This window comes from Candidatus Abyssobacteria bacterium SURF_5, from assembly GCA_003598085.1.
Lineage (GTDB): Bacteria > Abyssobacteria > SURF-5 > SURF-5 > SURF-5 > SURF-5.
On sequence record QZKU01000039.1, the window covers coordinates 1 to 55,322 of the forward strand.

The 55,322-nt window shown below is 55.1% G+C and carries 50 protein-coding genes; 11 read left to right on the plus strand and 39 right to left on the minus strand.

Annotation, left to right across the window (positions count from 1 at the left end; genetic code table 11):
* Window positions 1–146: 146 nt before the first annotated feature.
* The 6 genes from C4520_04505 to C4520_04530 form a co-directional block, all read right to left on the minus strand.
* Window positions 147–1,424 (minus strand): (Fe-S)-binding protein, encoded by a 1,278-nt coding sequence (locus C4520_04505; GenBank protein RJP24156.1) that lies wholly within the window; start codon window positions 1,422–1,424, stop codon window positions 147–149.
* 125 nt (window positions 1,425–1,549) lie between these two features.
* The gene (locus tag C4520_04510; protein RJP24157.1) at window positions 1,550–2,761 is read right to left on the minus strand and encodes an FtsX-like permease family protein; all 1,212 of its coding nucleotides are present in this window, start codon (window positions 2,759–2,761) and stop codon (window positions 1,550–1,552) included.
* Window positions 2,746–3,495 carry an ABC transporter ATP-binding protein gene (locus C4520_04515; GenBank protein ID RJP24158.1) on the minus strand — a complete coding sequence of 250 codons (750 nt, stop codon included), beginning with the start codon at window positions 3,493–3,495 and terminating at the stop codon, window positions 2,746–2,748. Before C4520_04515 ends, C4520_04510 begins: the two co-directional genes overlap by 16 nt.
* Complete coding sequence (locus tag C4520_04520; protein ID RJP24203.1) at window positions 3,492–4,787, minus strand: efflux RND transporter periplasmic adaptor subunit; 1,296 nt, start codon at window positions 4,785–4,787, stop codon at window positions 3,492–3,494. Before C4520_04520 ends, C4520_04515 begins: the two co-directional genes overlap by 4 nt.
* Window positions 4,788–4,794: 7 nt before the next feature.
* Window positions 4,795–6,213: an efflux transporter outer membrane subunit gene (locus tag C4520_04525; GenBank protein RJP24159.1), complete on the minus strand. Its 1,419-nt coding sequence runs from the start codon at window positions 6,211–6,213 to the stop codon at window positions 4,795–4,797.
* A complete protein-coding gene (locus C4520_04530; protein RJP24160.1) occupies window positions 6,210–6,875 on the minus strand; it encodes a TetR/AcrR family transcriptional regulator in 666 nt (221 codons plus the stop codon). The genes C4520_04525 and C4520_04530 overlap by 4 nt, the downstream gene beginning before the upstream one ends.
* A 188-nt stretch (window positions 6,876–7,063) precedes the next feature.
* Between C4520_04530 and C4520_04535 the strand changes: the two genes are divergently transcribed.
* Window positions 7,064–8,101 carry a DUF4126 domain-containing protein gene (locus C4520_04535; protein RJP24161.1) on the plus strand — a complete coding sequence of 346 codons (1,038 nt, stop codon included), beginning with the start codon at window positions 7,064–7,066 and terminating at the stop codon, window positions 8,099–8,101.
* Between the two features lie 52 nt (window positions 8,102–8,153).
* Here the strand turns inward: C4520_04535 and C4520_04540 are convergent, their stop codons facing one another.
* A complete protein-coding gene (locus tag C4520_04540; GenBank protein ID RJP24162.1) occupies window positions 8,154–9,932 on the minus strand; it encodes a hypothetical protein in 1,779 nt (592 codons plus the stop codon).
* A gap of 57 nt (window positions 9,933–9,989) precedes the next feature.
* On the opposite strand from C4520_04540, the gene C4520_04545 reads away from it, so the two are divergent.
* The gene (locus C4520_04545; protein RJP24163.1) at window positions 9,990–11,432 is read left to right on the plus strand and encodes a class C beta-lactamase-related serine hydrolase; all 1,443 of its coding nucleotides are present in this window, start codon (window positions 9,990–9,992) and stop codon (window positions 11,430–11,432) included.
* Window positions 11,433–11,435: 3 nt separating this feature from the next.
* A complete protein-coding gene (locus tag C4520_04550) occupies window positions 11,436–11,948 on the plus strand; it encodes an amino acid transporter (GenBank protein RJP24164.1) in 513 nt (170 codons plus the stop codon).
* Window positions 11,949–11,980: 32 nt separating this feature from the next.
* Here the strand turns inward: C4520_04550 and C4520_04555 are convergent, their stop codons facing one another.
* Window positions 11,981–12,775 (minus strand): enoyl-CoA hydratase/isomerase family protein, encoded by a 795-nt coding sequence (locus C4520_04555; protein RJP24165.1) that lies wholly within the window; start codon window positions 12,773–12,775, stop codon window positions 11,981–11,983.
* Window positions 12,776–13,073: 298 nt separating this feature from the next.
* Here C4520_04555 and C4520_04560 point away from each other — a divergent pair, with 298 nt between their 5' ends.
* Genes C4520_04560 through C4520_04570 form a run of 3 tightly spaced genes read left to right on the plus strand, consistent with a single transcriptional unit; the run spans window position 13,074 to window position 15,934 of the window.
* The gene (locus C4520_04560) at window positions 13,074–13,814 is read left to right on the plus strand and encodes a (Fe-S)-binding protein (protein RJP24166.1); all 741 of its coding nucleotides are present in this window, start codon (window positions 13,074–13,076) and stop codon (window positions 13,812–13,814) included.
* The gene (locus C4520_04565) at window positions 13,709–15,238 is read left to right on the plus strand and encodes a lactate utilization protein (protein RJP24167.1); all 1,530 of its coding nucleotides are present in this window, start codon (window positions 13,709–13,711) and stop codon (window positions 15,236–15,238) included. Before C4520_04560 ends, C4520_04565 begins: the two co-directional genes overlap by 106 nt.
* Before the next feature lie 27 nt (window positions 15,239–15,265).
* Complete coding sequence (locus C4520_04570; protein ID RJP24168.1) at window positions 15,266–15,934, plus strand: hypothetical protein; 669 nt, start codon at window positions 15,266–15,268, stop codon at window positions 15,932–15,934.
* 30 nt (window positions 15,935–15,964) lie between these two features.
* Here the strand turns inward: C4520_04570 and C4520_04575 are convergent, their stop codons facing one another.
* From C4520_04575 to C4520_04630, 12 genes are all read right to left on the minus strand, one after another.
* Window positions 15,965–18,973, minus strand: a complete 3,009-nt coding sequence (locus C4520_04575; protein ID RJP24169.1) for a hypothetical protein — start codon at window positions 18,971–18,973, stop codon at window positions 15,965–15,967.
* Window positions 18,936–19,922 (minus strand): HD domain-containing protein, encoded by a 987-nt coding sequence (locus C4520_04580; GenBank protein RJP24170.1) that lies wholly within the window; start codon window positions 19,920–19,922, stop codon window positions 18,936–18,938. Before C4520_04580 ends, C4520_04575 begins: the two co-directional genes overlap by 38 nt.
* 14 nt (window positions 19,923–19,936) lie before the next feature.
* Window positions 19,937–21,226 (minus strand): homoserine dehydrogenase, encoded by a 1,290-nt coding sequence (locus C4520_04585; protein ID RJP24171.1) that lies wholly within the window; start codon window positions 21,224–21,226, stop codon window positions 19,937–19,939.
* 3 nt (window positions 21,227–21,229) lie between these two features.
* The gene (locus tag C4520_04590; protein RJP24172.1) at window positions 21,230–22,411 is read right to left on the minus strand and encodes a pyridoxal phosphate-dependent aminotransferase; all 1,182 of its coding nucleotides are present in this window, start codon (window positions 22,409–22,411) and stop codon (window positions 21,230–21,232) included.
* A 2-nt stretch (window positions 22,412–22,413) separates the two neighbouring features.
* Window positions 22,414–23,616, minus strand: a complete 1,203-nt coding sequence (locus C4520_04595) for an aminotransferase class I/II-fold pyridoxal phosphate-dependent enzyme (GenBank protein RJP24204.1) — start codon at window positions 23,614–23,616, stop codon at window positions 22,414–22,416.
* A gap of 26 nt (window positions 23,617–23,642) precedes the next feature.
* A complete protein-coding gene (locus C4520_04600) occupies window positions 23,643–23,882 on the minus strand; it encodes a hypothetical protein (GenBank protein RJP24173.1) in 240 nt (79 codons plus the stop codon).
* Window positions 23,883–23,897: 15 nt separating this feature from the next.
* The gene (lipA, locus tag C4520_04605) at window positions 23,898–24,770 is read right to left on the minus strand and encodes a lipoyl synthase (protein ID RJP24174.1); all 873 of its coding nucleotides are present in this window, start codon (window positions 24,768–24,770) and stop codon (window positions 23,898–23,900) included.
* A gap of 92 nt (window positions 24,771–24,862) precedes the next feature.
* Window positions 24,863–25,723, minus strand: a complete 861-nt coding sequence (locus tag C4520_04610; GenBank protein RJP24175.1) for a carbon-nitrogen hydrolase family protein — start codon at window positions 25,721–25,723, stop codon at window positions 24,863–24,865.
* A gap of 15 nt (window positions 25,724–25,738) precedes the next feature.
* Complete coding sequence (locus C4520_04615) at window positions 25,739–27,154, minus strand: hypothetical protein (GenBank protein RJP24176.1); 1,416 nt, start codon at window positions 27,152–27,154, stop codon at window positions 25,739–25,741.
* Window positions 27,155–27,270: 116 nt separating this feature from the next.
* Window positions 27,271–28,164 (minus strand): glycyl-radical enzyme activating protein, encoded by an 894-nt coding sequence (locus tag C4520_04620; GenBank protein ID RJP24177.1) that lies wholly within the window; start codon window positions 28,162–28,164, stop codon window positions 27,271–27,273.
* Between the two features lie 179 nt (window positions 28,165–28,343).
* Window positions 28,344–30,809, minus strand: coding sequence for a glycyl radical protein (locus C4520_04625; protein RJP24178.1), 2,466 nt, complete (start codon window positions 30,807–30,809; stop codon window positions 28,344–28,346).
* Between the two features lie 12 nt (window positions 30,810–30,821).
* Window positions 30,822–31,451, minus strand: coding sequence for a TetR/AcrR family transcriptional regulator (locus C4520_04630; GenBank protein ID RJP24179.1), 630 nt, complete (start codon window positions 31,449–31,451; stop codon window positions 30,822–30,824).
* Window positions 31,452–31,782: 331 nt separating this feature from the next.
* Here C4520_04630 and C4520_04635 point away from each other — a divergent pair, with 331 nt between their 5' ends.
* The 3 genes from C4520_04635 (at window position 31,783) to C4520_04645 (ending at window position 36,396) form a co-directional block, all read left to right on the plus strand.
* Window positions 31,783–32,847 (plus strand): NAD(P)-dependent oxidoreductase, encoded by a 1,065-nt coding sequence (locus C4520_04635; protein RJP24180.1) that lies wholly within the window; start codon window positions 31,783–31,785, stop codon window positions 32,845–32,847.
* Window positions 32,848–33,026: 179 nt separating this feature from the next.
* Entirely contained in the window at window positions 33,027–35,051 is a 2,025-nt protein-coding gene (locus C4520_04640) for a hypothetical protein (protein RJP24181.1), read from the plus strand.
* Window positions 34,951–36,396 carry a hypothetical protein gene (locus C4520_04645; protein ID RJP24182.1) on the plus strand — a complete coding sequence of 482 codons (1,446 nt, stop codon included), beginning with the start codon at window positions 34,951–34,953 and terminating at the stop codon, window positions 36,394–36,396. Before C4520_04640 ends, C4520_04645 begins: the two co-directional genes overlap by 101 nt.
* Window positions 36,397–36,407: 11 nt before the next feature.
* Here the strand turns inward: C4520_04645 and C4520_04650 are convergent, their stop codons facing one another.
* The 18 genes from C4520_04650 to add form a co-directional block, all read right to left on the minus strand.
* Complete coding sequence (locus tag C4520_04650) at window positions 36,408–37,271, minus strand: hypothetical protein (GenBank protein ID RJP24183.1); 864 nt, start codon at window positions 37,269–37,271, stop codon at window positions 36,408–36,410.
* Between the two features lie 254 nt (window positions 37,272–37,525).
* On the minus strand, window positions 37,526–38,143 hold the full coding sequence (locus C4520_04655) for a V-type ATP synthase subunit D (protein RJP24184.1): 618 nt from the start codon (window positions 38,141–38,143) through the stop codon (window positions 37,526–37,528).
* Window positions 38,140–39,525, minus strand: a complete 1,386-nt coding sequence (locus C4520_04660; GenBank protein RJP24185.1) for a V-type ATP synthase subunit B — start codon at window positions 39,523–39,525, stop codon at window positions 38,140–38,142. The genes C4520_04655 and C4520_04660 overlap by 4 nt, the downstream gene beginning before the upstream one ends.
* 1 nt (window position 39,526) lies before the next feature.
* Window positions 39,527–41,305, minus strand: coding sequence for a V-type ATP synthase subunit A (locus tag C4520_04665; protein RJP24186.1), 1,779 nt, complete (start codon window positions 41,303–41,305; stop codon window positions 39,527–39,529).
* Window positions 41,306–41,418: 113 nt separating this feature from the next.
* Entirely contained in the window at window positions 41,419–41,727 is a 309-nt protein-coding gene (locus C4520_04670) for a hypothetical protein (protein RJP24187.1), read from the minus strand.
* Entirely contained in the window at window positions 41,720–42,721 is a 1,002-nt protein-coding gene (locus tag C4520_04675; protein RJP24188.1) for a hypothetical protein, read from the minus strand. Before C4520_04675 ends, C4520_04670 begins: the two co-directional genes overlap by 8 nt.
* Window positions 42,714–43,322 (minus strand): hypothetical protein, encoded by a 609-nt coding sequence (locus C4520_04680; GenBank protein ID RJP24189.1) that lies wholly within the window; start codon window positions 43,320–43,322, stop codon window positions 42,714–42,716. Before C4520_04680 ends, C4520_04675 begins: the two co-directional genes overlap by 8 nt.
* A 15-nt stretch (window positions 43,323–43,337) precedes the next feature.
* Window positions 43,338–43,820, minus strand: coding sequence for a V-type ATP synthase subunit K (locus C4520_04685; protein RJP24205.1), 483 nt, complete (start codon window positions 43,818–43,820; stop codon window positions 43,338–43,340).
* A gap of 50 nt (window positions 43,821–43,870) precedes the next feature.
* Window positions 43,871–45,859, minus strand: coding sequence for a V-type ATP synthase subunit I (locus tag C4520_04690; protein ID RJP24190.1), 1,989 nt, complete (start codon window positions 45,857–45,859; stop codon window positions 43,871–43,873).
* Window positions 45,860–46,171 (minus strand): hypothetical protein, encoded by a 312-nt coding sequence (locus C4520_04695; GenBank protein ID RJP24191.1) that lies wholly within the window; start codon window positions 46,169–46,171, stop codon window positions 45,860–45,862. It abuts the gene before it with no gap.
* Window positions 46,172–46,362: 191 nt separating this feature from the next.
* A complete protein-coding gene (locus tag C4520_04700) occupies window positions 46,363–46,719 on the minus strand; it encodes a Na+/H+ antiporter subunit G (GenBank protein ID RJP24192.1) in 357 nt (118 codons plus the stop codon).
* A gap of 2 nt (window positions 46,720–46,721) precedes the next feature.
* A complete protein-coding gene (locus C4520_04705; protein RJP24193.1) occupies window positions 46,722–46,988 on the minus strand; it encodes a hypothetical protein in 267 nt (88 codons plus the stop codon).
* Window positions 46,985–47,458 (minus strand): Na+/H+ antiporter subunit E, encoded by a 474-nt coding sequence (locus C4520_04710; protein ID RJP24194.1) that lies wholly within the window; start codon window positions 47,456–47,458, stop codon window positions 46,985–46,987. Before C4520_04710 ends, C4520_04705 begins: the two co-directional genes overlap by 4 nt.
* A gap of 3 nt (window positions 47,459–47,461) precedes the next feature.
* The gene (locus C4520_04715; protein RJP24195.1) at window positions 47,462–48,961 is read right to left on the minus strand and encodes a Na+/H+ antiporter subunit D; all 1,500 of its coding nucleotides are present in this window, start codon (window positions 48,959–48,961) and stop codon (window positions 47,462–47,464) included.
* Window positions 48,962–48,981: 20 nt separating this feature from the next.
* Window positions 48,982–49,335: a Na+/H+ antiporter subunit C gene (locus C4520_04720; GenBank protein ID RJP24196.1), complete on the minus strand. Its 354-nt coding sequence runs from the start codon at window positions 49,333–49,335 to the stop codon at window positions 48,982–48,984.
* Window positions 49,336–49,337: 2 nt separating this feature from the next.
* Entirely contained in the window at window positions 49,338–49,778 is a 441-nt protein-coding gene (locus C4520_04725; protein ID RJP24197.1) for a Na+/H+ antiporter subunit B, read from the minus strand.
* 70 nt (window positions 49,779–49,848) lie between these two features.
* Complete coding sequence (locus C4520_04730; GenBank protein ID RJP24198.1) at window positions 49,849–52,137, minus strand: putative monovalent cation/H+ antiporter subunit A; 2,289 nt, start codon at window positions 52,135–52,137, stop codon at window positions 49,849–49,851.
* Window positions 52,138–52,359: 222 nt separating this feature from the next.
* On the minus strand, window positions 52,360–53,409 hold the full coding sequence (gene add, locus C4520_04735; GenBank protein ID RJP24199.1) for an adenosine deaminase: 1,050 nt from the start codon (window positions 53,407–53,409) through the stop codon (window positions 52,360–52,362).
* Between the two features lie 138 nt (window positions 53,410–53,547).
* On the opposite strand from add, the gene C4520_04740 reads away from it, so the two are divergent.
* Window positions 53,548–54,705, plus strand: a complete 1,158-nt coding sequence (locus C4520_04740; GenBank protein RJP24200.1) for a UDP-N-acetylglucosamine 2-epimerase (non-hydrolyzing) — start codon at window positions 53,548–53,550, stop codon at window positions 54,703–54,705.
* A gap of 82 nt (window positions 54,706–54,787) precedes the next feature.
* Here the strand turns inward: C4520_04740 and C4520_04745 are convergent, their stop codons facing one another.
* Window positions 54,788–55,108, minus strand: a complete 321-nt coding sequence (locus tag C4520_04745; protein RJP24201.1) for a hypothetical protein — start codon at window positions 55,106–55,108, stop codon at window positions 54,788–54,790.
* 14 nt (window positions 55,109–55,122) lie between these two features.
* On the opposite strand from C4520_04745, the gene C4520_04750 reads away from it, so the two are divergent.
* Window positions 55,123–55,322 (plus strand): hypothetical protein (locus C4520_04750; GenBank protein RJP24202.1); only part of this gene is annotated, 200 nt, incomplete at its 3' end.

Here is a 55,322-nt window from a genome sequence, read left to right on the forward strand (position 1 = left end):
AGAGAGCCAGAGAAAATGTAGTGCCTAGAGCTTTTTCTGTCTCTGTAAGTTCTTGATACAAAATAGCTTAATTTTTCAAACTGTCGAAAATGAGTCAAATTTTGGATGGATGATCTGATTTCCTTTCTCAGTCGAATCGACGCAAGCTATGCCATGCTAAAGAGGAGTTCGAGGAAGAACCGGACCTCCTGTTCGGTATAGGCGCTTGCCTCGATATTGGCGCGGGCATCCTCGATCACCCGGTCAACGTCGCGCCACTTCAGATACAGCGGCAGTTTGCTTTCATATTCGATGCCCAACGCCCGGCCCACCAGCGCCACGAAATTCACCACTTCAAATGGGTACCCCTGAGCTAGTCCCCTGAACGTTCGATTACAGCTCAAACACTGAGTAACCAGCAGTTCCGCGCCCGACTTCTTCGCCTCTTCCATCAGCAGCAGCCCCATCTGCTTTGCAGCGGCCGGGTCGTGCTGTGCCGCCGGACTGCCGCAGCAGCGCGTCTCTTTGCCGCGGTGCTCCAACTCGACCAGCCGGATTCCCGGGATCGCCTTCACTGCTTTTCTTGATCCTTCGAACTCGCCAAGGCCGCGCCCGAGCTGGCACGGATCGTGAATTGCGACCGTTTTCCTGATCGGCTTCTCGAATTTCAGGCGGTCGATGTTTTCGGCAAGAAATTGCGATAGGTGCATGGTCCGAAACGGCAGGCCTGAACAGTCGAAAAAACTCTCGCTCAACCGGATCATGCAGCCGGGACAAAAGAGGACCGCTGTATGCGGCGTGAATGCGGAAATCGACTGGACAAGACGATCCCCAAATTCGCCGCATTCCTCAGCCTTGCCGGCCAGCATATAGGCGCCGCCGCAGCAATGCGCGATCCCGCCCAGGGTGACATGGTTCAACTCCATCCGGTCGAGAATATCCAGGCACGCGAACAAATGGTCCGGCATCGTATGCAGCCCGCAACCGGGGAAAAAAACGACGTCGGCATGCGCGGGAGAAACGGGCGCCTCCGTAATCCACCGCTTCCGTGATGGGTCGGTCAGCAGCGCCGACATGATACCGAAGTAATTGAAATGCTCGCCCGCAAGCGCAAACGAATATGCCGGCGGCGCAGCGTGGCCGCGCCTGATCAATTCCATCCTCGAGATGATTCCGGTCTGAGCCGGGTTCAGACCCTGCGGGCAAACACCTTTACAGAAATGGCAACCCATACAGGAGAAGGCCATATCATACACCGCATCGGATGCCTCGCCGCCTTTGAGGAAAGCGATTCGCGCCGCCTGCAACTGCGCCGTATCCTTTTCGGCATAGCGGGAAAACGGCCGTATCGGACATACGCTCAAACACGTGCCGCATTCTTTGCAGCCCTCAATGATCTCCTGCTTGTCGTGAGCCATCCGTTCGATGAAGCTTGCGCCTGCCATATGTCCTCCGCGATCGCGTCGAGAAAAAACAAAGAGTCAATGAGCTTCAACTGAATGATTATAATGACGCGTTAACTTCTTTTCAAGGCACCGAGACGGGAGGAGAATTGGACGGGTTGCCGAGGTCACTCATATCGAAGCGCATCGATCGGGTTGAGGCGCGCAGCCTTTCGAGCGGGAAAATATCCGAAAACAATTCCCACCAGCCCGGAGAAGATGAAGGCAATCGTGACAATTCCTCCATTGAACACGAACGGAATCTTCAGAAAATGGGCGCCGCCGGCCGCCGCCGAAAGCCCGAGTATGATCCCGATGAGTCCACCAAAAGAGGAGAGGACCACGGCTTCCACCAGAAACTGTATCATTACCTCGCGCTCGAGCGCTCCGATGGCCAGCCGCGTGCCGATCTCACGGGTTCTTTCCGTGACGGAAACCAGCATGATGTTCATGATACCGATGCCGCCGACCAGCAGACTGATTGCGGCCACGGCGCCCACAAGCGCCGTAAGCATCCGGGTCGTGCTCGTCATCGTACTGATAATCTCTTTCATGTCGTGCAAATGAAAATCATCCTCGTCCTCCAGCGAGATGCGGCGGCGCTCGCGCAGCAGCCGCTCGATATCACTCTGCACTTTTTCCGTCGAAACGCCCTCTTGCGCCGTCACCAGAATGGCGCTGACGTCCTGATTGCCCGCAATGCGCCGCTGGAACGTTCTCAAAGGAATGAGCACGAAATCATCCTGGTCCATTCCCGTGCTTGATTGCCCCTTTGCTTTGAGAACTCCGACAACGCGGCATGATAGTTTCTCAAGACGCAACGACGAACCGATCGGATTTTGCGGTCCGAACAATTTCTCCCGAACCATTGATCCGATTATGCAGACCGGCTTGCCGCCTCGGAGCTCGCTTTCGTTGAATAGTCGCCCCGATTCAAGCGTCCAGTTGCGCACGATGAGAAAAGCGTTCGTGCTGCCGGTAACGGTGGTGGACCAGTTGTCGTTTGCCACGATTGCTTGAAGCGATCTGGATGCAACAGGGGCTGCCGCGATGACACCGCGGATTTCCTCCTCGATTGCAGCGGCGTCCTTCAAATCGAATGGCCGCTCCGCCGAGCGCGTGCCGCCGGGCCCCCGGAATCCCTGCCCCTGGTGCACCTGGAGCAGGTTTGCGCCGAGGCTGGAGATCTCAGTTGCTACCTGAGCGGTTACGCCGTCGCCCAGCGTCACCATGGTAATGACTGCGGCGACTCCGATGATGATCCCGAGAACAGTGAGAGAAGAGCGCAACACGTTGCGGCGAATTTCCCTCGATGCCAGCAGAATCATATTCCACCACATCCGGCAGGCCCTCCATTCTGCGCATCGTTTTCAATGGCGCCATCGAGAAAATGGACAATTCGCTTTGCATATGAGGCCATTTCGGCGGAATGTGTCACCATGACGATCGTGATGCCGCGCTCGCTGTTGAACCTGGTGAGCAGTTGCATGATCTCCCGGCTCCGGGCCGAGTCCAGATTTCCCGTCGGCTCGTCGGCCAGCAGGATCGACGGACTGGTAACGATGGCGCGAGCAATGGCAACCCGCTGTTGCTGCCCGCCCGACAACTCGCCGGGGGTATGCTTCTCCCATCCTTTAAGCCCGACGGCGGCGAGCGCCTCGCGGGCGAGCGCGTGCCGCTCGGCCGGCCGCAGACCCCGATAGATCAGGGGAATTTCGACGTTCTCGAGCGCACGGGTTCGGTTCAGCAGATTGTATCCCTGGAAGACAAACCCGAGGTAGTTGCGTCGTAAAAGCGCGCGCTGGTTGCGCGTCAACGTTCCTACTGCTATCCCCCTGAACAGATAACTTCCGGAGGTCGGAACATCGAGGCATCCAAGGATGTTCATGCAGGTGGATTTTCCCGAGCCGCTCGGGCCCATTACCGCAATGAATTCGCCTTCACTGATGAGAAGATCGATCCCGCACAGCGCCTCCATGGCCGCCTGGCCCTCGCCATACACTTTGCGCACACGCTTCAACTCGATCAGCGGGCGGCCCCGCTGGTCATTCCCCCCGTTGATGGTTCCCGTCATTTTCGAGCTTCCTCCAGGCCCACCAGCAGAGGAGTTCCCTCCTCAATTTCTCCGGAAACAATTTCTGTCATGCTTCCGTCCGTCGACCCCACAGTGATCGAGATGGCCGCGGGGTTCCCGTCCTTAAGCGTCCATACCAGCTTTTCCCCTTTGGGCCCTTGCGATTCCTTATCACCCGGCCTGGAACGCCCCCACCGCGGGCGCGGAAGAAGCCTTCCCGTAAGCGTCGCGGGAGGCGCCTCTTTTTCTTCTGAAGGCGGTGAGAAGCGAAGCGCCGCGTTCGGCGCCAGAAGAGCGTTTTGAACGTTTTTGACGGTTATATCGGCGGTCGCAGTCATTCCCGGTCGAAGCAGAAGGTCCGAGTTATTTACCTTCAGCGTGGTCTTGTAGGTGACTACACCGTTGACGGTCTGGGAACCGTACCGAACCTGGGAAACTGTGGCATGAAAATCCATATCGGGATAGGCATCCACCGAAAAAACGGCGCCCTGCCCCTCTTTCACCTGTCCCACATCGGCTTCATCCACGTCAACATGAAGTTCCATCTGCGCGAGGTCCTCTGCCAGCATGAACAGAATCGGCGCCTGAAGCGAAGCAGCGACTGTCTGGCCCGGCTCGACCTCACGCGTAAGTACGACGCCATTAATCGGCGATTGAATAGCCGCCTTTGTGAGATCGGTTTCAGATGCATTCAGATTGGCTTCGGCCTCGGCTACCTGAGCGACCGCACTTGCCTCCGCCGCTTGCGCCCGCTGGAATGCGGCCTCTGCAATCTCGATGTCATGTTCCGAAGGCGCTCGCTTCTCAGTTTTCTCCCACACCTCTTTCATCCGCTGCAGGGTGCTGCGGGTTTCCACGACATTCGCCTTCGCCTCAAGAACTCTCGCGCGCGCCGCCTCGAGCGCGGCTCGGAATTTTACCACCTGAGCTGTCAGTTTCTCCGTGTCCAGTCGTGCCAGCACCTGCCCGACCTCTACCGTGTCGTTATCATCCACCTCTACGCTTTCAATGATGCCCGATAACTCGCTGCCCACTTCCACCTGATTCGTCGGCTGCAATGTTCCGGTTGCGCTTATCGTCACGATCAAATCGCCTCGCTGCGCCGGCAATGTCTCATATTTCGGAACTCTTGCGATCGCGGAGGTCCGGCGCCATGTGACTGCCGCGAATATCACCGCTGCCAAAAGCGCGGTCACAATGAGGATTTGCTTTAGTTTTCTCGCGCGTCCCTGTGCGGGCCCGACTCCTAAGGTCTGCGCGACATTCTGTTCCGGTCTCTCTGTCAACTTCAGTCCCCCTTTATCCTTCAGTGGAAACAAGCGGCATCCATCCGCCGCCAAGTGCTCGGTAGAGACGGATCAAGTTCGATACCACCTCGCCCTCGCTTCTGGCCAATTGCTCCTCGAACGCCAGCAGCGAGCGCTGGGCATCCAGAACAATCTGAAAGTCGATCAACCCCGCGGCATATTGCATTTCGGCAAGCTCGGCTGCACGGGCCGCAGCCTCCGAAGCATTGAGCAGAGCCTGACGGCGAACCTGCTCATCGGCATAGGCGACCAGCGCGTTCTCGACCTCCTCCAACGCTGTCAAAATCGTAGTCTCGTATTGCAGTAGCGCCTGCTCGGCAAGGGCATCTTGCACCACGATATTTTGGCGAATACTACCCGCGGTGAAAACGGGCACGCTGAAATTCGGCCCGTAGCGATACGTATAGCTGCCGCCACGAAAAAGGGTATCAAGCGAGAGGGACTCGAGACCGATCGAGCCCGGCAATTGGAATCTCGGGTACAGATCGGCCGTCGCCACGCCAATGCGCGCCGTTTGCGCGGCTACCCGCCGTTCCGCCCGGCGGATGTCGGGCCGGCGCCTTAAAGCGTCAGCAGGCACGCCGACAGCGACTTCAAGCGGAATCACCGGGATAGGTTCCGGTTGCGACAACACATCATCAAGGGCGCCCGGCCGGTCTCCGAGCAACACCGCGATCCGGTTCTTTGCCTGCTCGATCTCGACTCGAAGCGGAGGAATCTGAGCGTGCGTGCTCTCGAGATTAGACGTGGCTTCCTCAAGATCAAGTCGGCTCGTCAGGCCGGCCTCAAAGCGAGCAAGCACAAGTTCATATGTGTCCTGCTGCTTCTCGAGATTGGATTCCGAAACGGATATCCGCGCCTGTAGCGTGCGCACGTTGATATAATTCAGCGCGACCTCCGAAACCAGTATCACCAGCACGTCGTGCAGGTCGGCCTCGCTCGCCTCGAGCTCTGCCACAGCCGCCTCGACCGAACGCCTCACACCTCCAAAAATATCCAATTCCCATGCTGCATCAAAACCGGTCGAATAAAAGTCTGCTCTCTCTCCGCTGCCTGTCTGCCCGCTGCTGCGGCTGTAGCTCCTGTCGCCGCCGCCGGTAATGGAAGGAAAGAGGCCGGCCCTGTTGATGCCCACGACCGCACGGGCTTCTCGAATGCGTGAAACCGCTTCGAGCAGGCCTAGGTTGTCCCTGCTCGCCCGCTCAATCAGGTTCGTCAAGATTGGGTCATTCAATATCGACCACCAACCGGCCAGTTCGGAAATATCGGGATTTTCGCCGCTCAGCCCACCCCTCGGTTCCGAACTCCATTGATCAGGCGCCGAAACTGTGGGAGAAACATAATTCGGTCCGACCGCCGCACATCCCGTTATCAACAACACCATCAGGATTGCAGAAATCTTTTTCGTCATCCTACCGCTTTCTCAGTCTCAATATCCTGCCGCACGCGCAAGATGCCCGCCAATGAGAAGTTCGCGATGTGCCGCGCCAGGAATTCGACTTCATCTCTGGTGGCAGTTCCCTTTCTGAGCAGCGGCGGGGCCTGAGGGCTGTGAATTTGGGCCTGCGACATGATTTGCCCCATGACGCTCGAACCGCATAATTCGATATGGTCGCCGGTGGCTCTCTCTCCAAGAAGATCGCGAACTATGACAGACAAAAGGTGTCGCGTTTTTGCTATCTCCTCATTGATTATGGAGAGTACCGCCGGTCGGGGGGCCATCCGTTCGTGCGCGAGGAGGACGCCCTGCCAGGCAGGCCGTTCCGGATCAAGAAATCTGTAAAGCAGATTGCGAACCAGCGTCTGCAGCCGCGATTCGGCGGATTGGCTGTCATCCATGTCCTTATCGACCGGGAAACTCTCTCTCATTCCCTCCAAGATGGAGATCATGACATCCTCATATAGACTCTCCTTGTCTCGGAAATAATAATTTACGGCGGCAACATTGGCTTCTGCAACGTCAGTTATATCCTTAACCGTAGTCTCTTTAAATCCTTTTTCAGAAAAGAGTTTCCCGGCAGCCTCTATCAACCTTTCTCGCGTGGATTTGCTGTGCCTCAGTTGCCGTTGCATCACCGTTTCCCGACCTTTCAAGCGAAGATTTCAAATGAACATTTCAAGCAGAATTATAGATCGAGAAACTATTCCTGTCAAGTCCTCCTCGAAAATCACACACACAGAATGAATAACGAGTTCATGGCCGCGTCTGTTATAATGACTAAACCGGATGCATTCTCGTTCGTCTAACAAGGGGAAAGCAAATGGAAGCTTTGATAAAGCTCAGCAGTGTAATGGGGCTGTCGCTGACGTCAGGAGTCAATCTTTATGCCACGGTGGCGGTCGTCGGACTTGTCTCAAAGTTCAACATGATAAAAGGTCTGCCGCCGGAGTTTCAGGCATTCGATAATGACGCGGTAATTTTTCTTGCCATTGCTCTCTATCTTTGCGAATTTGCCGTTGACAAGATTCCCGGGTTCGACAGCCTTTGGGACAGCATCCATACAATTATCCGTCCCTTCGGCGCCGCGCTGGTATCGTTGACCATTGTTGGCGAAGCCGATCCGTCTGTTGAAGTGCTTACCGCCTTGTTGGGATCGAGTCTGGCTCTGGCCACGCATACGGCGAAAGCGGGAACCCGATTGGTCGTTAACACGAGTCCTGAACCCTTTTCCAACATAGCTCTCAGTGTTGCGGAGGACGTGGGCGTCGTTGGATTTTCATTGCTGGTGATCTCGCATCCTGTGATTTCCCTGATCATAAGCCTGATACTGTTGATCTTGCTTGTCTGGTTAGGACCGGGCCTATGGCGCGGCGCATTACTGGTTCTGAAGGCGATCGTGGTGAGGCTTTACACGATCTTTTCGGGCGCGGCCGCTGCTTCTCCTGAAGCGCTGCCCGATGGAATTGCGGAATTGGTTGACGAGGAGTTTTCCAAAGGTGAACCGGTCCGTGCCACTATCCAAGGATATCTCCGCAAGGTAAAGGGCTGCGGCAGAAACCGAAAAGGCTACATGATCCTCACGGATAAGAGGATTCTGTTCGTTTTCCGAAAGCTTTTCCGATCTCAGGTAAAATCTTGGGATCTTTCAGAGGTGGAAAAGGCAAAGCTTCAGAAGAAGCTTCTATTTGACATACTTGCGATCAAGAGCGATGGCAAGTTTTTTCAGGTTATTGTCCTCAAGAACAGGAGCGGCCTCGCAAGAAAGGCGCACGAATTACTTTCCGGAGCGACCGGCGCCGAGGATTCGGAAGCGCCGGCGGGACGAGGCGAGCCGCGACCGGGTATCGTCGACAGTTGAAACATCCCTCCTGAGAAAAACCTGGGACTCGCCATGCTCACCGCCAAAAGTATTACTGTGGCACTCCCACATCATAGGGCGATATCGGGAGAGGAATTTTCGCCTGCGACTTTTCCAGTCCTCTCCTTGCAGTCTTCATCTCCGAAGCAAACGCCGTGAAGTCCGGCTGTGATTGAAAATGTTCAAGAGCGGCATGATAATGGCGGATGGCTTCTCCTCGCAGCCCCAGCCTGTCGGCGAGTATTCCCCGCGCAACAAGCGCAAGCCCTCGAACATCGAACGGCGCCTGTTTGTCGGCAGCCGTCTCGAGAGCGGCATACGCCCCTTTGGTATCATTTAAAGAAGCGAGTGTGCTCGCATAGCCCAGGGCCAGCCGGCGCGTATTCAAAGCGCCGGGGTTCGAATCGAGCAGGTGAATCCACGTCTTTCGGGCTTCCTGAAATTTCTCCTCGCGATGCAGTTTGAGGGCTGACCGCGCTGTCTGTATCTCCTTTCGCTCCTGGTCGAGCGCCCCGGTCGTTAGCAACTCGCTTGCCGGGAAAGTCGGAGGGACCGACTTCTTGAAAAACGTGAACGGGACATAGGAACCGTATGGCGCGTGCGGCTGCATGACGGTGGAATGCCACAGCGTCAGCGATGAAGGATGCACCACAACCGGATTTATCACATTCGGATTGCCCACACTCGGCTCATTGGCGAAGGCGGCGCCGGTGCGGTCGCGCAGAATCTCTACCGCCAGCTCAGGGGTAAGGTTTCCGAGATGCCGGCGCACTGCCGCTTCCATTGCCGCTCTCCGCTGAAACGAATCCGGGTGCCGGTAGCGGTCGTATGGTATCATCTTTTGGGTCCGCGCATGATTGGCCTGTCCAAACCAGTCCTCATCAGGACGGTACACCGCGAAACGGGTCGGAGTCCATTCCACCATCGCGATATCGCCGGTTGCGTCGGCCATCACATAAAAGGCTGAGAGCCCGCGGCGCCCCGACGCCGCGATTAACTGAATCGCTTCCTCCACGGTCTTTGCCTTCTGCAATACGCTTCGATGCGGCCAGGCGGGAAAAAAGAGACTGACGCGCGGCTCGCTCACAAAAAAGTTCAAGGATACCGCAAGTCCGGCCTCATTCAGGCCAACCGTCGGCAATCCTACCAGCGGCCAACCGGTAAAAATGTAATCGAGGTCTCCCTCCGTCGGGTGATAAATGGCGACAACTGGACGCCGCAGGCCGTATGCGTCGCCCCAATCCACGTTTCGGCCGATAAGGGATTGTCCATCAGCCGTAGCGCTGCGAGTGGCTGCAAAGACGGTGGAACCGCCCGCAAGGCTGAAAAGCGCCCTCATCACATTCCGGCGAGGTACGCGAAGCACTGAGGCGATACCTCCTATCTCATCTTGGAAATGGCTGTCATCGCCGAACGGGGCAACGGCGCTGTACAGAGGAATCATTATGTAATTGAAAAACCTCCCTCCAAAACCTGCTCCGGATGCGAGCTGTGTAAAATCTTCAAGCTGCATCTCGTAAACGCGGCGGAGGTCGGGCCCCAGCAGTTCCGCCTGCTGCTTGCCCATCTCGTGGTAGGTGCCGTACAGGTGGAGAACTATCAGATCTCCGATGTCTTCGCGGCGAGGCTGTTCCGCATAAGCTGATCCGATCAACAGCAGAAAAACGATGATGAACAGCGCGAGGCGCCACCTCTTCATAAGCAGTATCTCCTCATCCAGTTCCCATGGAGGGTGATTGACAATAAGAGAATTATACACTTTCAATGGGAAAATTGCAGGAAAATCGATTCGCTCGGAGAATCGTCCATTTGATATAATGAGGCTCAGCATTCAGGAGAAGACCAAACGGGTGCGTATGACATTTCAATCTCGGCGGGGGGAAGCGCTATGAACAAGCTGCTGAAGAGAGTACTTCTGGGGCTCGGCGTGGTGGCCCTGATTCTTGCGGGATATGTCTTTTATTTCATCACTTTTAAAGTCGCTCCTGTCGGCGCGGGATACAAGGCAAAGATGCTGTGTTCTTATCTTTTCATTCAGAACCGGCCCATCCAGAATATCCTTGAAAATGACCTCGAGCCGTTTAATCCGCTGATGAAGTTGGTGGACGTCGACGTCGATTACGAGCGGAAATCGGTAACCGCCACCGCATTCGGTTTCGTCAAGAGACGCGCCGTCTTTCGCGACTGCGCCGGCTGCACGATCATACCACCCTCATGGGAGGCGCAGCAGGTGCAAACTCCGGCTGAATGTATCGAGCCGGAGCCGGCAGATCCCGCGGTCGTGCCCTGGCCGACGGGCGACCTCGATGCAACGGCCGATTTCCCTGAGGTCGATCAAGGGAAGTTAGCGGCTGCGCTCGATCGAGAATTTTCCGAACCCGATCCCGCGAAGCCGCGGCGCGCGCGGGCGGCTGTTATTGTTTATAAAGGGAAAATCGTTGGGGAGCGCTATGCCCCCGGTTTTGACAAGGACATGCCCATGCACGGATGGTCGATGACGAAGAGCATCACGAGCGCTCTCATCGGGATATTGAAAGGCCGGGGAAAATTTTCCGTCGACGATCCGGCTCCTATCCCCGAGTGGCGAAAACCTGGCGTCCCGCATCGAAAGATAACCGTCAATCATTTGCTTCACATGAGCGCCGGCTTCGATTTCCACCACGACCTGAACCCTTCGGGACAGAGACAGCAGGCCTTGTTCGGGGCAATCGATTCGACCGCATACTCGACTTCGTGCGCCCTCGAGGTGGAACCCGGCAGCAGGTGGGAATATGCCAACGCCAATCCCCATTCACTCTGGAAGATTATCCGAGATACCGTCGGGCCCGATGAATATCCGACTTTCCCGCGACGAGCTTTGTTTAACAAGATCGGCATGCGCAGTGCACTGATCGAGCCTGACCCGTATGCTAATTTTGTCGGCACCTCCTTCGGGTGGGCAACCGCCAGGGATTGGGCGCGATTCGGACTTCTGTACCTTAATGACGGCCTCTGGCAAGGCGAACGCATACTTCCCGAGGGATGGGTGCAGTACACGCGAACTCCCGCCCCCGCCGCTAAATTGAAGCACTATGGCGCACTTTTCTGGTTGAATGCGGGCGCAGAAGAATTCGGAGCGATGAAACCCGAACAAAAAGGAGGCAGAAATCAGCCGCCTTTCCCGAAGCTGCCCGTAGATGCTTACTTTGCCATGGGACACGACGGGCAGGTGGTCGCCATCATTCCATCACGCGATCTGGTCGTCGTGCGACTGGGATTGAGCCGGTCATCCGAAACGTGGGATTACGAAGGCTTTATTGCAGATATACTGGCATCAATCAAGGAAGCGTGAATATTGAAAGAAACAATGACGGCTGCGGATGTCGCTGAGATCATGGATATTCTCGAAAATGCAGGCATTGACGTGTGGCTCGATGGCGGATGGGCCATTGATGCGCTGCTCGGAAAACAGACGCGCCCGCATGAGGACCTCGATGTGGTTGTTGCCCTCAGTCAAATAGACAAGATAAAAAGTGAGCTGGCGACGGAGGGTTTTTCAGTCACTGAAGATGAATTGCCGACGAGATTAGTCCTGAAGGACACGAGAGGCCGCCAGATAGATTTTCACACGGTTACATTCGATAGCGAGGGCGGAGGAGTGCAAGTACTGCAGAATGGGCGCTCTTACAGATATCCTCCTCAAGGTTTTACGGCGATGGGGGAGGTGAACGGGCGGCGCATGAAATGTTTGAGCGCGGAGGTTCAGGCGGAGTGCCATTATGGATATGAGCCGGATGAGAAGGACTGGCACGATATGAAGATCCTGCGCCAGCACTTCGGTATAAAGATTTATTCTCCTTACTTGTAATCCGACCGCTGTTCTTGTCACACAAACTCTCATCATTCACCTTTAAAGGTCGGCTTTCGCTTCTCCAGGAAGGCCGCGACGCCCTCATTGAAATCCTGCGTCATCTGAGAGAGCAGAACCTGATCCGAGTCCATATGCATAATGGCCGCATCGATTGCCGATGAGATGGCGTTCACGCTGCGCTTGACCATTTGCGCGGCGATCGGGGGCATTGCGGCATATTCTTCGGCAATTTCGCCCACGCGCTTCATCAAGTCCCTCTTTGGAACGACCTCGTCGAGGAAACCCCAATCGAGCAGGGTTTGTGCTTTTTCTCGCCTCGCAAGAATGACGAATCGTTTGGTCCTCGCGGGGCCAATCAACCTCACGCAAAGAGGAAGGCTCACCCAGCTCAAGGGGATTCCCAATCCGACTTCGGGATAGGCGACGAAGCAATCATCCGCACCGATGCGAAAATCGAGCGCTGATACAATGCAGGCGGCTCCACCGAGTGCGCCGCCGTTAATGGCGGCAATGGTGATCTGATTCATTTCGACCAACCTTTGAATCAAGCGGGGCCCCAGGTGAAACTGCCGCTGTCTCTCGAGAATGCCGGCCTGTCCCGGCAACTTCGTGCGCTGGTCCTGCAGGTCTCTGCCGGCGCTGAAATGTTTGCCCGCGCCGGTGAAGATAACAACGCGCGTTTCGATGTCCTCCTGAAACTCCCCCACAACATTTTGCAGTTCTTTCATCAGGTCGATACTGAGAGCGTTAAGCTTGTCAAGCCGGTTCAAAGTCACAACAGCCACATGACCGCTTTTCTCGACCATCAGATGCTCATAAGCCATTTTTCATCTCCTGTAGATTTTTGTTTCGTTATGGCCTGGACTCGAAATCGATTTCAAAGTATATCAAAAAATGTCCGGCGAACATATTCTTGCCGTTCATTGCACGACGCCATCTGGTATAATAAAAGGACTCCCGGCAAGAGCGTTAATGCATCACTGGTTGGAGAGGAAGTATGACCCTTGCGGTAATTCCTTCCTGATCCTGTGCGACTAGATTATTCCATCGACAGAAAGTGATCCCGGCAATAAGCAGAGCCATGCTTGGGCGCGGCATATGGAGAAGGAACTCCATGCTAACATGAGAAACGTATCGCTGTTCGTTCCGTGCCTGGTCGATCTCTTCATGCCTGAAGTGGGGGAGGACTGCATTACGCTGCTTCGCCACCTCGATATCCACCCCATTTACCATGCGGAGCAAACATGCTGCGGACAACCGGCGATCACGGCCGGCTACCGGAAACAGGCAAAAGAGGCTGCTCGCCATTTTATCAGCGTATTCGAGCACGACGAGGCGATCGTTTGTCCATCAGGTTCCTGCGTGCATACGGTGCGGCGGCATTACCCGGATCTTTTTGCAGACGAGCCGCGGTGGCGCAGCAGAGCTGAACAGCTCGCGCCGCGGGTGTACGAGCTTTCACAATACCTTGTCGATGTCCTGGGAGTCGAAGATATCGGCGGAGTGCACGCAGCGAAAGTCGCCTATCACGCTTCATGTCAGCTTCTGCACGGTCTGGGTGTGACGGAGCAACCGAAAAAGCTGATTCGATCGGTCGATGGAGCGCAACTGGTGGAGATGCGCGGCTCTGAGAAGTGCTGCGGCTTCGGCGGCGCATTTGCAGTCGCGTACCCGGACATTTCCGAAGCCATGGTGAGCGAGAAGGTCGCACATTACCTTGAGAGCGGCGCCGACGTTCTTGTTGCCTGCGACCCGGGATGTCTTCTGAACATCGGCGGCTACCTCAGCCGTCGCCATTCAGACAGGAAAGCTATTCACCTGGCGAGCTTTCTGGCGAATGCGGTAAGGAATGGCAAAGTATGAAAATCAATACCAATGAATTCGTCGAGGTGGCGCAACGGGAGCTGACCAACAAGCGAACCAGAACGCTGCTCGATATGATCTCATCGGTCGTTGACAACCTGCGGGATTCCGCGATGTCTTCTTTCCCTGATCCCTCAGCCGCTCTCGAATACGGACGGGCGATCCGCGCAGAATCGCTTGCCCGCCTGCCGGAGCTCCTCGATCAATTCGAAAAGAACGCAGTCGCGCACGGAGCCAGCGTCTTCTGGGCGCGTACTGCAGACGAGGCCAACCAATTCGTGCTCGATCTCGCCCGCAAGCGAAACATCAAGTACGTCACCAAAGGCAAATCGATGGTGACCGAAGAGATTGGCCTGAATGACGCTCTCGCAGCCGATGGAATCGACGTTTTTGAGGCCGACCTGGGAGAATTCATCGCGCAACTGCTCAAACGACCTCCTTTTCATATCGTCGGGCCCGCCATAAATGTACCAGTAGACGAAATCTCCGCTTTGTTCCTGAAAAAGGGACTGATCGAACGCGCGACGCAAGACCCCGTCGAACTGGGCGCCGCCGCCAGGCGTTACCTCCGGCAAAAATTCCAGCATCTCGAGATGGGGATTACCGGCGTCAATATGGCCGTTGCCGAGACGGGCGCAATTATCAACGTCGAGAACGAGGGCAACATTCGATTTTCGAAGTCGTCTCCGAAAACGCAGGTGTCATTCATGACGATCGAGAAGGTCGTACCGACGATGCGCGATGCCATGCATCTGCTGCGGCTCCTTTGCCGCAACTGCACGGCACAGAAGATATCAGCCTACGTCAGCATGGACAGCGGTCCGAAAAAGCCCGGGGAGATCGATGGCCCGGAGGAGCTCTTCATCGTCATTCTCGATAATGGACGATCGGCCATCTACGCCAATGAGAACCTGCGGGAAGCGCTGCGCTGCATTCGTTGCGGAGCATGCATGTACGGGTGCCCGATCTATATGAAAATCGGCGGTTATCCCTACGGCTGGGCCTATTCGGGGCCGATGGGGCAGGTGGTCAATCCGCTGCTGCTCGGACTGGACAGGACGCAGCACCTGTACCGCGCCTGCACCCTGTGCGGGAAATGCAAGAGCATCTGCCCGGGCGGGATCGACCATCCGAAGCTGTTTCTGCTGTATCGCTCGATGGATGTCGAAGGAGATGTCCAATTGAAAGGACAGAGTCGGCCTTGGCTCGAACAAAAAGCCATGAATATTCTGTCATGCGGCGCGCGACGCGCATGGCATTGGAACGCCGGCGTAAAGGGGGCGCGGCCCGTCGTCAACCTGCATGCCCGCGGCAATGTCATCTCGCAAATGCCGCTTCTAGGTGGCTGGTTCAGGTGCCGCGATTTGCCCGCCGTCGGGCGCAAAACTTTCCGGGAACGAATGAAGGAAACCGGCCAATATTAGCATCGAAAAGTTCTGAAGGATGATGAAATGACGAATCCGCGAGAGGACATCTTCAGCAGGTTGAATTCGGCGCGAGGAACCGAACTGCCTCAAAGACCCTTTGTCCCGCCGCTCTCCGAGATCTCCCATGATCGCGATAGGATGATACGCGCGTTCACAGATAACCTCACAGCCCAAACGGCGGTTGTTCATCATGTGGCGGATTTCGCGGCGGCAGCCGAGAAACTGGCCGAAGTCGTTGCCGCTGAAAATATAAAGAGTGTAGTTGTTTCCTCGGACGCCGTTATCCGGAAACTTGATCTGCCGGAGTGGGGCAGGAAGCATAACCTCACGGTTCTTCAGGCAGAAGATTGTACGGGAAGAGAACATTTCAAGAATATGGTGTTTGCTGAGGCCGACGCGGCAATTACAGGCGCCGATTTTGCCATAGCAGAATCAGGCACGCTGTGCCTCATTCACGATAAGGATCAGCCCCGCCTTATTTCACTTGCGCCGATCATGCACATTGCGCTCGTTCCTCTCGAACGGCTGTTCCCGGTCTACGAGAGCGCAATCGATCGGATATTCGGCGACCCGCACAATGTGCCAAGCCATGTTACCTTCATCACGGGCCCCAGCATGACTGCCGATATTCAGGGTGTTCCCTTCAAAGGAATGCACGGGCCAAAGAAGCTTACGGTCATTCTTATCGGCTGAGCCGAAGCTTCTTCTCCATCATTTGCCCGCTCATTCAAGGATTCTCCGGCGCCTTCTCAAATGGCGGATGATGGACATGAGCGCGAGGAGCGCCGCCACCAGAGAAGTTTTCGCCGGCCACGGCAGACCTGCGGCGGCAGAGGAAGGCGGAATTCCCGGAGGATCAAAAATCCCGTTCCCGTCGATATCGACAAAGATGGGGTTGCTGAATGCAAGCGGCACGAAACCCGGCGCAATGATGTTGTACAGGCCGCCCGGCGGCTGAGGGATCCGCAGCGGATCATTTGCGGTGCTGGTCTCCACCGTTACCCATGCATCGCTCTCTAATCTCAAAATAATATCTTGATCGAACCGGTTGATGCCGGATTTGGAGTCTACCGGATATTGCGCCTGCTGTTTTCCATTTGCATAAATTCTGATCTGATCAAGAGGGATCCAGGGAGCGGCAAGCACCTTCACATTCAGAGTTACCTCGTTCTCTTCGGGAGTTATGATGTCTCCGGGCAGCGCTTGTTCATTGACGGTGAAGTAGACAAGCGGACCCGTAGTTCCGAACAGCCTTTGATTGCTGATCTGCTTCATGATATCGCGCTCGGTTGCGCGCTCGGCATCCGGATTCTGTAACAGTATGTAATTTCGGGGATATCCTCCGATCTGCGCCTTGATGTGAGTATCCGAATTTGCCGTTGCGGCTTTACTGAACCCCTGATTCAGCAGGCTGAACCAATCGCTGCGGAGAAGAAGATACTCGTCATAAGCGGTTCCGTTCAGCAATTCCATCGCATCGAAATCGATATCGCGTATTCCGCTCGACTTCTTTTCGAGCAGCAGGTTGTTCGGAAACTCGTTCATCGGCTGGGAGGGCTTGTACGAGAGCGGTCGTCCGAATTCGGTTCCAAGCGCATGAAAAAAGGAAGCGCCTCCATCAGGTTCACTGCCGCGCCCGTGGTTCACTTGGATCACAATGTCGCCGTCTCCGATGTCTCTGAGGCGTTCATACAGCACGCGAGGCCGGATTCCCTCGTCGAGCGGCATCCCGTTTCGCGGGAGCAACGCGTTGAACCGAAGCGGCCATGCGTTGTAGTGTCCAATGGTAAATGGAGTGGACCGCACCATCAGCATACTGGTCGCCTCGACACCCACTATTGAAGCTATCCGGTCCGACAGACCCATCGTGGAGATGACGGGAGCATAATCTGTCAAAGTATCGTGATCGGTCGCAATCAGCAATTCGACGCCCTCCGCCACAAATGAAAGAACCCGCTGCTCCTGTGGAAAGGCGCTGTCCATGCTGGCGATCGAGTGCACATGAAAGTCGCCGGTCATCATGCCGGGCGTTTCAATCACCCGCTCGAGTTGCAGGCTTGCGAGGGCCTCGTCGTTCGGGCGCTCAACCATAACTTCTTGCCGGTCGACGGAATATTCGAAACCATGTGTGGCCACCACTTCATAGCGCCCGGGCCTGAGGCCCACACGGACGGGTCCGGTCTCTTGCCCGCTCAAGAGGAGCCAGTTAGCCGCAAAGCTCGAGGGCGTGGTGCGGTTTCCGACAGTGAAATGAAGAAGATCGGAACCCAGATCGGGATCCGGCGTCCCCTGAATCCCGCGAATGATAACCCGCGCCGGCACCGCTTGGCCCCCTTCCTTTACCTCGATCAGCAGCGCAGCCTGCGGCGGGGCCTCGATCGTTCCAAGATCCGTGACGGAGCCTGCGACTGCAAACGGTATTCTCAGAGGGTCCAGATCCGGTGATTCGGGTCGCGCATCCCTTTCCGCGAAAAAAATCTCCGCAGTATATTCGCCGGAAGGCAGGACTGCCTTGAACCGTCCAGCTTCCGGGCCTTCTCTTACCGGTCGAATTTGTGTTACAGGGAACTCATCTTTATCAATTATAAGAATGGAGCATCCTGCGGCCGGCGGAGATACTCTGCCGGTGATTCCCGATTCCCTGTCCGCCATCCCCAACAGGGGAAAAATGATGTCCGTCGCCGATGCCGCATCATTATTCTCACCAACAACGACAATGCGGTCATATGTGAAATCCTGCCCCGCCCTAATTCGAAAGAACGGGGTTTTCCAGAAATCAAAGGTTCGATTATGGTCGCCTGTAAAGATTCCGATTGCTGAAACCATCCTGTCATTGATTCCCCAAAGCAGAGCGTTTTTTGCGTATTCCGTTGGAGAACAAAGTCCGTACGAGATCGGCGGGAGCCCATCGACGCCCCCACCAGCTATGTACGTGTAGCCGCCCATCCCCCGCATCAATGAGATGAAACTGCTGGTATCGAGATCGGGATGCCGGAACCCGCGGGGCGCGCCGCGGGCAGATCCCATCCGTACGGGACTGCCGGCAAACGGCTTGACCGTGTCGTCTCCCCAGTAGATGATGTCCGCGACATTAAAGATAGAGATTGATTTGGAAGAGGGATTCCGAATCGTGGTCGTAACATGAAGAAAGTGCTCGTCCGAGTTCAAGCGGTACGTCGTCTCAACCTGTATGTTCGCGGCTGCCGCCTCATCGGGCACACCAAAGCCGTGTTGCTGCGGGTGCAATCCGCTTGAGGTGGAGACGAGGATCGCTGCCCAGTCGTCGCCGGATTCCGTTCTTATCGTATCGTATGGGATTACGATGTCGCGGTTCATGTTCAAAAGCTGCAACATCTGCACGAACTGGTCTGTTTTGTTCGAGACCAGACCCAGATCGATCAGACTTCCTCCAGCGGGCGAAATCATGTTCTGGTTTTCGACATCGTCGACAATCGCCCAGATGTGCCGGTTGGCGAGATACCAGTCGCCGATTCCGCCGGTGCGGTCCGGCGAATCACAGAGAAGCCTCCGCGCGTTTTCTTCGGTTATTCGGATAGCGACGACGGACTCGTCCGCAATCGCCATGGGGGATAGCAAAACGGCGGTAATGCAAATCAGGAGCGCAAGCCGAAATGGCCGAAGAGTACTGCAATGCTTGATTCTCGTCAAGAAAAGCTTTTGCATCAGGCGATGGTTAGCCCGGACTCTGTTCGGGAGAGAGATCGGTTTCATACGTAGGCTTCTTGTAAAGAATTCTCTCGAGCGCTTTCTGGTACGCAGTCCAGGGGGAGTCAGGGTCGCGGTTGTCGGAGAGAGCACGGGTGAAAATCTCGACCTTGACGTCGAGGTCGTCGGCCCGATGAAGGATTTCAGCTTCCAGGATCATCGGCGGCCTCGGAGACCCCCACTCCGACTGGCCATGGTGTGAGAGAACCATGTGTTCCACGAGCATCTTGAGCTTCGGCGGGAACCCGGATATCTGCGCGATCTTTTCGTCTATCATCTGAATGCCGATGACGATGTGGCCGAGAAGATTGCCCTGTTCCGTATAATTGATTGACGGCAAAGCCTCCAACTCTTCAATCTTCCCAATATCATGCAGAATCGCCATCGTGATGAGCAGATCCGCGTCGAGAGCGGGGTAGTGGGTTGTCAGGTACTCGCACAGGCGCACGGTCGAAAGCGTGTGTTCGAGCAGACCGCCCACAAAAACGTGATGAATGCTCCGCGCGGCCGGCGCCTTGAGGAATTTCTTCACAAAACGCTGGTCGTCGAAAAATCTCTCCAACAGCGCCTTCAAGTGAGGATTGGCCACCTGTTCCGCATATGCGCGAAGCTCGAGGAAAGTCTCATCAATGTTGTTGTCGGTATGCGGGAGATAATCCGCGAGATCAAATTCTTTCGGGTCGGCAAGCCGCAACCTCTTGATAACAAGTTGCAGTTCCTTGTTGTACAATTCCGCGTTCGCGTCCACTTTGATGACATCGTTCACTTTGAAGGTGTCATAGAATTCGAGAGCGCTATCCCAGAGTTTTGCGGAGACACTGCCGGTTTTGTCTTGCAGGATCATGCTGATATATGGCTTGCCGCTCTTCGTGGTCAGGAGTTGCTTGGATTGGACCAGGAAGTGAGAAACGATGCGCTCGCCTTCGGTCAATGCGGAAATGAATAGCTTGTCCATGGCCGACTCCCCGTTCAGGAGATAATGCGAATGAGCGCGCTCTTCGCCTCAATGCTGTCGAGTTTGTCAATTTCCGAGAGAGCCCGCCGCACGTCGCGTTCGACCGCCTCGTGCGTCATCATGACGACGGGAACGCGCTTGCCGCGATGCTGCACCTTCTGGATCACTGAAGCAATGCTGATGCCATGCTTGCCCAACACGCCCGATACCTGTCCGAGCACTCCCGGATTATCGAGCGCGGTAAAGCGGATATAGTAAAGCGAGGTGATATCTTCAATGTTTTTCACGGACAGGTTGTTTGCGTACGTGAAAGGCTGCGTTCGTACCGGCGATTTGAAGGACATATTCTTACCGATATCGACCAAATCGCTGATGATGGCGCTCGAGGTGGGAAACTTGCCCGCTCCTTTGCCATAGTACATCGTGGTGCCCACTACGTCGCCGTGAACGAGCAATCCGTTGTACTCGTCGCGTATCGAAGCAAGGAGCGAATCCTTCGGGACGAGTGTCGGGTGTACGCGCACCTCGATCTGCTCACCCGCCAATTTTGCGATCGCGAGAAGCTTGATGACGTATCCGAACTCCTCGGCATGTGCTACATCTTCGAGAGTTATCCCGCTTATTCCTTCGACATGCACGTCGGCGAGGTCGATCCGTGAATTGAAGGCGATTGAAGCGAGAATGGCCAGTTTGTGGGCGGAATCGTAGCCTTCGATGTCGAGCGTCGGATCCGCCTCAGCGAAGCCTTTCTTCTGCGCCTCTTTCAGGGCTCGCTCGAACCCCATCTGTTCAGAGGTCATGCGCGTGAGAATGTAGTTGCAGGTGCCGTTTACGATTCCGTAGATATAGTCGATATTGTTCGCGACCAATCCCTCGCGTAACGCCTTCAGAATCGGTATGCCGCCCGCGACGCTTGCCTCGAAACAGAGATCGACTTCATTTCGCGCAGCCAATTCCACCAGTTCCGCGCCCTGCTTCGCGAGCAGCGCCTTGTTGGCGGTGACCACGTGCTTTTTCCTGTTCAGCGACTCGATAATGAAATCGCCGGCGGGCGAATACCCGCCGATCAGTTCGACCACGACATCGACCGAATCGTTCTTGATCAATTCGCCTGCGTCCGTGGTGAAAATTCCGTCGGGAATGCCGAGGCGCTGCCGCAATGACTGATCGAGATCGGCCGCCTTCCTGATCACCAGCTTTATGCCGGTGCGGCGGGCGATCTCATCCGAATGGCGAACCAAAGTCTCGTATACACCCGAGCCGACTACTCCCAATCCGATTATGCCAACGCCTACTTCTTTCATTTATCATGCCTCTCTGACACAGTCCGAAATCCGGCTCAGTCCTTCGCCGATATTCTTTTCCGACGTGGCGAAGGAGAACCTGACCCGGGTGGAATCGCCGAAATCTGTCCCTGGAACGGCGGCGACTCTTGCCACGTCCAGCAGCACCTTGCAAAAATCGTCGGCCGTTCTGATGGTAATACCCCTGAGTTTTCTGTCGACGAAGAAAGAGATGCTGGGGAAATAGTAAAACGCTCCTGCGGGCGGAGGAGTATCGTCCTGCAGAAGCTCGTTCAAGCCCTCGGAAAGAATTCTTCTCCGCTTATCGAACTCCTTCAGCATCACTTCGACCAAAGCGTAATCTCCCGTCAACGCTGCAATCGATGCCTTCTGCGAAATCGAGCAGGGGTTGGACGTCGATTGGCTGGTCATGTTGCCGATGGCCTTTATATAGGAGGCGGGGCCGCCGGCATAGCCGATGCGCCAGCCCGTCATCGAATAGGTTTTTGAGACCGCATTGACGGTGAACGTCAGATCCTTGAGCCCTTTATCGAACGACGCAATGCTGTGGTGTTCGTTGCCGTCGTAGAGAATCCTCTCATAGCATTCGTCCGAGAGAATCAGGATGCGATGTCTAAGCGCAACTTCTCCGATCGCTTCAAGCTCTTTCCTTGAATAAACCGCGCCTGTCGGATTGCTGGGGCTGTTGAGCACCAGCAGCTTGCTCTTCGGCGTGATCGCCGATTCGAACTGGTCTGAAGTCATCTTGAAGTTGCGCGTCTGAACAAAGCTCGGGATGCCGCCGGTCAGACATACCTGTTCCGGATAGCTCACCCAGAAAGGGGAGGGGATCAGCACTTCATCCCCCGGATCGCACACCACCTGGAAGATGTTATAGATAAGCTGTTTCGCGCCGCACCCGATCGTGATCTCGGCGCGCTCGTAGTCGATGCCGTTGTCTCTCCTGAATTTCGCCGCCACGGCGTCTTTCAGTTCCGGCATGCCGGAGGCATCGGTATATTTTGTGAAACCTTCCTTTATCGCCTGGATCGCGGCGGCTTTGATATGATCCGGCGTATCGAAATCAGGTTCGCCGGCGCCGAAACCGATAACATTTATTCCTTCCGCCCGCATCGCTTTGGCCTTTGCCGTGATCGCCAGCGTCGACGACGGTTTTAAACAGCGCGCTCTTTCGGAAAGAGCCATAATCAGTTCTTCCTTTCCCTTTTCGCCGGAGAAACGTCCGGTTTCTCCCCATTCATCTCCATCATCCTCTTGATTCCCCGCAAAGCCTGCCTGATGCGCCGCTCATTCTCCACGAGCGCAAGTCTCAGGTAGCCTTCACCGGCCGCTCCGAATCCAACGCCGGGCGAGGTCGCCACCTGGGCCTGTTCAAGCAGAAGCTCGGAAAACTTCATGGAACCAAGGGTCCGGAAACGGTCCGGAAGCGGAGCCCATACATACATCGTGGCCCTCGGGCGCGGCACATTCCAGCCCATCCCGTTCAAGCCGTTGACCAGGATATCGCGGCGCCGGCTGTAGGTGGAAACCGTTTCCTCGATGCACGACTGGTCCCCTTCAAGCGCAGCGATGGAGGCCACCTGAATCGGCGTGAAAATGCCGTAGTCGTAATAACTCTTGAGTTTTGCAAGCGCGGCTATGACATGTCTGTTTCCAACCGCGAACCCTACTCTCCATCCAGCCATGTTGTACGTCTTGGAGAGCGAATAAAATTCGATGCCCACCTCTTTTGCCCCCTTTGCCTGAAGGAGACTCGGGGCCCTGTAGCCGTCGAAGCAGATTTCACTGTATGCCAAGTCGTGGATAATCAGTATTTTTTCCCTCTTCGCGAACTCGACGACCTCCTCGAAAAATGCAAGGTCCACTACTTGTGCCGTGGGATTATTCGGATAACTCAAAATCAGAATCTTGGGCCGAGGATAGACCTCGTGCGCAACCTTTGAGAGATCGGGCAAAAAATTGCTTTCCGCGGTGAGCGGAACAGTATGCAGATGCCCGCCCGCTATCACGACGCTGAAATAATGAATCGGATAACTCGGACTCGGAACCAGCACAAGATCGCCTTCATCAAGAATCGCAAGAAAAAGATGACAGATGCCTTCTTTGGACCCGATAACGGCGATCGCCTCTGTTTCAGGATCGATATAGACTCCAAACCGCCGCTCATACCAATGTGCAATCGCCCGGCGCAAATGCGCGATTCCCTTCGAGGCCGAATATCGGTGTGCCTTGGGATCGCGGGCAACCTCGCACAGTTTATCGATCACATGATGCGGGGTCGGAATATCGGGATTCCCCATCCCCAGATCGATAATGTCCCTGCCGGCGTGGCGGGCATCGAGTTTTAACTGATTAATCCGTGCAAACATGTACGGAGGAATCCGCTCCATGTGCTTCGAGATATACTGCACTCCGGCTATTCCTCCTCAAGCAAGGCAAGCACCTCGCCGACCTTTATGACATCGCCTTCCTCTGCGAGAATTTCTGACAAAATCCCCCGGCGGGGTGATGGAACATTGAATGTTGCTTTATCAGTGGTCATCTCCACCAAGTCATCGCCTTCAGTGATCTCGTCACCCTCCTCGAAATGCCAACTGGAGACGATCGCTTCATCTCCGGCGCCATCGCCTAAATCGGGGAGCTTCACTTCAAACATCCGTAACCTCCGAAACTATTTGGAATTTGCCTCCTTTTGAACCGCTTTTGCGTTATACGAGCTTCGCACGAACGGCGCGGATGCGACCGCCCGAAAGCCCATACGCCTCGCTATCTCGCCATATCTCTCGAAATGCGAAGGCTCAAGAAACTCTACTACCGGAAGATGCTGTGGCGATGGACGAAGATATTGCCCGATCGTCAGAATGTCGCACCCGTGCTGTAACAGGTCCTTCATTACCTCCTCTACCTCTTCCGGCCTCTCGCCCAGGCCAACCATCAGGCCGGATTTTACCAGCATCTGCGGCTTCAATTCTTTTGCCGTTTTCAGGATGCGCAGCGATCTGCGATAGTCGGCCTGCGGCCGCACCTGCGGGTAGAGCGACCAAACCGTCTCGACGTTGTGGTTGAAAACGTCGGGACCGGCCTCAACGACAACCCGCACCGATTCCCTGCTTCCCTGAAAATCCGGGACGAGCACCTCAACCGTTGCTTCCGGCATCCTGGCGCGCAACTCTCTGATGACAGCAGCAAAGTGGGCGGCGCCGCCATCTGGAAGGTCGTCACGTGTCACCGAAGTTACAACCACATGAGAAAGCTTCATCTCACTCGCGGCAAGGGCAACCCGCTCCGGCTCCGATACATCCAGCGGCTCGGGAGCCCCCTTCTCGACAGCGCAAAATCGGCAAGAGCGCGTGCACGTATTCCCCAGTAGCATAAAAGTCGCTGTGCCCCGCGCAAAACACTCGCCGGTGTTCGGGCATTGGGCGCTCCTGCAGACCGTATTCAAGCGATGTCGCGCGAGGATGTCCCTCGTGCGATCGGCCTGAGGATGCGCCGGAAGCCGTTTCTTTATCCACGGCGGAAATTTTCTCTGTGGTTGCGGCATGTATAATTGGGGAGAAACAGCAGAATCTTCAACCGGATAACGGGTTAGTCTAGCATAGCAAAATAACGAAATGCAACCGAGGGGGCCACCTTTCACTTCTCCCGGCCCAACTCACGGTACAGCTCCGGCCGTCTCTCCTTCATCCAGTCCACCAGGGTGTCCTTCATTAAAGCTCGTTTGTCCAAATGGAGCGTGGCGGCGACAATACCCCACGGCTCGTTCCCTGTATATGCCTCCATCTTGCCGAGCGGGCCAATGATGCAACTCCTGCCGAAATGGTCCCTGCCGCCGTCTTCCCCCTCAATCTGTTCCCATCCAGCCTTGTTCACCGCGACAACAAAAACCTGGTTCTCCATGGCTCTCACCTGAAGTTCCGATTGGAATGCGTCGGCGCGAGCACCCCACGAACAGACAGGCACGAAAATGATCTCGGCGCCCTTCACCGTCAGGACGCGGAACGTCTCCGGGAACGAACGGTCGAAACAGATAAGAATACCCACCGTGAGTCCGTCAAGTTCGAAGACCGGGAGCCGGTCCCCGGGAGAAAAATAATATTTTTCGTCGCTGTTCATTATGGGCGACGACGATTTCGGAATATGCGTCTTCCGGTATTTCCCGACAAGTTCGCCTGTCTTGGAGAAGAGGACGGCGGTATTGTAATATGTTCCGTTTTCCTCCTCGAACAGAGTCGCGATGACATTGATTGCATGTCTCTTTGCCTGAGCGGCCATGATCTCCGTGGTCGGACCGGGAATCGACTCGGCGAATTGGAAATACGCGTCGTCGTACACCCTGCAGAAATAGGGGCCGGTCATCATTTCCGAAAAACAGACGATCTCGGGAGAATATTCTGCAACAGCGTGCTCCAGCCTCTCGACCGCTTTGTCCATATTGGCCGTGTAACTGCCCGGATACGGACCCATCTGGATAGCGGCAACAGTAATCGTCTTCATTTTCCCCCCCCTTTCTCAACGATAGGCAGGGAGTAACGCGGCCGCCGAAAATCTGCCGTAGCCGGATTGGCCGACAATCTCGCCGTCCTGCATGACAATCTGACCGCGAACCATGGTCAGAATCGGCCATCCCTTTATCTGCCAGCCGTCATAGGCGCAATACGAGTAGACGTCGTGCATCTTTGCAATCTCGATTTTCTGTTTTCGATTAAGATCAACAATAACTATATCAGCATCCGAACCGACTTGAATAGTTCCCTTCAGAGGATACAGCCCGAAAATCTTGGCCGGATTCTCGCAGCACACCTCGACCAGCCTCTCGAGGGAAATGCGGCCGGCGTTTACTCCGCGATCAAGCATCACCGGCAGCATTGTCTCCACGCCCGGCATCCCCGGCTTGGCCGTCCAGAATTCGCCCTTCTCCTCCGGTGAGAGCGGGCAATGATCGGAGCCGACACAATTAATTGTTCCCTCGTCAAGCTCCCGCCACAACTGCTCGCCGTCTTTCACGTCCCGAAGCGGCGGATTCACCTTCCCCCAAATTTTATCCGTGTCGAACCGCGTGAGCGAGAGATACTGAGGGCATGTCTCGGCCCATACTCTTACTCCCTCAGCGCGTGCGCGACGTATTAGATCGCCTCCTTCTCGAATGGAAACATGAACGATATACAGCGGACACCGTGTCATTTTCGCCAGATGCGTGACCGTGGCAATCCCCTGCGCTTCGCATTCGTTCGGACGGGCATCGTGCCAATGAATATCCGCCCCGCCGGACGCCTGCAGTTCCTCGCGCAATCGGAAAAAGATATCGGGGCTCTCGCAGTGAACCATTGCAATACCGCCCGCCCTGGCGATCTCCCGCATCCCGATGAAAATAAGGCCTTCATCAATATCGCCCACCCCTTGAATGGCTTCGGTCCCCTTGTACGGCAGCAGAAATTTGAAGGAGTTAATCCCGTTTTCGATTAGATCGCGGACTTCCCCGACCTGCTCCCGTTTGAAAATGATCGCGTGAAAGGAGCAATCGACATAAGCCGCAAATTCAAATATCTGCTTGAATACCTCATAAGCACCCGTGATTTTTTCCATCGAAGCGATAAAAGGGACGACTGTCGTGACGCCGCCGGCCGCGGCTGATCGAGTCAACAAACGGAACGACTCGTCGATCGGCGTGTCGAGGTAACGGAAATGCACGTGAGGGTCAACGAGGCCCGGCAGGAGATATTTACCTGAGGCATCGATGACGCGATCGGCCGATGAAAGAGCAGTTCCACGGCCTAGTGCCGCTATTTTGCCATCCTCTACAAGCACGCTCACCTGTGCTCGACCCCGGGGACTTACCAGTGTCCCCCCATCAATCCGAATCGTTTCGCTCATGTAACCCATCCTTTCGCCCGTCGGGATGCTGATTCTGGAAGGGAATACACACATGCGCAGGACTGTCAGGGCGGTCCCGCCTCGCGCAAATATAACACCCGAAGGGAGCGGCTGTCAACGGCTTGAACATGACGTATATTCGAGGGAATGGAACGGCAGGAAAGGGACGTTCAGGCGGTGCTTTGCCGAAGCAGTGTCATCGTTTCCGCTGACGGCGGCTCCACACCTTCAAGCTCGTACGCTTTCCCGAGTTGCTGATACTTCGGCTCGCCGAATCTGTGATATGCCAGCAGTTCGTGTTCGGCTGAAGGGGCAATTTGCTTGAGGAATCGGCGAATCTTGACGATATCTTCTACCGTGTCGTTGAAGCCGGGAACGACAGGCGTTCGCACGATCAGGTGTACGTGCGGGAACGTTCGCACAAATCTCTGGAAATTTTCGAGGATCAGCTCGTTGCTGGTCCGCGTCCACGTCCAATGTTTGTCGCCGTCCATCGACTTGATGTCGAAAAAAACCTGGTCGACGTGCCGACAAACGGCCTCAATATCCCTCCATGGGCAGTAACCGGATGTCTCAAGGGCGGTATCTAATCCCCGGCTGCGTGCTTTCTCCAGCAACTCGATCGCGAACGCAGCATGTGAAACCGGCTCGCCACCGCTGAAGGTGAGGCCGCCGCCCGACCTCGCATAAAAGGCGCTGTCCTGCTCGACAACACGGATGATTTCATCCGCGCTCATGCGCTTGCCCATCAATTCCAATGCCTTCGACGGACATGCCTCAACGCATTCGCCGCAGTTGTCACACAATACGCGATCGATCCGGGCCTTGCCCTCCTCATCCGCCCGGATTGCCTCATTCTTGCATGCGCGCATGCACAGGCCGCATTCCGCGGCGCCAATGCATTTCGCTCTCTTGTACGCAAGCTCCGGCCCGTAAGACTGTCCCTCCGGATTTGAGCACCACCTGCAGGATAGGGGACAGCCCTTGAAGAAAACAAGGGTGCGAATACCTTTCCCGTCGTGTAAGGAAAACTTCTGAATATTAAAGATGAGCCCCGTTTTCATCACGCTTCCTTCCCAAGACAGGTTACCCTCACGTTTCGCTTTTCGGATACCGTCCGGAGAACTCAGAAAAATTGGGGACTGACATTCCTCTCAAGTTGCATTCGAAGGCTGTCTGTCCCCAAGCTTCCCCTTAAAATCCAAAAAAACGAGACAAGGACACCGGTCCGCAAGCCTGTTCGCTAGAACGTGTGTTCGGTCCTCGTGATTATCTCATTCTGAAGCTGCGGAGTGAGGTCCACAAAGTAGGCGCTGTAGCCGGCAACTCGAACGAGCAGGTCGCGGTACTTCTCGGGATTCTTCTGTGCGGCAAGCAATGTCTTTCTGTTGATAATGTTGAATTGCAGGTGCCACAACTTGAGATCGCATGCGGTCCTGATGATCGACATCAGCTTCCTCGTGCCTTCCGATCCCGCAACCGCCGACGGGCTGATCTTCATGTTCAGCAAACGCGCGGCGCGCTCTTTATATGCCGCGCATCTGGTGTTGGCGATCGAGACCAGGCTCGCCGTCGGACCGTTCCGGTCCGACCCCTGCGCCGGACTCACGCCTTCGGATATCGGCTCGCCGGCTTTGCGCCCGTCGGGTGTTGCGCCGAGAACCGCTCCGAAAGGAACATGCGCCGTGATCGTGACGTACCGGATATCCAATTCGCCGCCAAAAGCCGTCTTGTGGCTGCGAGTAAGGTTGATGAACATCTCCTCGATGTCGTGCCCGATTGAGTCGACGTAGGGATCGTTATTGCCGTATTTGGGCGCGTTCAGGCACATCTGCCGAATTGCTTCTTTACCCTCGAAATTCGTGTCGACCGCATCCAACAATTCCGCCATGGTCAGCTTTTTGTCGTCGAACACCAGTTTCTTGATTGCCGCCAACGAATCCATCGCCGTTGCAAATCCGAGCGTATCAATGAAGCCGAGATACAGTGCGCCCGGGATCGGCCCCGAGTGCATATCGATGCATTCCTTCATGCACAGATCGTGAAGCATCGATGACATTGGCGCGGCTATGAACTGGCCCTTCAGCTTGTCGGCCACGTATTGTTGGGCGAACGTGTGCTTCATGATATGTTCCGCCTGCCGGCTGAATGCATGCCACAGTTCGTCGTAAGACGAAAAAGAACGCGCGTCCCCGGTTGAAACGCCGTATCGCTGGTCTCCGAACAACTTGACTCTGCCGTCGTTCAGCGTCATCTCGATGATGGCGCCGACATTGACCCAGGCACAGCCCGTGGTGACCCCATCGCGGTTCAGCATCTTCGTCTCCGTGCAGCCGGCGATACAATAATCGTTCGCCTCATCGACGGGTGCTCCCTTCGCCAGAAAGAGAGGGATGATTTCCTCGTCGAAGAACAGCTTTGGAAATCCTGTGCCCTCTTTGATGGTCTCGGCGACCGCGTGCAGGAACGGCTCCGGCGTCCGCGAATGAATTCGTACGGCAAGATCGGGATAATTCAGCGGGAATTCGCGCTTGGATTGCAGCATGAGATACGACAGCTCGTTGGTAGCGTCTTTGCCGTCCGTGTTCACGCCGCCGAGTGTCGTTGCCTCCCAGTGAGCATAGCCGTCGGTATACGAGAATGTGCCCGGGGTGGCATAAATTTCCACATTGCGCGCCATTCCGAGCCACAGGCACTCGAGAAGTTCCATCGCCTGATCCTTCGTCAGACGGCCCTCCTCGATGTCCTTCTCGTAGTAGGGATACAGGTACTGGTCGATGCGGCCATTGCCGACCGTTCCGCCGATACGCTGCTCCAGCCGCGAAACCGTCTGGATCAGCCACTGCGATTGCACCGCCTCGCGAAATGTGCGTGCCGGATTCTCCGGAACCCATTCGCACACCTCGGCAATTTCCAAAAGTTCCGATTTCCTGATTTTGTTCTTTTCCGCCTTCGCCATCTCGCGGGCCAGCTTCGCATAACGATGAGCGAAATTGACGATGGCGTCGCACGTCATGATGACCGCCTGCAAAAACGGGATCTTCTCGACCAAGTTTTTCGGATCGACCGGATCGAGTGAAGAAAGCCGCAACTCGGCCTCCTGCTTGACCCCCCTGATCCCGCGCGTGAGCGCTTTCTCGTAATCGTGATTCCATGCCAGACAGGAGCGGGCGGTCGCCGTCGCCGTGATGATGCAGTACAACTCCACGATTCGCCTCGTCTCTTCCGGGAGCGCATTGATGTATGCGGAATGATAATGCTTCTTCTCCCAGTACGGCTTGAGCTCTTCGTTGATGATCCGCACGTCGTCTTCCGTGATCATCAGCGAGTCGCCCGGCTGACTCGGCTGAGCCTCCTGCGCAAAGAAACGCTCTTCGAGTTCCGGGAAAAAGACGGCATATCGGCCGGGCGGACCGGCGGCGCCGACAATCAGATCATGCTCCTCGATGTGGATCGGCATGTTGTTCAGAATGTGGGCCATCGCCTTGCCCCACCTCAGAATGGTCGGCTGACCCTCGGTCTGGCTGAACGATTCGGTCAACAGGCGCGCCCGCTCCAGATTCATGCGGATCGGCTTGTCGCGAAAGCCCTCGAGCATCTTGTGAATCCGAAACCGCTTCTTCTGGGCCTCAACGTTCACCAGCCCGATCTTCTGACCGCTTTGTATCCTTTCTTCCTGGGGTGATAAAATCTCCGCTCCTCGTGCCATGATTCCGCCTCCTCATTGGGAATTCGTATTCTTTACGTACTCGAAATACATTTCCAGAGATTTATCCAAATGCTCGTCGAGCGTGACATCAAACTCTCCGCCATAGTACTCGTGCAAAAGCATCATACCCATGATCTGCGCGAAAAACAGGTTGGATGCATCCTTCGCCCGCAAGTTCCGAACCTCCGCTCGCTCGGCGCCCTCACGGTAAAAATCGCGGAATACATTTTCCAACTCGCGCCGTTTTGCGTTGAGCCGCGCCCTCAACTCCGGCGATAGGCGGGGCTCCACCTGATGGCGTTGAATGAAGTACAGCTCGAAGAAGTTCGGCTTCAACTTGATCATCAACCGCAGTTCTTCAAGAAATGTACGTATCTTGCCTATGGTGTGGCTGGATTTGGTGACAGCCTCCGCAACTCGCTCGGTCAAAAGGTCGGTGTAGCGCATCAGGATGTTAACATAAATCTGCTCTTTGCTGCTGAAATATTGATAGATGGAGGTGCGGCTGAAATCGGCCGCCTCCGCAATATCATTGATGGAGGTATCAGCATACCCCTTCTCCACGAACAATCGCTCGGCAGCATTCAGGATCAAATCCATCCTCGCTTGCCGTTCTTGTAAGATTCTGACTCGTCCGGTCATTTCAGACTTTCTGACATGGTGTCACAATACCGTCATGCCGTCATTTTACCACGAGATCAGCCGCCTGTCAACAGTTAAATCATACGTTTGGCTCGATTCCTGACCCCTTTTCTCACCTGAACAGATGAGCCATGCCGCTGATTAACCGTTCGTTCAGGCGAGCGCGCTCCAGGCTTCCCCTACACCAGACCCGCACGAAATGATTCCCCCCTTCTCAAATGGCTGTTCCAGGGCTTGCTTCCAAAAAACGAGGGACGATTCCTGATTCTGGCTTTGTTCTTGCATATTCTGGACGGGTGCGGCATAATTAACACAGTTTTTTGCTGACAAAGTGAAGAAGAGGGGTTCGATTTTGTTCGCCTTGATTACCGGAGCATGCGGGCTGCTCGGCCGACGCCTCGCGGAGGAACTGATCGCCCGGGGTCACAACGTGCGGGTGATCGACCTGAACGATTTTGCAGGCGTAGGGCGAGCTGGTTTCATCGGCAGGGATGCCCAGCCGACTGGCGAATCTGGAGTAGAATTCATGAGGGGTGACGTACGCAATGCCCAGACCGCTCGCGCGGCCTGCAAAGGAGTGGATGTAGTGTTCCATCTCGCCGCGCTGCTGCCCCAATCGAAGGCTTCTGCGGAAAACATGTATTCGATCAACGTGCGCGGCACTGAGACAATGCTGATGGCTTCGGTTGCAGAGTCTGTTCGGCGGTTCATATATTCTTCCTCGGTTGAAGTCTACGGAGTTCCCGACCGGGTGCCGGTAACCGAAGATGCCCCGAAGAAGCTGCTGGGTCCATACAGCCGCACAAAACTGGACTGCGAAGAAATGTGCGCTCGTCATTCGGCCGATTTCGGCATCGAAACAGTCGCGCTGCGCATGCCGATGATTTTGGGTCCCGGCTATTATCACGAGAGGTTCTTTACGAAGATGTTTGATGACCTCGGCCGCGGGCGCACGGTGCGCATCATCGGCGATGGCTCAAACCGGTACCAGGCGGTAGCCTCCTCGGACGTAGTGGAAGCATGCCTTTTGGCGGCGGAGGAGCCGGCGGCGGCGGGTGAGGTTTTCAATATCTGCTCGGATCCCGACCGAGTGCTCCCCGTGCGCGATACGATCTTTCGGCTGGTCGAGCGAACCGGCTCGCGATCCAAGGTGAGCCACGTCAATAAGATGTTGGCCCGAGCCGCAATCAAGCTGACCTCGGCCATCGGCCGGCCGTTGCTGCTGGATGAATATCACGAGGTTGCCTTTGCCGATTACGTTTTCGACATCACGAAAGCCCGCCAATTAATCGGTTATTCTCCGCAGAAGGACGATGTCCAGGCAATGGTAGAGACCGTCTTGTGGTACTGGGAAACAAATGGCATAGCTCACTCCCCGGCCCTTCTAACGGAATAGCCCATCCTGCCAACTCAATAAGACCCGCCGTCTGCAAATACTGAGCGCGCCTCTTGTTGACAGTAATCTCTTTTCGGATATAAGATTTTAGGTATGGTTCTGCAAACACATGCCTTGCGCACCAATCTATCCCTGCCGTTGAACAGGAGGCAGGGCTCCTCTTGAGACATTCTCTTGCTGTGCAACTTCGCGAACGGCTGGATATCCTGCGCAATGCCCGTCAAATTCTCCCGAGTGCGGCCGTTGCCGTTCTTTTCCTCGCAATTTTTTCCCTGACGTACCGGCACCTCATATTTCAGGCGTACGGACAGGGTTTTGTGCTTCAGGAACTTGCTCCGCTCATGAATGCCGCGGTCGGCGCGGGCGGAGAATTGAGTTCATGGGGCAGATACAACGTGACAGCTTCCATCGTCGCCGTCATTTTCTGCTGCCTGACCGTTGCCGCGGGGATTGTTGCCCGGTCGAATGTTGCTTTGCGGAACAATCTGTGGCTCTTTCTGATCGCCATCGGCTTTTCTTTCATGCTTCTGCCGGCGCTCACTGAAAGTCTCTTTGTATACATTGCGGTGATTCCCGCGGTTATTATTTTGGGGTGGATCGGCCAGCGTAATTGCGGCGCCAGCCAAACGGTTTCAATGGGCGGATCGGCGAGGGCAGTATTGGTTTCCATCCTCGCAGTTGGGCTGCTTGTTCGTCTCTACCAGCTTGATGTTTTCCCTACGCGCTATACGATCGATGAACAGCTCTTCGCGAGGGCGGCGCTGGAAATAGGGGATGACCCCGCCGCATTTTTTTCGCAACCGCACTATTCAAAACCGTACCTGATAAAAATCTTAGCCATTCGTCTTGCATTCTGGCTGGCAGGGGTTGGCCTGTTTCAGCATCGCAGCGTCTCGGCGGTTGAAGGAACGCTCAGTATCCTGCTGCTCTATTTTCTCGTGCGGCAGACGTGGGGAAATCGTGCCGCAGTCTTTGCCGCATTTCTGTTGGCCGTCGACCCATGGCATATCGGGTATAGCAAGTTCGGGGTACACGAGATCGAGGGTCCTCTCTTCCTGATCCTCCTGTTCTTTTTCGTTTTTCGCGCCGCTCAGAACGGCGGCCGGAAGAATTTTGCCGTGCTCGGACTGCTTACCGGCGCGACCCTCTATCTGTATCTGGCTAATGCGGTGATGGCGCCATTCGCATTTGCCGCAGCCCTCGGCGGCAGTATCCTTTTGAGGAAAGTGAACTGGACAATTTTGGCTGGCGAGGCGGCCTCAATGACGGCTGCTTTCCTTCTGGTGCTGACGCCGCATCTGACGTTCGGGCGAGAAAACGTCCAGCAGCTCTTATCGATTTATTCTTCATCAAGCAACTTCATTGTTGCCGCACAATATCATGGCATGACTCCGGTCTCTTTGCTCTTGGCGAATCTGTGGAGCGGTGTTGAGACCCTCTTTCAATGGGTGCGCGACCCGGGACATCCCGCTCCTGTTTTCCGGCCGAACCCCATCGTGAGCGGACTGGCTCTTCTGGGTGTCGGCATCCTCATTGCCCGGAAGAATGGGAAGGATCTCTTGATCCTCCTCTGGATTCCCGTGGCCTTCTTGCCCGCCGCCGTCGGTTTTGGGTTTGAGGAGAGGCGGTTGTTTGCGACGCTGGTGCCAATCCCTGCGATGCTCGCCGGAATCGTGCTGGCCCATCTGTGGGAAAGCGGCAAGATCTCCCATTTCCACTTCAGTGCCTCGATTTCCAAGGTTTTCGTGCTCCTTCTCCTCTGCGGAGTCCTTTTCAGCGGCATGTTCATTACTTTCGTCGACACCGATTCGTCGTTCGGGAGATCCGCTCAACCAAGAAAAGCGGCTGAATTCATCCGTTCATTGCCTCCGTCACATTCGATAATCATTTCTAGTCGGATAAAGGAATCGCCGTTCCTCATCTATCTTATGAATTACGATAAAATAGACCGGCGCGGCGCTGAAAGGACTCATAGTTTTGCCGACATCGAAGAATTGCTGCCGCAATCTCGCAACCTGGCGGCGACAAGACAACTGGTCCTACTGCTTGATCCCGGCGTGCGCGAGCAGGAACTGCTCGATCAGATTCAGCAACTGAATCCTTATGTTAAAATCATTAAATCAAGAGATTTCTGGGCTTGCATCATTGATGACGCCGCGCCCGGAGTCGGCCGAGAAGGGGGGAGCCATGAAACCGCTCAATGATCCAAAAATTCCAGCCAGGATCGTTATCATCGGGGGCGGCAGCTATAACTGGGCCCCGACAATCGTTAACGATATCTTGTTGACACCCTCGCTGAACGGCAGCACCATCATCTTGGAAGACATCTCACCCGAACCGCTGAAAATCATCGGCGAGCTCAGCAGGAAAATGATTGCGGATAAGGGATCTGATTGCAGGATCCGGACTACTACGGACGAAGCCGAGGCGCTTCAGGATGCCGACTTTGTTATCGTCACCATTTCCACCGGCGGTTTCGAAACGATGGCGAATGACCTGGAGATTCCAGCCCGGTACGGCGTGAATCAGACGGTGGGGGACACGGTGGGGCCGGGCGGACTGGCGCGCGCGCTGCGCAGTATCCCTGTGCTGGTGAATATCGCGAAGCACATGGAGAAGCAGTGCCCGCGGGCATGGCTGATCAACATTACGAATCCAATGTCCACGCTCTGTCTCGCAATTAAAAAAACGACTAAAATCAAAACAATCGGATTATGTCATGAATTGCAGGGGGTGCTCTTCATCGTGAAAAGCATGGTGGGCCTGCCGGAGACTACGAAGCTTGATTTTACAGTCGCCGGAGTCAATCATTTTATCTGGCTGTTGAGGTTGTCGATGAATGGGCGGGATGGATTCCAAATGCTCCGGCAATGGTCCAAAAATCCAACCCCGTTTCGCGTGCACGACCAGGACGTGAAGGAGATGTTTGCGCCCTCCACAATCGATCACGCGAAATTGAAGATAGAGCTGTTCAAACAGCTCGGATATCTACCAGCCGCCGGTGACCGGCATATTGTTGAATTCTTTGAAGGCTACCTCAAGGACGTCGCGCAGACGGAGTTCAGATATCAGATCAAACCCACTTCCATAAAGGAACGCGGCGAATCCTGGCTTGCCGCGATGCGGGCGTATGTGCACGGGATGCTCGAGGGTAATTTCCCGCTGCCACACGAGAAATCAACTGAAACGATATCCGAAATACTGGCGGCCCTTGCGGGCGGAATCAATCCGATCATCGACGTCGTCAATCTGCCGAATACCGGCCAAATCAAAAATCTGCCGAACGACTGCGTCGTGGAAACGCTCGGCACGATATCACTCAATTCCGCGGAGCCATGCGAACCAATCGGGCTGCCCGGGCCGATTTGCGACCTCATCCTGCCGCATGCAGAAAATCAGTCCCTGATAGTACAGGCGGCGCTTGGGGGTGACCGGTCGGCCGCGCTCGAATATCTGCGGCGCGATCCCTTGAGCCGCAACTCGAGCAACCCAAAGAAAATGCTCGACGACCTGCTCCTGGCACATCGGCGATATCTGCCGCAGTTCTAAATAGCGAAATCCTACTCGCTCACGCCGGCGCCAACAGCACCGTATGTAATACCGCCTACCGTCGCGGTCTCCAGCCTCATTCCCAAGGTGTAGGTAAGAGTTGACATTCCGTCAGCTGTTGCCCAAATGACGGTCAGAACGCGTTTTACTCCCCCCGCTCCTTTCGCCCACCAGTCCTCGTATATGGTGGTTTTCGTTCCGCCTCCCCATGTTTCGGTCAACGTGTTTATCCGATTGGTCCGCAAACAATCGGTGAACGTGCCGGCGGGAACGCTTACGTCTTCCAAAAGATTTCCGGTAAAGCTGTAATAGCCGGTCAAATTACCGGTCTGCACTCCGCCGGAATCCCTAAGGGGCAGGTTCTCATACGGAGCTTGTGAAGAAAAACCCAGGTAAAGCTGCGGCGGGCTCATCATCAGCGGAGGACAATAAGTAACGCTTTGTCCGGAGGAGTCGGCTGTTTTCGCATACCACCAGCCGGAGCCGTCATTTATATACCAGTCCGTAACCCCGTTCGACCATTCCTTCCGCATGCAAGTCAACCCGCAGATTTGCTCCGTACCGGTGATGGTCGCTGTAAGAGTGCCGCCGTCCGAGCAGCTATACGTCCAACTGTCGCCGACATGGAGAGGAAAATATTCTGCGGTCGCAAACGTGGGGGTTTTCAGTCCATAGCCGGTCGGAGCGAAAACGTTCTCCGCCGCGTTCCACTGGAAAGTCCCCCAATAAAACTTCGAGCCCAGTAAGCCGTTGTGCAGGATGAACTGATTCGGCGCGATAACTTCCATCCCCGCACTCGTAAGATCAAGCGGCACCGCATGCACCGAAGCGGTCAATAACAGCGTGAACACTAAGAAAAGCAACTGCCTTCTCATCACAACGCCCTCCTTCACTCCCAATAGTTGTCGCGCCGGGCAAGAGAAAAACGGAACACTCGACAGGTCTTTTTCATCATCAGGAACGAAAACAATATCTTTCCCCGCCGCCGGCGATTGTTCCTCTTGCTCAGGAATATTATTCTTGTGTAAAAAGCGGAGGGATAGAAGAATTTATATCACAGAAGAAATATTTAGTCAATAGGCTAAATGCGAATAGAATCAGGGAGGGTCTCTGCAACAAAACGGTCGCCTTAGTGCTTCCGGACGATATCTTTGACTTTCATGAGGCGGGTGATGTTGCCGCGCTCGAGCTCGCTCAGCTTGTTGCTGATGTACTTGATGGTCTCCTGGAGAGAGGGGATGAGGATATGTTCGAGCGCATTCACGCGGCGGCGCGTGCGTTCAAGTTCGTCAGCGAGCATGGATACGTGTTTTTCGGTCTGCGCCATTCCGATCATGCGCGGCAGCAGAGCTTCGAGCGATGTCAGCGATCTGTCGAGGTCGCCGGTGATGTCAAGAAAGCTGTATCCACATTCTCCTCGCGATTCGACTTGAAAATGAGGCACGCGCAGGTTCATGATTGGCTCAATCCTGCTCTTGAGCGTGATTTCATTTTGGGTGAATCTGAGCGCTTCCTCCATCTCAGGCTGCAGGACTTCGAGCCGGGCGTGAAAGAAAGAACGCATCGCTCTCTGGAGTTCTTCCTCGACTTGTTCGCGCTGCTTGCGGGCGTCTCCAACCAGCACCATGAACCGGCGCATCAGTTCTTCCTGCTTATCCTTGAGCAGCTTATGGCCGCGCCGGGCAAGCTGGAGCCTGCGTCGCAGCTTGAGCAGTTCCATGCGGTTGGGGTTGACCCTGAGAATCATTGAGCCTCGACCTTTTGCGGGTAGTACTTGTCGATGTATTCCTGTCGAATTCTTTTGAGTTCGCTCTTCGGCAGCAGCGTAAGCAGGTTCCAGCCGATGGCGATGGTTTCCTCGATGGTCCTGTTCTCGTCGCCGCCCTGCCTGACGAATTCATCCTCGAACACATCGGCGAACTTGAAGAATGCCTTGTCTTCCGGCGTGAGAGCGGCCTCGCCAAGGATTACCGCAAGTTCCTGCACTTCTTTTCCGCGCGCGTATGCGGCGAAGAGCTGATTCGAAACGTCAGCATGATCTTCGCGCGTCTTGCCTCTGCCGATGCCCTTGTCGCGCAGGCGCGAGAGAGAGGGCAGCACATTGATTGGCGGATAGATGCCCCTTCGATGCAGGACGCGATCGAGGATGATCTGCCCTTCGGTTATGTAGCCGGTCAGGTCCGGGATCGGGTGCGTCTTATCGTCTTCCGGCATCGAAATGACCGGTATCTGCGTGATCGAGCCGGTACTCTGTTTGAGGCGGCCTGCCCGCTCGTATATGGTGGATAAGTCGGTGTACAGGTAGCCGGGATAGCCGCGCCGGCCGGGCACCTCCTTGCGCGCCGCGGATATCTCGCGCAGAGCTTCGCAGTAGTTGGTCATATCCGTAAGGATTACGAGCACGTGCATTTTCAGGTCGAACGCGAGATACTCGGCCGCCGTCAAAGCCATTCGCGGCGTCGAGATGCGCTCGATGGCCGGGTCGTCGGCAAGATTGACGAACAGGACCGCGCGATCGATGGCGCCCGTGCGCTTGAAGTCGGAGATGAAGTAGTCGGATTCCTCGAAGGTGATTCCCATCGCGCCGAACACGACTGCGAAGTGCTCCTCGGTTCCTCGCACGGTCGCCTGGCGTGCGATCTGCGCCGCCAGCTCGGCATGGGGAAGTCCGAAACCGGAGAAAATCGGCAGCTTTTGCCCGCGCACCAGCGTGTTGAGGCCATCGATGGCCGAGATGCCGGTCTGGATGAATTCCGATGGATATGCGCGCGCATACGGATTGATTGGATTCCCGTTGATGTTGACACGTCTTTCGGGGATGATCGCCGGGCCGTCGTCGATCGGCCTGCCCATTCCGTCGAACACGCGCCCGAGCAAGTCGGGGGAGAGTCCAAGTTCCAGTCCACGCCCCAGGAAACGTACCTTCGAGTCGTGGATGTTGATGCCGCTCGCGCCCTCGAACAGTTGAACAAGCGCGGTATCGCCGGCCACTTCAAGCGTTTTCCCGCGACGGATCTCACCGCCGGGCATTTCGAGCTCCACCAACTCGTCATATTTCACGCCCGTGGTCTCGCCCACCAGAACCAGCGGGCCAACAATTTCGCGTATCGTTCGGTACTCTATTACCATCTTATCCCTCTTGCTCGGTTCGTTTCGTCAAAGATTGTATCTGCTCTCCAATCCTGCCGCCGAGTTCGTCGAGTCTGGCGAGTTCGGTCTCGGTCGTATAACGCATGCGGCCGATTTCTTCCTTCACCGGCAAACCGGCGATCTCTTCGATGGCGGCTCCCTGCTCGATGGCCTCGTCGGCCGCATGGTGGAACCGGATTATGTTCTTCAGCATTTTATATTGTTTCGAAAACGACGCATAACTGTCAATCTCGTGGAATGCATTCTGGTGGAGGAAATCTTCACGGATCGAGCGTGCCGTCTCGAGCACAAGGCGGTCGGACGGCGAGAGAGCATCCACGCCCACGAGTCTCGCGATCTCCTTCAGATCCGATTCCTTCTGCAGGAGCGACATCGAATCCAATCGCAGATTCGTCCAGTCCTGCGCAACCTCCTTTTCGAAGAACCCGCGCATATTCTCATGATAGAGAGAATAACTGGTGAGCCAATTAATTGCCGGAAAATGGCGCTCGTACGCGAGCTTGTCTTCGAGACTCCAGAACACCTTCACCACTTTCAAAGTAGCCTGCACGACCGGATCGGAGAGGTCTCCGCCCGGCGGGGAGACGGCGCCGATGGCGCTGATGGCCCCATGGCGAGCGTTGGAGCCAAGGCAGACGACGCGGCCGGCTCGCTCATAATATTCCGCTATCCGGGTCGGCAGGTAAGCGGGATAGCCTTCCTCGCCGGGCATCTCTTCGAGGCGGCCGGACATTTCCCGCAGCGCTTCGGCCCAGCGGGAAGTCGAATCCGCCATGATCGCAACGCTGTACCCCATGTCGCGGAAGTATTCCGCCATCGTGATGCCGGTATACATCGATGCCTCGCGCGCGGCCACCGGCATGTTCGAAGTATTCGCCACCAGCACCGTCCGCTTCATCAGCGGCTCGCCCGAGCGCGGATCCTTCAGCTCCGGGAACTCCAGAAGCACGTCGGTCATCTCGTTGCCGCGCTCGCCGCATCCGACGAAAATGACGATCTCGGCATCGGCCCACTTCGCAAGCTGGTGTTGCACGACCGTCTTGCCGGCGCCGAACGGGCCGGGCACGCACGCGGTGCCTCCTTTGCCGATAGGGAAGAAGGCATCGATGACGCGCTGCCCCGTGATCAGCGGGATATTCGGCATCAACTTTTCCTTGTATGGCCGCGGCGAACGGACCGGCCAACGCTGCATCATCGTCAGTTGATGGGTCTTTCCATTAACCTTCAGCTCGGCCACCACATCGGTGATGGTGAACTGTCCGCTTTCGATAGCCGAAACCTCGCCTTTCAGGCCTGGCGGGACCATGATTCGGTGCTCGACCAAGGTGGTTTCCTGAACCGTGCCGATGATGTCGCCGGCCGACACCGTTTGTCCTACCGTGACGGCTGCCTTGAAATCCCATTTCTTGTCGCGGTCGAGTCCCGGCACGGAGATCCCGCGCGTGATCAGGCTACCGGCCAGGGACATGATCTTGTCGAGTGGACGCTGAATGCCGTCGTAAATCGACTCGATCATTCCCGGCCCGAGCTCGACGCTCAACGCCTGTCCGGTCGTTTCGACGGGTTCGCCCGGCCCGAGCCCCTGCGTATCCTCATAAACCTGAATAGAAGCCCTGTCTCCGCGGAGTTCGATGATTTCGCCGACCAGATTCTTCTCGCTCACGTGCACGACGTCGTACATCTTCGCGTTGGACATTCCCTCGGCGATCACGAGCGGACCGGAAACCTTAATGATTGTTCCCTTGGCTGTTTGCTTCATCCCGATTCCTCCACCTCTATGAGGAAATTCATTTCTTCTTCCATGTCCTGCAAGATCAAAATCCGTCTATAAACGCCCCCAAAAATCAATACCTACAGGATTAACCCTTTCCCTTACATTAATTCAGAACCCATAGCCTTTCTGACGGATGTGCGAATCATTTGGGCGGCGACGCCCCGGCTTCCGGTAACTGCGGGAATAACGGCGAACGTTGGGATCGCTTTTTCCGTGAATTCATCTATTCGCTCTCTTGTCGCCTCATATACGTCTTCTGTGACGAATATAATTCGAAACGGTTTCTGTGAAACCTCGGTAACAAGGCGCATGGGCGAGGCGTGCTCATCGGAAAAGAATACATCGGCTCCGAGCGCGGCAAACGCCCAAATCGAATCGCGCGGCCCTATGAAAGCTATCTCAGACATACAGGAACCTCACGCGTTCCTCGATTTCATTTCGCGCCATTCCAATCATCTTGCTCTTTATCACGGTGCGAAGAAACTTCCCGTCTGATTCTTTCCTCAAAAGGTAATAGATCAGGGGAGCGATGCTGAAAAGCGCGTTGCGCATCTGATAAAACCGGTTGAGGAAATAATTATCGATGGCGAGCTCGAGTCGCCAGAATGATCTGTCTTCCGGCCACCTGCTGAGGCCTTCGGACAGCACCCTCCGATCCTCGCTTCCCCTGTCCAGGTGCGTGAGGAACATGCTGATCTGCTCGTCGAGGGAGTGGAGGAAAAAGTCAATAGTGTAGCTCCCGCCAGGAATGAAGGATGCGTTTAGAACGTCCCGATCCTCTGCAAATTCTTTTATCCGAATAAATGTCTTGATATTGACAAAATCGATATGCTTCCGGAACAGATCGATTACGATCTCATTCCCGACTTCTCGAGCCCGCTCGATGAGATGCATCCACATCGCGCGGTCGCAGATACGGCTGATCTCCTCCAGCTTCTGCGTCTTCTCATATGCGGCCACCGCTTGAAGTGCCGTGTCGCGGATGTAATCGGGTACAAAACGGTATGCATTCTCGCTGACCGTGGCTGAAAGCTTTTCAAGAGCATACGTCCCGAGGTCGATGATCGATCCGTTGGCGGGAACTTCCAACAGATGCGCTTTCAGCAGCGCCTTGAGATTGTGGAAATCATACCGCTTGCGCAGCAGTTCGATCACTTCTTTTTCCGGGCAGATGTGGTGGAGCAGGTCGTACGTTTTTCCCAGCTCGATGATCAGCCCGCGATCGAAGTCGGCCGGATCCTCGATACTCGCGAAGCTTTGAGCATAATCCGTTTCGCTCAGCATTCTTAGTATCTCGCGCGGCTCTGCCGCGAGCACTCTTGACGCGAAAGCTTTGTCGATCAACCTGGTGCTGAGAACGCTGATTCGCGCAACTGCATATGTGTACCGGTAGTCATCCATGCTGTTTGGTTTCACCGAACAAAACCCGCGCCACCTGAGGCTCCAGCATGTCGCGGTTTGACTCGATCAGGCTTGAGAGCGTCAAATTGGTCTCCCGATTGCCTTCCCGCAATACGCATCCGCCGGAAAAAGCGCCTGCCTCTGCGCTCAGCCGCAGATGCCCTCGCTCAGGGCCCAACGCATCATTCAAACTCCTGAGAAATGCTGCGGTAAAAAGATCCTTCTCTCGTTCAGCGGGAACAATTTCCTCATTTCCCGATTCGACTGCGTTAAGGATCAGCGGCTTCAGGAACGCCAGATACTCCTCGGGTGGGAGGTTCAGAATTTTCTTCCTCGCCTCTTCAATGCTCTCATCCACTAGCCGCTTCTTCACTGCGAGGATTTCCTTGCGCTGATCGAGTCCGGCCAGAATCCTTATTCTCTCAGCATGACTTTTTGCCCGCCGCTCGGCCTCTCGCATCAGCGTTGCTTTCAGGTCATCGGCCTCTCGGCGCGCTTTTTCCCTGATCGATTGCGCCTCCGCACGAGCGAGCGACAACAGAGAATCGGCTTCGGCGCGCGCCTCCTCATTGATTTTCTTAAGAATATCTTCCAGTGCCATGATTGATCATGCGCCTCATGAAACTTGCAGACCTTGCTGGACCCTGAGCAGGAGAATCAGCGTCGAAACGAGGGCGAGCACCGCGTATGTTTCGACAACAATCGCGAACACGAGGGCCGGCGCCAACGTGCCCGGTTGTTTTGCAAGTTGGCTTGTTCCGGCCACACATACGCGCCCTTGGAAGATGGCCGAGATGAATCCAACAATCCCGATAGGCGCACAGGCGAGCACTATCTGCCAGCCCTGCGCGGCCGTGGGAAGATTCTCCCCACCGAGAACGACATTGATCACGAACATCAACGCAACGAATCCGTAGAATCCCTGCGTACCGGGCAGCGCCTGCAAGATCAGCATGTTGACGAATTTGGCCGGGTCTTCGCTGACCACTCCCGAGCCGGCCTGGCCCACAATGCCGGTTCCGACAGCGGATCCAAGCGCCGCCATCAGGAACGCGAATGCGGCGCCGATAAAAGCAATGGTTAATCCTGTGAGGTCCACCGTACCTTCCATCCCAGAAGCCTCCTTCTCCTGTCAAACCGCATCACATGCTACTCCAATTCCGAACGAACTACCGTATGCTCCCGCACTTCCGCAAACGGCTCAAACGGCCGGCCTCCGCCGGTGAAGAACTTCGAGAAGAATTCCAAGTACTGGAGCCTGAGCGAATGGACGAACCCGCCCAGCGCGTTGATCACAATATTAAACGTGTGGCCGAAGACCAGGATGAAAATAGCCATCACGATCCCGATCCCGTACGGGATCGGCAGCACGAGCGAGGCGATGTCATTTACCGTCATCGCCAGAAAGGCCCCCGACAAGCCCAGCGCCATCAGCCGCGCGTACGACAACGTATCGCCGAAAAAGCCGAGAGTATCCCGCAACACATTCAGCGTGCCCATCAGCGGCATAAAATAAATCTTGCTCTTTCGGCCGCGTCCAAGCACCAACGGTCCGACAAAGACCAGAGCCGTCGTTTTCGCCGCCGCCAGCGCCTGCTCGCTCACCTTTCCTCCAAACAAGTACTTGTACACCAGCGGGGCCGCCGCCACGATCACGAAAATCCATAACCCCTCGTCAAAAACCGCCGAGAAATAGTCGCGGTCATGGATATCCTTTGCTATCTTCAGGATCAGCCCGAAAATGATCTGGCACAGACCGATAAGGAACGTCAGATACAGGAACTGCAGCACCTGCCGTGTCGGCTCAAAAATCATCATGCTCCTGAGAAACGTCGGGAGCTTGTCCGAAGGAATGGCGAAAACGCCGCCCGTAAAAATTCCCACGATAAAGGTGGCAAGACCTCCCCACGCAATTATCTGAAGAAGCAACCGAGCCGAACCCTTGGGACGCAGTTTCTTCAGCCCGATAAGCGAAGCGACGGTGAGGACAATGCCATAACCCGCATCTCCCATGCAGATTCCAAAGAAAAAGATAAAAAAAGGCGCCAAAAAAGGAGTCGGGTCAAACTCGGAGTATTGGGGGCGGCCATACAACTCGGTGATCAGAGAGAAGGGTTTTATGGCCGGCGGATTCTTCAATAAAATCGGTACCACATCACGCGGCCCCGGGTCCGAACATCTTACCTCAATATCCCGCGTCAGCTCGTTCAGGCGACGCTTGAGCCTTTCTTCTTCCGCCGCAAGAACCCAGCCGTTAATTGCGAATGTCCGCTGCGTGAAAAGGAAATTGCGCTGCACCTTCAGCGTGTGCGTTTCCTGCAAATAATGATCGTAAAGCAGAAGAAGTTCGTTCCGTACTGGAAGAAATTCCTCGACTATCCGCTCCTTTATTCTCTGGTTCCGCTCGTGAAGTTCCTTTATCTGCTCTCGCAAACGGTCCCGGATTTCCTGCGGCGCACCCGTCAACCCCGAAAATTGTACGGACCTCCATGCGAACTTCCGCATGATGGGCGTATATAAATCCTCAAGCTCCTTGGCGTAGATCAGAACCATGGAGACAGAGGACCGGGATATCTCCACCACTTCAATGTGATGGAGCGGCGACGCCTCCGCCAATTCACGGGCAAACGCCGGGTACGTCCGCGCGTCGCAGATGCCCAATGAGATGCGGGTGCAGCGCGTATCCTGAATCCGCTCCAACTGCCATCGAAGGGGCAGCCACAGGCTGATCTCCTCGATCAGCAATCCCTTTCTTGCGATCTGGTTCTCATTCTCTTGAAGCTCCTTTTCAAGCAGCCCGCACTCGCCGGAGAATCTCTCCAGCTCAAACTCCGCCACAATTGCATCTGCCTCATGCGGCGTGAAAATGGGCCTGCTCTTCAGGAGCGATGGGGGCAGCGAGCGCTTCGGCAGGTATTTCATCCCGATATCCAGGCAGTGCCGGAGCGTCGAAAGTTTTTCTTCGGCCTGATTAATCGAAATTTCCAGAAAGGAAGGAAGGTTGTTCTCCCACTCGGGGTAAAGCTCGCTGACGTTGGATATGTGGACAGCGGCTGTCTTGCGAAGCTCCGTCAATACCTCGTCGCGCCACTCACCATGCGCCAGTATTTCCAGTTTTCTGACCTTGCTTACGGCCATTTACTTTCTTCCGGCGATCGTATCCACGATGAGTTGAACCGCGCGCGACCAATTTTTCCTCGCCGATGCCAGCAGGGCCTCCGTCTGCTTCTTATTTTCTTCGCGCTGTTTGTCTACGCTCTCGCGCGCTTGCTGCTCGTATTGTACGAGGAGTTCGGCTTCTGCCTGGCGGCATTCTTGCCTCATGGATTCAATCAGTTTCTTGGCTTCTTCACGGGCCGCGCGTATCAGCTCATCGGACTCGTGTCGAGCGGCGGCAATTAACCTGTCGCTTTCACTTTCAACACGTCTGATGTCTTCTATAAGTTCCATGATTCATTCGATTTCCATAGAGAGGGCAGGGCACCAGTCGAATTACATTAGCATACAGGAAAGGTAAAGTCAAGATGCTCAAATGGGTCGCAGCGCCGGATTTATCATTTAATCCTTGAGAAGTCTTCCCTGTAACTCACACTTCATTGATCTGCGAGTCCTTTCATGCGGGCAAAAGGGGCCTTTAACCTTCATTCCTTGGGTCCAGTCCGACTATACCCTCCATTTTGCCCACCGCCGAGCTCGTCTATGACCGACCGCTCCCAAAGGGGAACACCTACATGATATGCGGCCCTGCTGAGCAAATGAGCGGCTACCGGTACCGTTATCAGCAGGAAAGCGATTGTTGCAAACGAAAGCATGGCAACATCGATGCGTCCAAAATGAACCGCGAGCGAGAACAATGCGAAGCCGGCCCCCAGCGTCGAAGCTTTCGTGGAAGCCGAGATTCGCATATATAAATCCGGAAAACGGATGATCCCCAGGCCGCTGATCAACATGAGACAAGCCCCGATAAACATGAAAACCGCCGACATCGCCTGCTGCATTCTTAAATTCCCCGTCGGATATGATAGCTGAAGAATACGGTTGTCAAGAAGGCGATGAGCGCCATAACCACAGCAACATGCACAAACACATGATTGTTCGCCGCTACCGAATAAGCTGCGATGAATCCTATGGCTATTACACCCATCAGATCGAGTGCCACTACCCGGTCGGGCAGCGTTGGACCCAGCAAAAGCCGAATAAAACAAAATACCAACCCCAAAGCCATCAGCGAGAGAGAAATAAGATTCACAACCTGCAAAACATTCATCGGAAAACCTCCAGCAGACGCCTTTCAAAGCCTTGCTTCACGTGACGCCTGAATCCCTCGACGCTGTCGATGTAGAGGGCATGCACATATAATACGCGCCGATCGTCGGATACCTCGATGCTCAAGGTGCCGGGCGTCAGCGTGATCAGATTCGCAAGGAAAACTATCTCCGCATCTGTTCTTGCATCCAATGGTATTGCCACTATTCCCGGCGACATCCGGTGCCGCGGCGTCAGGATGTCGTATGTCACCAGGGCGCTCGCCTTTGTGAGCTCCCAAACGAAGAACAGGATGAAACCGACCGCCTGCGGAATCTTGGAAAAATAGGGTGACTTGGTCTTCTTCTTCTGCGTCAGCCGCAAGACAAGATACCCTAAGACGAAACCGGCCATAAAATTTGCTGCCCCGAACCGACCGGTTAATGCCATCCAAGCCAGGGCCAGCAAGATGTTGAACAGAAACAAGATCATTTTTCACCTGTCCTCCCGAAGGACCGCCTCAATGTAACCGCTGGAATCGAGCAACTGTTCGGCGGCTCTTGATGAAAGCGCAAGAAACGGCTGTGTCGCGAGCCCGATAAGTATCGTGATGAGAGCGAGCAGGATGATCGGAGAATACATCACAAATATCGAGGCCGGCCTCAAAGGCTGCGAAGCCTGCTGCGGCTGCGGTTCCGATTTCCAGAAGGCCTCATTCCATATCTTTGTCATCGAATACAAAGTCAGAAAGCCTACGGCAAGCGCGACGACCACGATGGCATAGTCTTCGGTCTCCACTCCCGCTTGCAACAGAATGAGCTTTGCCCAAAATCCCGAGAGCGGCGGCGCCCCCGCAAGCGAAAATGCGGGTATCAGGAATAATGCGCTGAGGCCGGGCGAAATCCGCGATAGCGAACCCAGGCTCTTCAGATCATATGTCCCTCTCATCCTATGCACCACACCGCTCACCAGAAACAGGTTTGTCTTCACAACTATGTGATGAAAAATGTAGAAGACCGATCCTGTTAACCCGAGGTGAGTGAACAGGCCGAGCCCCATAATCATGTATCCGATCTGGCTCACAATGTGGAACGAGAGGATGCGCCTGAATTCGTTGTGGGCCACTGCGCCAAGCACGCCGCTGGCCATCGTCAGGCCGGATATGATCAGGATCAGCCGATGCGTCACGCCGACCTCCTGAACAAAGAGCAATGTGAACACCCGAACAAGCGCGTACACCCCCACCTTGGTCAGCAATCCCGCAAATAAGGCGGATACCGCCGGCGGCGGCGTATGATAAGAGGCGGGCAACCAAAAAAACAGCGGAAAAATCGCAGCTTTGATCCCAAAAGCCAGGAGAAACAGCATTGCCACGGTGGTGATTAGCCCGGGCGACGTCACGGTCGGCAATTGGCGGGCGAGGTCCGCCATATTCAGCGTGCCCGCCATCCCATAGAGAATGCCTACCCCGCTCAAAAACAGCGCGGAAGACATAAGATTAAGCGTAACATATTTCAACGCTCCTTCCAGTTGGGCTCGTTCTCCCCCCAGTTCCATCAGAACAAACGAGGAAATGAGCATTACCTCGAACCAGACATACATGTTGAACATATCGCCCGTCAGGAACGAGCCGCACACCCCCATCAAGAGAACGTGGAGCAACGGGTAATAACCAAACGACTCCCTCGGCTGATCCATGAGTGACAGCGAGTAGATCGCCACGGAGAAGCCGATCAGTCCCGCCATCACCACCATAATCGAAGCAAACAGGTCCGCCACCAGCGTAATGCCGAAGGGAGCCGGCCACCCTCCCATCTGCACCGCCTGAATGCCGTCTTTCCGGACAACCAACAGAAGCAAGATTGAAGAGCCGAAAAGCGCAGTCGCTCCGATAACGTTTACTATCCGCTGAAGGCGGCGTCTGGCCCAAAACAGAAGAAGGACGATTGCCGTAACAAACGGAATCAGCAGGGGCGCAATCAAAAACAGTTTCATGACCGAGCTATTGCCCTTTTTCAGCGCAACACGTCGGTGTTGCGCAGTTGATCCAGGTCTGATGTGCCGGTTGCCTGATGCGTGCGCCGGATGAGAACGACCAGGAAAGCCTGCATTCCGAAACCGATAACAATCGCCGTCAAGATGAGCGCCTGCGGAACCGGGTCCGCATACGGTGTTAAAGGTTCGGTCATTCCCAACGGCACGATCGGAGAATTGCCGCGCACCAGGCCTCCCATGAGGAAAATAAGGAGATTTGCTCCGTGGCTGAGAAGCGCAAGACCAAGAAACAATTTCACGATGCTGCGCCGCATCATCAGGTAAAGCCCGGCTGCATACAGACCCCCGATTATCAACGGCAGAACAATCCCCATTTTCAATCCTCCGCAAGAAGAAAGATGATAGTCAGAACCGCTCCAATCACTACCAGATAAATCCCGGCGTCGAAAAGCAGCGGCGTGCCCACCTTCCAATCATACGGCGGTGCTTCAAACCACAGGCCGCTCAAGAACGGTTTTCCCTGCAGAAACGAGACGGCGCCGCTGAGCAGGGCCGTCAGGAGTCCTATTGCAACAAGCGACTTCGGGTCTACCCGCAGCATTCGGCGTGCTTCGTTCGTACCGTGTGTGATTGCATACAAGATAAAAGCGGCCGCGAACACAAGTCCCCCGACAAATCCGCCGCCAGGTTCATTGTGCCCGAACAGCAGCAGATAGATGGAAAGGATCACGAGAAGCGGCAGAACATAGATGGTTGCCACAGATATGATGAGAGATGCCGCCTGTCCTGCTTTCTTTGGACCCGTGGTATTCAGCATTCGATTTCTCCCTTAGTTTCGCTTCAAAAGGCCGCTGACCAATCTCGCCGATGCCCAGGTTGGCGCGATGCTAATTCTTCTCGATACGCAGCTTGAGGAGCGAATAAACTCCGACGGCGGCTATGGCCAAAACTGTGATTTCGCCCACTGTATCCAAGGCACGAAAGTCCACTAGAATAATATTCACGATATTTCTCCCATTCGCCTCAGAGTAGCTCCTCTCAGCAAAAAAAGGAGATAGAAAAGAACCGCCCGAAACCGCCGTCGCTCGAAGCGTCAGCCCCGTCATCAGCAATCCTGCGGCGGCTGCCCCGAAGGCGTCCCGAACCCGCTCCTTCAGGCGCGAAAACTTTTCGAAACGCGGCATGGGATACAACACGAGCACCAGCAGAACTACCGTCAGCGTATCCACAGCGAACTGCGTTATCGCCAGGTCGGGCGCCCCGAACATGAGGTAGATCAACCCGACTCCGTATCCCACCGCGCCGAGCGCGACGACCGACGAAAACCTCGATTTGATGGCCAAAACCGCAAATGTCGCGCTGATGATAATCAAGCCGATCAGGAGTTCGTGCAGGCGGATATCCAGCCACCCGGTGAATCGTATCAACTCCAATTGGCGCACAAGCGGAAATCCGGCGAGGGCCACAGTCGCACAAATAATGATCAGCAGATAGTAGTGCAAATGCCCGCTTTGAAGAAATCTCGTCTGCATCCCTGCAATCCAATTCAGTCCCGCGTGCCCGAATTCGTACGCTCTGGAAGGCCCCAATATATGTCCGAAATCCAACCGCACAACAGACCGGCGGACGGCCGTTCGGCAAAAATAAAGAACAGCACCGGCCGCTATAGTAAAAACGCTCAACAGAAGCTTCTTATCCGGCGAAGGAATTGTTTTGAACTCGACGTGCACCTCCTGTGAAGCGATCACGCCTGCGGCGGACGAAATAAGCGCTTCGGCGATACCGGGTGCGAGCCCAAAGAGAAGTCCTAAACCCGCCAGCAGGAGCGGCCCCGCCACCATAATGAAGGGACCGTCATGCAATTTTCCCGGATGTTTCTCGCGACTGAAAAATGGCTTTAAGATGGTAATTCCGGCTGCGACCACCAGTAGCAAACTCATGACGAAAGCGACAGCGGTTAGAAGGATCGGGACGATCGGCGCCTCGAGCGTCGTGGAATACAGTTTTTCTTTCCCAATGAAGCCGAACAGCGGAGGAAATCCCGCCATCGAAAGCGCTGCCAAACCACCGGCAATTGCCGTGATCGGCATTTGTTTCCACAATCCGCCAAGCCGCCTGACATCCCGCGTGCCAGCCTCGTGGTCGATCACGCCTACAATGAGGAAAAGCGCCGCCTTATAAAAGGCGTGCACAAGCAGGTACGTTATTGCCGCCACGACTGCCATTCTTGTCCCAATGCCGATAAGAAAAACCAGTACGCCGAGAATGCTGACGGTTGAATAGGCAAGAACCCTTTTCAGATCAAACTCCTTCAGCGCCAGTACCCCGCCCAATAACATTGTTAAAGCGCCCGCCGTTATGATGCCGCCATGCCAGATGACGGTGTTCCCCATCAGAGGACTTAGCCGGGCCAGGAAATAAACGCCCGCTTTGACCATTGTCGCCGAATGCAGATAGGTGCTCACAGGCGTCGGAGCCTCCATCGCGTTCGGAAGCCAGAAATGGAAAGGGAACTGGGCCGACTTCGAGAGCGCTCCGAACAACACGAGTGCAAAGATGGGATAATAAAGCGAATCCGTGCGGATAACATCCGATCGGTTGAACAATTCCGAAAGCTCAAATGTCCCGCCAACTCTCCAAAGCAACAAGATGCCCAACAGCAAAGCATAGCCGCCGCTGTCTGTCACCAGCAGCGCCTGCCATGCAGCCTTCCGGGCTGATTCTTTCTCGTGGTCGAATCCAATCAGCAGATACGATGCCACGCTTGTCAATTCCCAAAACACAAAGAAGGCAATGAGATTGTCCGCCAGCACCACTCCGAGCATTGAAGCCATAAACGCCAGGATATAACTGTAGAAGGAACCTATCCGCGGTTCCTTCGTAAAGTAGGCGATCGAATACGATGTCACCAGAAAACCTATGCCGCTGATGATGAGCGCGAAGACCAGGCTCAACCCATCAAGGCGAAACGATAATCCGACCCCGAGATCCGGAATCCATGGCGCGGAGGTCCTGACGGTTTCACCTGCTGAAATCCTTACAACGAAAAAGGAGAAGTAAATAAAGAGCCCCAATGGACACAGGCTGAGGAGCCAACCTGCTGTCTTGGGGAAGACTCTAAAAAGGAGCGGCGCCGCAATCGACACGAGGAAACCAGAGAGGACGGCTGCGAACATCAGCGGCGCTCCATGAAATTATGCGATGAAACGGAGACTCGGATGTACCCGGCTGCGCTTCGATGAGGAGGAAAATCGGAAAACGAGCCGTTGCAAAATAATTCCCCGGCAACAAGCATCGTATTTGTAAGTATTTACGGGTGGAACAAGATTGGCAAGCAGGACGGATGCGGCGCCAAATAGCTGGATTTCAGGCCGGCACAGAGGAATCGGACGATATTTCTAGGTTAGGTTTTCCCTGGATTCGATCTTGGAGATCGCTCCCTGGATTTCCTCAAGGAGGTCCTGTTTGAAGACATCCGGAAGGAAGCTGCCTCGGACACTGTTGAAAGACAGCGTTTTGATATCGTCCCAACTCAGCCCGAGCAGGCGCGAAGATAGTTTGTATTCCTCAGTCAGTGAGACACCGAACATCGCCGGATCGTCGCTGTTCAGTGAAACCGTCAGGCCCCGATGCAGGAATTCGGGAAGCGGATGCTCCTCGTATGAACGGACCGCGCCGGTTTCAACATTACTGGTCGGGCACATTTCAACGGCGACATTCTCGACTTTCAGATGTTCCAATAGCCGTTCATCACCGCGCGCACCGATGCCGTGGCCTATCCGCTCAGCGCCAAGCGATTTGACCGCCCCCCAAATGCTGGCCGGACCGCCTACTTCACCCGCGTGCGCCACAACATGAAGGCCTTGTCGCTTCGCAGTCGCAAAATGCTCTGCATAGATCTCCGGCGAGTAGTGCAGTTCGTCGCCGCCAAGCCCGATCGCTACAACCCCCAAATCCATGTATAGCACCGCTTCCCGTAAAGTCTGCCATGCATGTTCAACGCCGAACTGGCGGCCGATGTCGAATATGAACCTGACATCAAATTCTCCATGCACCCGCGCTCTTCGCGCGGCGGCATCCAAGCCGGTCATAACTTCTTTCATCGGAACGTTGTTCAGCCGATGCATCGTCGGCGCAATGGTGATCTCGGCATACCGAACAGATTGCTCCCTTAAGTTGTGCAACACGGCCGCAGCGGCGCGTTCGAAATCCGCCCGCGTACTCAAACACCGGCATCGCAAGCGGTAAGCCTCAAGAAAATTTATCAGATGCCCATATTTCAAAGCAGGATTTGCCCGGTTCCGTCCCTCCAGCGCCACTCCGTTCTTCTGCGCCAACTGCTCGATAACATCTCCGGGAATTGATCCTTCAAAATGGACATGAAGCTCAACCTTGGGCATCAGCTCAATGGCCCGCTCCAATCTGCTGTTTGTTAACCGTTCATCCATAAAATACTAACCCTCCGTCATGCCTCTAATATTACTATATCATATCACCTTTTCTCCCCCGACTATATCGTAAGGGAAATTGAAAGCAGTCCGCCTGACCTGTATAATGAAACATATCTTTATAAACATGGAAGCATGATGACAGCAAATAAAAGCAAGCTCAAAACCTTGATCGTTCTGGGTACCAGACCCGAAGCTATCAAGCTGGCGCCCGTCATTCGTGAGATGCGCAAGCGGCCCTGGGCTCTCCCGATAGTGTGCGTGACCGGTCAGCATCGGGAAATGGCGGACCAAATGCTTTCTGTTTTCGCGATCACTCCCGACATCAACCTCGACGTGATGACCCGCTCGCAGAGATTGTCATCGGCCGCCGCAAAAATCCTGATCGGCATGCAGAAAACCCTGAGACAGGTTGCTCCTCATCTGGTAGTGGTCCAGGGAGACACAACAACAACTTTCGCGGCAAGCCTGGCCGCCTTTTACGAAGGCGTTCCAGTGGCTCACGTCGAAGCAGGATTAAGGACTCAAAACCGATTGGAGCCGTTCCCCGAGGAAATCAATCGCAGACTCGCAGACTCGCTGGCCGAACTGCTATTCCCCGCGACCGAGGAAAACCGGCGTAATCTGCTCAAGGAAGGAATTGAGCCGGACAGGATTTTCGTGGTCGGCAATACCGTCGTCGACGCCTTGAAGCATGTCATTCGATACAATCGAAAAAAGCATTTTCCAGAGTTGCCCAGGTTGAGCGGCAGAATGATCATCACTGTTACTGCACACCGAAGGGAAAGCTTCGGTCAGCCGCTGGAGAATATCTGCAAGGCTCTCCTGACTGTTCTCGAAATCGATGACAGGATAGAAATCGTTTATCCCGTTCACCCAAACCCAAATGTCACAGGGCCGGCCCGAAAATATCTCAGCCGCAACGAGAGAATCCACTTGCTCCCACCGCTCGACTACCTTTCCTTCATCGAATTGCTCAGACGCTCTGAGCTTATTTTGACCGATTCCGGAGGAATCCAGGAGGAGGCTCCCACCTTGAAGAAACCAGTGTTGCTCATGCGAAATCTGACCGAGCGGCCGGAAGGGATCCACGCAGGCTTCGTCAAAATCGTCGGTACCGATGCGAAAGACATCGTTGCCGCTGCACGACAAGTTCTCCAGAATCCAACACTACAATCGCACCTGCAGTCGATTCCCAACCCGTACGGCGACGGCCGATCAGCTCAACGCATCGTCAGCATCATCGGTCAGCATCAAAGGCAACTGCTTTCCCGCCGCCCCTTCATCCTTTCGTGACAGAACATTGCCCCTCGAAAAACCCCGCTGATTGCGTGAAATGACCCAATATCTTGGGTTATTTCACCAACTTTTCTTGAAATTACACTTTTTGTAGTAGCTGGGAAAATTTTTCCTCTTTTCGGGGCCGCATCAGTACCCCATCTCGCAAGACCTTATTATCATTGGCCTTATAAATTGCGCCAACATTAAGTTTTCCCGCTTCAGTAAAGAGTTTTTCACTTAATCGATGAGGATAGATGACTATTTGGAAGTCGGCACAGAGGTTGCATTTAAAAAGTGAGCCTATCGGCTCCATGATGACATTTTTCACGGCAAGCGTGGAAGCCTTTTTCATTAGAAAAAGGAAGAGCTCATCCAAAAAGGCATACATGACTGGTACGTCAATGACAAATCCAATCAACTGGTGCGGGGAATATGAAGAACCTGACTGATGTCTGGCATCAAGCCATTTCTTGCTTTTGCAGATTCCTGTTTTCGTTCCTCGTCCTCTTGCCGCTGTTCTTGTGCGGGAGCAGTGTCTTTGCGCAGGAGGCGGTTGAGGAGGAAGAGAGGTGGCTGGATTTGCCGTTCGAGGTGAGCGGCAACTACCGCGCCGACTATTGGGGCCGCTGGAA

Bases quoted from the DNA above. Each gene is read 5' to 3' on its own strand.
- C4520_04505 (RJP24156.1), bottom strand. From the start codon at position 1,424: ATGGCAGGCGCAAGCTTCATCGAACGGATGGCTCACGACAAGCAGGAG.
- C4520_04510 (RJP24157.1), bottom strand. From the start codon at position 2,761: ATGTGGTGGAATATGATTCTGCTGGCATCGAGGGAAATTCGCCGCAAC.
- C4520_04515 (RJP24158.1), bottom strand. From the start codon at position 3,495: ATGACGGGAACCATCAACGGGGGGAATGACCAGCGGGGCCGCCCGCTG.
- C4520_04525 (RJP24159.1), bottom strand. From the start codon at position 6,213: ATGACGAAAAAGATTTCTGCAATCCTGATGGTGTTGTTGATAACGGGA.
- C4520_04530 (RJP24160.1), bottom strand. From the start codon at position 6,875: ATGCAACGGCAACTGAGGCACAGCAAATCCACGCGAGAAAGGTTGATA.
- C4520_04535 (RJP24161.1), top strand. From the start codon at position 7,064: ATGGAAGCTTTGATAAAGCTCAGCAGTGTAATGGGGCTGTCGCTGACG.
- C4520_04540 (RJP24162.1), bottom strand. From the start codon at position 9,932: ATGCTGAGCCTCATTATATCAAATGGACGATTCTCCGAGCGAATCGAT.
- C4520_04545 (RJP24163.1), top strand. From the start codon at position 9,990: ATGAACAAGCTGCTGAAGAGAGTACTTCTGGGGCTCGGCGTGGTGGCC.
- C4520_04555 (RJP24165.1), bottom strand. From the start codon at position 12,775: ATGGCTTATGAGCATCTGATGGTCGAGAAAAGCGGTCATGTGGCTGTT.
- C4520_04560 (RJP24166.1), top strand. From the start codon at position 13,074: ATGAGAAACGTATCGCTGTTCGTTCCGTGCCTGGTCGATCTCTTCATG.
- C4520_04565 (RJP24167.1), top strand. From the start codon at position 13,709: ATGTCTTCTGAACATCGGCGGCTACCTCAGCCGTCGCCATTCAGACAG.
- C4520_04570 (RJP24168.1), top strand. From the start codon at position 15,266: ATGACGAATCCGCGAGAGGACATCTTCAGCAGGTTGAATTCGGCGCGA.
- C4520_04575 (RJP24169.1), bottom strand. From the start codon at position 18,973: ATGAAACCGATCTCTCTCCCGAACAGAGTCCGGGCTAACCATCGCCTG.
- C4520_04580 (RJP24170.1), bottom strand. From the start codon at position 19,922: ATGGACAAGCTATTCATTTCCGCATTGACCGAAGGCGAGCGCATCGTT.
- C4520_04585 (RJP24171.1), bottom strand. From the start codon at position 21,226: ATGAAAGAAGTAGGCGTTGGCATAATCGGATTGGGAGTAGTCGGCTCG.
- C4520_04590 (RJP24172.1), bottom strand. From the start codon at position 22,411: ATGGCTCTTTCCGAAAGAGCGCGCTGTTTAAAACCGTCGTCGACGCTG.
- C4520_04595 (RJP24204.1), bottom strand. From the start codon at position 23,616: ATGGAGCGGATTCCTCCGTACATGTTTGCACGGATTAATCAGTTAAAA.
- C4520_04600 (RJP24173.1), bottom strand. From the start codon at position 23,882: ATGTTTGAAGTGAAGCTCCCCGATTTAGGCGATGGCGCCGGAGATGAA.
- lipA (RJP24174.1), bottom strand. From the start codon at position 24,770: ATGCCGCAACCACAGAGAAAATTTCCGCCGTGGATAAAGAAACGGCTT.
- C4520_04610 (RJP24175.1), bottom strand. From the start codon at position 25,723: ATGAAGACGATTACTGTTGCCGCTATCCAGATGGGTCCGTATCCGGGC.
- C4520_04615 (RJP24176.1), bottom strand. From the start codon at position 27,154: ATGTGTGTATTCCCTTCCAGAATCAGCATCCCGACGGGCGAAAGGATG.
- C4520_04620 (RJP24177.1), bottom strand. From the start codon at position 28,164: ATGAAAACGGGGCTCATCTTTAATATTCAGAAGTTTTCCTTACACGAC.
- C4520_04625 (RJP24178.1), bottom strand. From the start codon at position 30,809: ATGGCACGAGGAGCGGAGATTTTATCACCCCAGGAAGAAAGGATACAA.
- C4520_04630 (RJP24179.1), bottom strand. From the start codon at position 31,451: ATGACCGGACGAGTCAGAATCTTACAAGAACGGCAAGCGAGGATGGAT.
- C4520_04645 (RJP24182.1), top strand. From the start codon at position 34,951: ATGTTAAAATCATTAAATCAAGAGATTTCTGGGCTTGCATCATTGATG.
- C4520_04650 (RJP24183.1), bottom strand. From the start codon at position 37,271: ATGAGAAGGCAGTTGCTTTTCTTAGTGTTCACGCTGTTATTGACCGCT.
- C4520_04655 (RJP24184.1), bottom strand. From the start codon at position 38,143: ATGATTCTCAGGGTCAACCCCAACCGCATGGAACTGCTCAAGCTGCGA.
- C4520_04660 (RJP24185.1), bottom strand. From the start codon at position 39,525: ATGGTAATAGAGTACCGAACGATACGCGAAATTGTTGGCCCGCTGGTT.
- C4520_04665 (RJP24186.1), bottom strand. From the start codon at position 41,305: ATGAAGCAAACAGCCAAGGGAACAATCATTAAGGTTTCCGGTCCGCTC.
- C4520_04670 (RJP24187.1), bottom strand. From the start codon at position 41,727: ATGTCTGAGATAGCTTTCATAGGGCCGCGCGATTCGATTTGGGCGTTT.
- C4520_04675 (RJP24188.1), bottom strand. From the start codon at position 42,721: ATGGATGACTACCGGTACACATATGCAGTTGCGCGAATCAGCGTTCTC.
- C4520_04680 (RJP24189.1), bottom strand. From the start codon at position 43,322: ATGGCACTGGAAGATATTCTTAAGAAAATCAATGAGGAGGCGCGCGCC.
- C4520_04690 (RJP24190.1), bottom strand. From the start codon at position 45,859: ATGGCCGTAAGCAAGGTCAGAAAACTGGAAATACTGGCGCATGGTGAG.
- C4520_04695 (RJP24191.1), bottom strand. From the start codon at position 46,171: ATGGAACTTATAGAAGACATCAGACGTGTTGAAAGTGAAAGCGACAGG.
- C4520_04700 (RJP24192.1), bottom strand. From the start codon at position 46,719: ATGCAGCAGGCGATGTCGGCGGTTTTCATGTTTATCGGGGCTTGTCTC.
- C4520_04705 (RJP24193.1), bottom strand. From the start codon at position 46,988: ATGAATGTTTTGCAGGTTGTGAATCTTATTTCTCTCTCGCTGATGGCT.
- C4520_04710 (RJP24194.1), bottom strand. From the start codon at position 47,458: ATGATCTTGTTTCTGTTCAACATCTTGCTGGCCCTGGCTTGGATGGCA.
- C4520_04715 (RJP24195.1), bottom strand. From the start codon at position 48,961: ATGAAACTGTTTTTGATTGCGCCCCTGCTGATTCCGTTTGTTACGGCA.
- C4520_04720 (RJP24196.1), bottom strand. From the start codon at position 49,335: ATGGGGATTGTTCTGCCGTTGATAATCGGGGGTCTGTATGCAGCCGGG.
- C4520_04725 (RJP24197.1), bottom strand. From the start codon at position 49,778: ATGCTGAATACCACGGGTCCAAAGAAAGCAGGACAGGCGGCATCTCTC.
- C4520_04730 (RJP24198.1), bottom strand. From the start codon at position 52,137: ATGTTCGCAGCCGTCCTCTCTGGTTTCCTCGTGTCGATTGCGGCGCCG.
- add (RJP24199.1), bottom strand. From the start codon at position 53,409: ATGGATGAACGGTTAACAAACAGCAGATTGGAGCGGGCCATTGAGCTG.
- C4520_04740 (RJP24200.1), top strand. From the start codon at position 53,548: ATGACAGCAAATAAAAGCAAGCTCAAAACCTTGATCGTTCTGGGTACC.